This window comes from Mesorhizobium sp. CA12 (assembly GCF_020165255.1).
Classification (GTDB): Bacteria; Pseudomonadota; Alphaproteobacteria; order Rhizobiales; family Rhizobiaceae; genus Mesorhizobium.
The window spans coordinates 568,957-623,465 of record NZ_JAIUHT010000001.1 but is presented as its reverse complement, the minus strand read 5'-3'; the positions used below and the strand labels follow the sequence as shown (position 1 = coordinate 623,465).

The following is a 54,509-nucleotide window of genomic DNA, read 5'->3' as shown; positions in this document are numbered from 1 at the left end:
CGTGGCCGCCCTGGCGCAGCCTGACCTCGTCGTCGAGCTTGTGGTCATCGCCGCGCTGCCGGACTGAGTGGAAGCGCTGGCGGGCCTGGTCAGGCCGAGGCGCGCGCCTCGGCAAGCGCCTTGAGGTCGACCGGCTTCAGCTCGACGGATTCGCCGCAGCCGCAGGCCGAGCTCTGGTTCGGATTCTTGAAGGTGAAGCCGGTGCGCAGCGTCGTCTGCTCGAAATCCATCTCGGTTCCGAACAGGAAGAGCGCGGCTTCCGGCGCGACATAGACATGCGCGCCGTCGCGCTCAATATGGTCGTCCTTGGGATTCGGCTCGGTCACAAGGTCAACCGTGTACTCCATGCCGGCGCAACCGCCCTTCTTGATGCCGAGCCGGATGCCATGCGCGCTATCGCGCGCAGCCACGATCTCGCGCACGCGATCGGCGGCCTTTTCGGTCATCGTGATGACGGCGAAGCGTCCCATATTTTTTCCTTCTCCATTCCATGCAGGTTCAAGGCCTGCCGAATGATTCTCACCTAAAATGGTGAAGTTTTACGACTGGCGCAAGGTTATGGGCCTCAATACCATCCGACCGCGACCTGCGCCTCTTCCGACATGCGGTCGGGCGTCCATGGCGGATCGAACACCATGGCGACCTCGACACCGGACACGCCTTCGACGGCGCCGACGGCGTTCTCGACCCAGCCAGGCATCTCGCCGGCCACCGGGCAGCCCGGCGCGGTCAGCGTCATATCGATCTTGACCGAACGGTCGTCCTCGATGTCGATCTTGTAGACGAGGCCGAGCTCATAGATGTCGGCCGGAATTTCCGGGTCGTAGACGGTCTTCAGCGCCGAAACGATGTCGTCGGTCAGCCGCGCCAGCTCGTCGGCGGGGATCGCCGAGGCCGAAACGATGCCGTTCGCGACCGTTTCCGGCGCTTTTTCCGCGGTGGTGCTCACGTCGTCCATCATCGTCACCCGAAGAACTTTCGCGCCTTTTCCAGCGCCTCGGCCAAAGCGTCCACTTCGGCCCTGGTATTATACATGCCGAACGATGCCCTGCATGTGGAGGTGACGCCGAAGCGTTTCAACAGCGGCTGGGCGCAATGCGTTCCGGCCCGGACCGCGACACCTTGCCGATCGATCACCATCGACACGTCATGCGCATGGATACCCTGCAATTCGAACGAGATGATGGCGCCCTTGCCGGGCGCGTCGCCGAAGATGCGCAGCGAGTTGATGGCGCGCAGCCGCTCATGCGCGTAGGCCTTGAGGTCCGCCTCATGCGCGGCGATGCGCTCGCGGCCGACCTTCTCCATATAGTCGAGCGCGGCGCCCAGGCCGATCGCCTGGACGATCGGCGGCGTGCCGGCCTCGAAGCGGTGCGGCGGCTCGTTATAGGTGACGATGTCCTCCGTCACCTCCTCGATCATTTCGCCGCCGCCCATGAAGGGGCGCATCTCTTCCAGCCTGTCCTTCTTGCCGTAGAGCACGCCGATACCCGACGGGCCGTAGACCTTGTGTCCAGTGAAGACGAAGAAATCGCAGTCGAGATCCTGCACGTCGATCGGCATGTGCACCGCGCTCTGGCTGCCGTCGACGAGCACGGGAATTCCGCGCGCATGCGCGATGCGCACGATCTCCTTGATCGGCGTCACCGTGCCCAGCGCATTGGACATATGGGTGATGGCGACCAGCTTGGTGCGGTCGCTCAGGCGCTTTTCGAATTCCTCGATGTGGAAGGCGCCGAGATCGTCGACCGGCACCCAGACGAGCCTCGCGCCCTGCCGCTCGCGGATGAAATGCCACGGCACGATGTTGGAGTGGTGCTCCATGATCGACAGCACGATCTCGTCGCCCTCGCCGATCCGCGGCATGCCCCAGCCATAGGCGACCGTGTTGATCGCCGATGTGGTGTTGGAGGTGAAGACGATGTTGTCGGTGCTCGGCGCATTGAGAAACCCCCGCACCGACTTGCGCGCATTCTCATAGGCATCCGTCGCGGCGTTCGACAGGAAATGCAGGCCGCGATGCACGTTGGCGTATTCCTGGGAATAGGCGTGCTGGATGGTGTCGAGCACCACCTGCGGCTTCTGCGCCGAGGCGCCGTTGTCGAGATAGACCAGCGGCTTGCCATAGATCTGGCGCGACAGGATCGGGAAGTCGCGGCGGATCGCCTCGACGTCGTATGGTGTGGTTTCGATCTTCTGGTCCATCTCGAAGTCCTTGTCGGCCGAAGCCGCGATCCTTCCAGCACCCCTCATCCGTCTTGGCGCTTCGCGCCAATCCACCTTCTCCCACAAGGGGAGAAGGTTAGGCGCTAGCCGTGCGTCGAAAACCAGCCGTCGAGCCGCGCTTCCAGCGCTTCGACCAGCGCCTCGTCGTCCAGTTCCTCGATCACTTCGGCCACGAATGCCTTCACCAGGAGACCCCGCGCCGACTTCTCGTCGATGCCGCGCGCCATCAGGTAGAACAGATGGTCGTGGTCGATCTCGGTGACGGTGGCGCCATGGCCGCAGACGACGTCGTCGGCGAAGATCTCCAGCTCCGGCTTGGTCGAGAACTCGCCGTCATCCGACAGAAGCAGCGTGTTGCAGGCCATCTTGGCGTTGGTCTTCTGCGCGTATTGATGCACATTGATGCGGCCCTGGAAGACGCCGCGCGCCTTGCCGGTCACCACGTTGCGGATCACTTCGGTCGACGTGGTGTGCGGCACGGCGTGATCGAGCACCATGGTCACATCGGTGTGGGTGTCGCCGGCGAGAAGATTGATGCCGCGCAATTTGAAGTCGGCGCCCTCGCCTGTCGTCCTGACCACGACCTCCTGGCGCACGAGCCTGCCGCCGGCGTTCATCACGAACAGCGTCAGCTTCGCGTCCTTGCCAATATGCGCCTTGAACTGGGCGAGATGCGTGGCCGTGTCCGGCTGCTCCTGCACGATGAGCCAGGTCACCTCGGCGCCGTCGCCGATCACGAGCTGGCTGACCGAAGAGACGAGCGCCTCGTCGCCCTCGCCTGCCTGACGCTCGACGACGACTGCCTTGGCGCCGGCCCCGACACGCGCCAACAGCCGGACATGCGACTGGCCGCCGGCCTGCAGGTTCTGCAATTCGATCGGCATTTCCAACTCGGCGCCGTCGGCGATGTCGACGAAATAGCCGTCGGCGACAAAAGCCGTGTTCAGCGCGCCGATCGCGTCGTCGCTGCCATAGGGATCCAGTCCTGGAGCCACGCTGCCGTCGGTGAGCTTTTCCGGCAGGCGCTGCACCGTGACGCCGTCGATCTCCGGCAGCTTCATCTGCGAGACGCCGTTCAGCACCGGCAGCACGGCCGAGCCTTCAAGAACCGGCGCAAGCGCCTTGACGACGGCGCCGGCCTCGAAAGCCGGCACCGACGTCAGTAGCCGGCGCAGGTCCGTATAATGCCAGGATTCGACGCGGCGCGTCGGCAAGCCGTGCTTGATCGCCTCGATCGCATCGTCGCGCTTGACCATCACCGCGCCGTCGCCGGGCAGCAGCGACAGCCGCTCGCCGAAGGCGTCGATCAGCGCCGTCTCAGCTAAGGTCCGCTGGGGCTGTGCATGCATGTTCATGACTTTTGCCTCGACCGCTCCCATGTCACGCGGCTTGCCCGATCACGCCGGCATAGCCGTTGGCCTCGAGATCGAGCGCCAGCGACTTGTCGCCCGACTTGATCACCTGGCCCCTGTAGAGCACGTGCACCGTATCAGGCACGATGTGCTCGAGCAGGCGCTGGTAGTGGGTGATGACGACGATGGCCCGGTCCGGCGAGCGCAGTGCGTTGACGCCGTCCGAGACGATCTTCAGCGCGTCGATGTCGAGGCCGGAATCGGTCTCGTCGAGCACGCAGAGTTTTGGCTCGAGCAGCTTCATCTGCAGGATCTCGGCGCGCTTCTTCTCGCCACCGGAGAAGCCGACATTGAGCGGTCTTTTCAGCATGTTCATATCCATGCTGAGCGAGGCCGCCGCTTCCTTCACCCGCTTCAGGAATTCCGGCACCTTCAGCGGCTCCTCGCCGCGCGCCTTGCGCTGCTCGTTCATCGCGACCTTCAGGAATTCCATGGTCGCCACGCCCGGTATCTCCATGGGATACTGGAAGGCGAGGAAGATGCCGGCAGTAGCGCGCTCGGCCGGATCCATTTCGAGGATCGACTGGCCGTTATAGAGGATGTCGCCCTCAGTGACTTCATAGTCCTCGCGGCCGGCGAGAATATAGGACAGCGTCGACTTGCCCGAGCCGTTCGGCCCCATGATGGCGGCGACCTCGCCGGCTTTCACCGAGAGATTCAGGCCGCGGATGATCTCGGTGCCGTCGTCGACGATGCGGGCGTGCAGGTTTCTGATCTCAAGCATTGTTCTTTTCTCTAGTTAACTCGCCAGGGGGTGAGGGCAAACTTCCCCTGATCGTCCAAGTGGATCCATTCACCGAACTCCATAGCCAAATCGATCACGTTGTGCACATAACTGTGCCGGACCTTAAGATCGGCGGATTTGCTCGCCTCAACGGGATCGACTTGGGTACGAAGCCTACGGCCATTTAGAAAAATTGATTCATCGACAAAGTAGAAGAACGTCATCCTGAAGTTGCCGGTGTAGTCACCACCAAACCGCTCTGCGGCTTGTCCGTGATCATAGTCGAAACCTAGCGATTTCAACCTATCGTACCAAGTAAGACAGGTTCCCTTTGCAGGCAGATAGTTGCTGACAAGGTGCAACGTATCCACGTCAAATCTATCTTCCCGCTTGGTAGCGGATTTGGTAGCCACGCTGGATAAACCACCCAGTGTACCGCTCACGTAGTCGGGCCATTCCCGCCATTCCCCCCACCACGAGGTGCTGTGAAAATAGCTTAGCTCAGATGCGTCTACGCCTGACCGGAAAGCGCAGAATTGACGCCAAATTTCTATGAAAATCCGTTCCCGGCCTCCGAAATCCGAGGCAGGTCTTCCAGCCAGGGACGAAAACCACGCAGCCATAGGAGATTCAACGTCTTGCTGAACCCCTTCCGAGCTTTGCAGTGCCGCCGTTTTACGGCCGAAGAGTTTCACCCCACGCTCCCCTCTAGGCTGATTCCGATCAGCTTCTGCGCCTCGACAGCGAACTCCATCGGCAGCTGCTGGATGACGTCCTTGACGAAGCCGTTGACGATCAGCGCGATCGCCTCTTCCTCGGGGATGCCGCGCTGCATGACGTAGAACTTCTGGTCCTCGGAGATCTTCGAGGTCGTCGCCTCGTGCTCAAACTGCGCCGTCGAATTCTTGGCTTCCATGTAAGGCACGGTGTGCGCGCCGCACTGGTCGCCGATCAGCAGCGAATCGCAATTGGTGAAGTTGCGCGCGTTGGTCGCCTTGCGATGCGCCGAGACTTGGCCGCGATAGGTATTCTGCGAAAAGCCGGCGGCGATGCCCTTGGAGATGATGCGGCTCGACGTGTTCTTGCCGAGATGGATCATCTTGGTGCCGCTATCGACCTGCTGATAACCGTTCGACACCGCGATCGAATAGAACTCGCCGCTGGAATCGTCGCCGCGCAGGATGCAGCTCGGATATTTCCAGGTGATGGCCGAACCGGTCTCGACCTGCGTCCACGAGATCTTCGAGCGATCGCCGCGGCAATCGCCGCGCTTGGTGACGAAATTGTAGATGCCGCCCTTGCCCTCGGCGTCGCCGGGGTACCAGTTCTGCACCGTCGAATATTTGATCTCGGCATCGTCGAGCGCGATCAGCTCGACCACCGCGGCGTGCAGCTGGTTCTCGTCGCGCTGCGGCGCCGTGCAGCCCTCGAGATACGAGACGTAAGCCCCCTCCTCGGCGATGATCAGCGTGCGCTCGAACTGGCCGGTGTTCTTCTCGTTGATGCGGAAATAGGTCGATAGCTCCATCGGGCAGCGAACGCCCTTGGGCACGAAGACGAACGAGCCGTCGGTGAACACTGCCGAATTCAGCGTCGCGTAGAAATTATCGGAGGTCGGCACGACCGAGCCGAGATATTTTTTCACCAGCTCCGGATGCTCGCGGATCGCTTCCGAGATCGAGCAGAAGATGACGCCCGCCTGCGCCAGTTCCTTCTTGAAGGTGGTGACCACCGAAACGGAATCGAACACGGCATCGACCGCGACGCGGCCCGATTTATAGACGTTGTCGCTGGCTTCCTCGAGCTCCGAGGCATCGGTCTTCTGCACGCCGGCCAGGATTTCCTGCTCCTTGAGCGGAATGCCGAGCTTCTCATAGACCTTGAGCAGTTCAGGGTCGACCTCGCTCAGCGACTTCGGCCCCGGCGTGCTCTTCGGCGCGGCGTAGTAGTGGATGTCCTGGAAGTTGATCTTCGGATAGTGGACGCGCGCCCAGGTCGGCTCTTCCAGCGTCAGCCAACGGCGATACGCCCCCAGACGCCATTCCAGCATCCAGTCCGGCTCATCCTTCTTTGCCGAGATGAAACGAATGATGTCTTCGCTAAGGCCCTTGGGGGCCTTGTCCATCTCGATCTCTGTCTGGAATCCATATTTATACTGGTCGACGTCGATCTTTCGAACCCGATCGATCGTCTCCTGCACAGCAGGCATAAGCGTTCTCCATCCACGCCGGGGTCAAGGCCCGGCAGTTTTCAAACTATGGCACCGCCGAAATCGCGTCCCAGGGAGGGACTCGCGGCGGAGTAAGTTTCATATAGTGCGTGTCCGCCGGAAATTCACCCGGCCAGGACAAAACGCACGGCTCTACCAGGCCCTAAAGCCTGAATTCGTTTTCGAGCAGCGGAAATCCGGGAAACGCGAGGCGTTTCCCGCTCCGATGCTTTGCCGCGTCAGGCGGCTTCTTCCTTGCCCGCCCGGCGCGCGACGATGCCGGCCAGCGCCGCCCGGAACGTCGCGATATGCTCGGCGCCTGTCGCACGGCCGATCGAGACGCGCAAGGCGCCCAGGCTGTCGCCATGCCCCATCGCCTTGAGCACATGGCTTGGCCCGACCTTTCCCGACGAGCAGGCTGAACCCGCAGACAGCGCGACGCCGGCGAGATCGAAAGCGATCTGCGCCGTTTCGGCCTTGACGCCGGGAATAGCGAAGAATGTCGTGTTGGCAAGCCTGGGAGCGCCATTTCCGAAGATTTCCGCGTCCGGCGCGAGGTCGCGCACGATCGCCTCGACCTCGTCGCGCCGGCTCGCGATGGCGTCCATGTCGGCGAGACTGGCCAGCGCGACACGCGCCGCGGCGCCGAAACCGGCGATCCCGGCGACGTTTTCCGTGCCGGCGCGGTGGCTCTTCTCCTGGCCGCCGCCATTGATCAGCGGGCGCGGCATCATCAGGTCGGATGCGGCCACGATCGCGCCGACACCCTTCGGGCCGCCGATCTTGTGCGAGGACAGGATCAGATAATCGGCATAAGGAATTGACATATCGAGCGGAATCCGCCCGGCAGCCTGCACGGCGTCGACGACCAGCGCCCCGCCGGCGGCCTTGACGATCTCGCCGATGCGCCCGATCGGCTGGATAACGCCGGTCTCGTTGTTGGCGGCGTGGATCGCCACCAGCGGCAGACCAGCGGCCTTGTCATGCGCGGCAAGCGCGGCGGCCAGCGCCTCGATATCGGCAATGCCGTGCCGATCGACGCCGATCTTCGTAACCTGCGCCGCCGCGAAGCGTCCACCATTCAGTATGCAGGGATGGTCGGCTTCCGAGACGTAGAGATGGCTCATGCGGATAGCCCCGCGCCCCATCTGCCAGTCGGGCGTAAGCAGCGTCGAGGCGGCTTCGGTCGCGCCGGACGTGAAGACAATATGTTCAGGCTTGGCATTGACCAGCCGCGCCACGTCGCGGCGCGCGTCCTCGACCAGCCGGCGCGAGCCGCGCCCTTCCGTATGGACCGATGACGGGTTGGCGGCATCGAGCGCGGCGACCATCGCTGCCCGCGCTTCCGCAATGAGCGGCGCGCTGGCGTTGTAGTCGAGATAGGCGCGGATTGCGGCCATTTTCGCTCAGTTCATCCTTCCGCCGACTATCCCGCGAGGATAGCGCGTTATTTCCTTGAAATTGCAAGGCAAGCCGTCCTATTTACCCGGCTTGCGGCGCGGGCGGCCGGACCATCGGGTTTCGGCCTCCCAGTTTTGAACAATTCTAAACTAGCTTCTAGGAACACGCTCGCCCGGCGTCAAGGCCACAGAAGATGTGGGGCCGCGGGTGAGTCGGGATCAGGAAAGTTCCGGGCGAGCGCATTCATATGCCATGTGGAGTATTTTATGCCTGAGGTCATTTTCGCCGGTCCGGCTGGTCGCCTGGAGGGACGTTATCAGCCTTCGAAGGAAAAGAGCGCCCCGATCGCCATCGTGCTGCATCCGCACCCGCAATTCGGCGGCACGATGAACAACAAAATCGTCTACGACCTCTTCTACATGTTCCAGAAGCGCGATTTCACCACGCTGCGTTTCAATTTCCGCGGCATCGGCCGCAGCCAGGGCGAGTTCGACCATGGCACCGGCGAATTGTCGGACGCGGCCGCCGCGCTCGACTGGGTGCAGTCGCTGCATCCGGATTCGAAGAGCTGCTGGGTCGCCGGCTATTCCTTCGGCGCATGGATCGGCATGCAGCTCCTGATGCGCCGGCCCGAGATCGAGGGTTTTATTTCGGTCGCGCCGCAGCCCAACACCTACGACTTCTCGTTCCTGGCGCCCTGTCCGTCGTCCGGCCTCATCATCCATGGCGATGCCGATAAGGTGGCGCCGCCGAAGGATGTGCAGGGCCTGGTCGACAAGCTGCACACGCAAAAGGGCATCACCATCACGCAGAAGACGATCCCAGGTGCCAACCATTTCTTCGCCAACGATTCCGAGCTGCTGATCCAGGAGTGCGCCGACTATCTCGACCGTCGCCTGGCGGGCGAGCTGGCCGATCCGAGACCGAAGCGGCTGCGCTAAGCGCGGAGGGCCGTCACTCCAGGCGCCTTAAGGGGTCTGGATTCGGTCGACGGCGGCCTCGACCGGATCGGCCGTCGAAATTCTGCCTCTCGGCGCGCGGAACGGTCCTAGTCGGAATGTCCGCTTGCGCACCGGCAGCTTCGAACCGGTCTGGCCGAAGATGAAGCCGAGCCGGGCAAACACCAGCCCCGATAGCACCGCGAACGCCAGTCCGAGCCCGAAACCCGCGACCGTGTCGCTGGGATAGTGCGCGCCGACGAAGATGCGTGTCGAAGCGATGCAGGCGGTGATCGCCAGCGCTATGTACCAGCGCCGCGGGAACAACAGCAGCAGGATGCCGAAGACGGCGCCCATCGTCGTGGCATGGCCGGACGGGAAACCGGCAAAGCGCGCGTCCATGGCGAAAGGATGCAGCGACAGGACGCCAAAGCTGTCGAAATAAAGCGGCCGGGCGCGGCCGATTCCGTATTTCAGCACGTTGACCGCAAGACCGGACAGGCCGACGGCGCATAGCACCAGGAAGGCGAAACACGTCCAGTTGTAGACGATCATCCGGCCATGCCGGGACAGGCCGCGCCAATCCGTCAGATTGGCGGCGACGAGGCAGAGTGCCGCTGGAATGAGATACCAGCCGCCGAGGCCGAACTGCGTGAAGAAATCGGTGAAGCGCGCAAAGCCGGAGGACCATTCGCCGCGCATCTCGCCCGCGCTGATATCGAGGCGCAGGAAAGTCGCAACGGTGAGCAATATCCAGGCTATGAGCCAGACGCTCCACAGAATTCGCGGATAGCGTGCCGGCCGCACGGCAAAGCGTCGCCTCACGATCGACATCGTATCGCGGAAATTGCCGAGCGAGCGGCGGTAGAGGGCAAGGGGCGGCGCGGCGGACATGGCTGGGCGCTTATAGGGACATTCGATGCCCGACGCTATTCATCACGGCGCCACCCGGTAAAGCCCGAGCGACAGCTTGTCTCCCGACGAATAGTTGATGCCGTCGATCTCGGTCAGTCGCGTTGCCGACTTGCCCTGAGCGGTCAGCACGTCGGTAAGCTTCTGCTCGTCCTTGATCGGCGCCAGCCCAAGCGCGCAGGATGGATCGGCGAGCAGATGTTGCCCCACGCCCTCGATGTCGGTCAGCACGGTCTTGGTGCCGACCAGGAAGACCAGGCTTGGCTCCTGGAACTTCGCCGAGGCAAGCACCGTGGTGTCGCAAGGGCGGTTGGCGTCGACAGCGGCCTTGACGGCGGGGCTCAGCCAGATCGGTTTCAGCGACGGCGCGATCACGCCGAACAGCAAGCTGAAGGTGATGCCGGCGCCGACGGCGATGGCCGCGATCCGCGGCAGCGGCACCTGCAACTGCCTGGGGAAGGCAAGATAGCCGGTGACCAGAGCGGCGATCGCCGCCGGTATGCTCCACCAGGAGAAGGTCTTGGCGAGGTAAAGCGGCGCGCCGACGCAGACCACGGCAAGGCCGATCGCCACCACGGCAAGGCCGAAAGCCGTCGCCCACCACAGCCATGTCTGCCAGCGCTTCAGTGGCGCGTTGGCCTCGTCCGCCGGCAAGGTGAGCAGCCAGCCGACCAGAAGCGCCATGCCCGGATAGGCCGGCATCACATAATGCGGCAGCTTGGTCGGGATCGCCTCGAACACCAGCCAGAACGGGATGTACCAGGCCAGGCAGAAGCGCAGGCGCGGATCGTCCCAAAGACGGTTGATAGCCTGGAGCCCGGCGCCGACTGCGATCAGCCCGAAGGGCCACATGAACAGCGAATAAGTCAGCATATAGAAGCCGGGCGGCAGGCCGTGCGATTCCTCGCCCTGCGCCACCTTGTTCAGCATGTCCTTGCCGACCGCTTCCTGGAAGAAGGCCCCGCCGCTCTTCCAGGTGATGAGGATCAGCCACGGCAGCACGATCGCCAGCACGATCAGGACGCCGCGCACCAGCTTCATCTTGAGGAGCCAGCGCCAGTCGCGGTCGAAGGCAAAGAGTGCAGCGGCGGTCAGCAGCGACAAAAGCGGTGAAACCGGGCCCTTGATGAGGATGCCGAAGCCTTGCGCGATCCAGAAAATCCACGGCAGATGCCCGGGAACCGGTTCGTTGCGCTTCGAAGCCCAATAGACCTGCGCCAGCGCGCCTTGCGCTATCACGCAGCAGGCGAGAAGCATGGCATCGGTCTTGGCGTCGCGCCCCTCGAAGGCGGTGGCGAAGATCGCCGCCATCATCAGGCCGGCGGCCAGCCCGGCACTGGCGCCGAAGAGTTTCGTCCCGGTCCAGCCGATGCCGACGACAGCGAGCGCGATGCCCAGCATCGAGACCAGGCGATAGACCCAGATCGGCGCCGCAGCCCCCTCGCCGCTCAACGCCACGGCGGCCGACTGCAGCCAGTAGATGCCGATCGGCTTCTTGTAGCGCGTGACATCCTGCAGGCGGATATCGACATAGTCGCCGGTCTCGACCATCTGCTTGGTCGACTGGACGAAACGGGATTCATCGCGGTCGACCGGCGGCAGGCTTGCCAGCCCGCTGACGGTCATGACGATGCTGAACAGAAAGAGGATGAGGGTGTTCCTGTTCATCGCGGGAGCTTTTCCGATCTGAAACTGCGGGATGGCCCCGTCGCGGTGCATGGCGCCGTGTCTTTGCGCGGCGCCTCATTACGCCAGCAAAAAGGGCGAAGCAAGGACGCGCCGCGCCGTATGCGATTCCAAGCAAAACCGGAAACCACTTTTGCTGACCGCGTGTTTGTTGGTTGAAGCGCGATCGGAAGCAAAACCGGAAACCACTTTTGCTGATCGCGTGTTTGTTGGTTGAAGCGCGATCGGAAGCAAAACCGGAAACCACTTTTGCTGATCGCGCTTGGATGCTAAACGCGCGCCTTCATATCAAGCATGGCCAAGCGCCCGGCGACCTCCAGGAAGAAAAAATGTCCGCCTTCAAATCCGATTTCCTGCGCATCATGAGCGAGCGCGGCTTCATCCATCAGATTTCGGATGAATCCGCCCTCGACCAGCTCTTCGCCAAGGAAACGGTGAGCGCCTATATCGGCTTCGACGCCACCGCCAAAAGCCTGCACGCAGGATCGCTGATCCAGATCATGATGCTGCATTGGCTGCAGCAGACCGGCCATCGGCCGATCGCGCTGATGGGCGGCGGCACCTCGATGATCGGCGACCCGTCCTTCAAGGACGAGGCGCGCAAGCTGCTCACCCCGCAGGACATCGACGACAATCTCGTCGGCATCCGCCGCAATTTCGCGCCTTACCTGAAATTCGGCAGCGGCCCGGGCGACGCGGTCATGGTCAACAACGCCGACTGGCTGATGCAGATCAACTACGTCAATTTCCTGCGCGATGTCGGCCGGCATTTCTCCGTCAACCGCATGCTTGCCTTCGATAGCGTGAAGCTGAGACTCGATCGCGAGCAGTCGCTGTCCTTCCTCGAATTCAACTATATGATCCTGCAGGCCTACGACTTCGTCGAGCTCTACAAACGCGTCGGCTGCCGGCTGCAGATGGGCGGCTCGGACCAGTGGGGCAATATCGTCAACGGCATCGATCTCGGCCACCGCATGGAGGGCGTGCAGCTCTTCGCCATGACCACGCCGCTGCTCACCACCTCCTCCGGCGCCAAGATGGGCAAGTCCGCCTCGGGCGCGGTCTGGCTCGATGGCGACATGCTCTCGCCTTACGAATTCTGGCAGTACTGGCGCAACACCGAGGACGCCGATGTCGGGCGCTTCCTGAAGCTCTACACGACCCTGCCGCTCGACGAGGTGGCGCGCCTTGAAAAGCTCGGCGGCTCGGAGATCAACGAGGCGAAGAAGATCCTCGCCACCGAGATCACCGCCATGCTGCACGGCCGCGATGCGGCCGAGACCGCAAGCGAGACGGCGCGCAAGACTTTCGAGGAAGGCGCGCTCGCCGACACTCTGCCCAGCATCGAAGTAGCCAAATCGGACCTCGAAGCCGGCATCGGCATCCTGGCGCTGTTCGTAAGCGCCGGGCTGGCCGGCTCGAACGGCGAGGCGCGCCGGCACATCCAGGGCGGCGCGGTGCGCGTCAACGACCAGCCGCTGACCGACGACCGGCGCGTCGTCACGCTTCAGGATCTCGGCCCGGAAGGCCTCGTAAAGCTTTCGCTCGGCAAGAAGAAGCACGTGCTGGTGCGGCCGAACTGATCGGCCGAACCTTACTGCGCAGTTTGGGACGGTTGCTGCCTATACTCGAAGATCGAGCGGAATATGCCCGGCGCCACCACCGATAGCGGATTGATGTTGAGCGTCGGCTTGTTGGCGTTGCCGCGCAAACGGTAGGTGACGCCGATCAGGCCGCGGTCGCGCCCGTTGCCGAGCAACGGCCCGAACAGCGGCAGTTCGCCGAAGATGCGGTTAAGGCCATAGACCGGCATGAAGGTTCCGGTCATGTCCATGTTGTTGTTGGGATCGTAGAGCGTTCCCTGGAAGGTCGTGCCGATGCGCGGGCCGCGCAGCAGGCCGTTCGCCAGTTTCAGATAGCCGGAACCCTTGTCGATCTCGGCAAAGCCGCGCTCGAACTGCACCCTGGACGTGTCGATGTTGCTTTTGACGGCCTGGTTCAGGCTGCGTGTATCGCCAGCCGGCGTCGTCGACACGATCGAGGCCAGCTTGGGCTCGTTGACCACATAGAAATTGCGGGCATCCACCTGTCCCTTCATCGGCCCGTCGCCGGCGCCTGAGAGCGACAGCGTGATCGCGCCGCCTTCCATATGCTCGTAGACATTCAGGAAACGCAGGATCGCGCCAGCATCGGCAGACTTCACCCTGAGCACGCGGCCGCCTTCGCTGGTGGTGTTGTTGATCGTGATCGCGGCGCCCGAGCTTGCCGCGGCGGTGACGTTCAGCCCATTCACCCGCGATCCGGCGGCGCTGTATTCGAGCTTGAGGTTGGAAAGCACCTCGTCATGAAAACCGGTCAGCGATGCCACATCGGCGCTCACCGAGATCGCGTCGCTGCCGGCGCCCTTCGTGGCTGTATCGACATCCGAGGTGAACTGCTTGATCAGCGAGCGGGCGTCGAGCGACGCGCCGCTGACATCGACAGCGTAGCTCTTGCCGGAACGCTTGAGCGAAACGGCGATGTCGTCGCCTCTGTTCAACGCGACTTTGCTGAAGCGGGCCGCGGACAGCGAGCCGTTGACCAGCGTCACATTGCCGTCGATCGAGAAGCTTTTTCCGTCGAGAGCGAAATCGGTCAATGTGGTGGTGCTGCCGGACTTCGCCATGTCGAAAGCGACCTTGGCGGGAATGCCGGCGCCCTTGCTCCAGCCTGCCCACGGAATGTCGAGCCTGGCATTGGTCAGGTCCGCCGAAACCTGCTGGGCGCCCTCGCCGCTCTTGTCGATCGCCACCTTGATGGTTCCTGAAAGCAGGGCCGACAGTCCAGGCATGCTGGCGTTGCGCGTCTTGTCGTCGAGGACCAGCGTAACCTTGCGGCTTCGCGCCGGCCCGTCGTCGGCGAGCGGCTCAACGAGATCGAGCTCGGCCGGAATGCCGTTGAGCTTGGCCTCGGCGGAAATCACCGCCTGCTTTGGCCCGACGGTGATCGAGCCATCGGCCTCGGTCACCGTCTGGTCCTCGAAAGGCTTCGCCAGCGACAGGTCCTGATAATCGAGCGAAACCAGCCAATCTAGCTTCGAGGTGTCCATGCCCTTGGTCAGCGGAATGTCCGCCCTGACATGGCCGGTGACGGTGCCTGACAGGTCTTCCGGTGCCAGTCCGACATGGCGCATGGCATTGATCGGCTCATAGGAGGCCAGTTCGGCGATCGCGGGCGCCTCGCCCGCCACGTCGATGTCGAGCCCCCCGATCACAACCGGTCGGTTTGCATTCTTGACCGTCAGCGTGCCGCCGCTTGCCGCCACGGTGCGGCCGCTCGGCATATAGACGCTGCCCGAGGAGAGCGCGATATCGACATCGTTACCATGGAACGCAACTGCGCCGACGGCGTCGCGGACCGGCGGGATGCGCCCGGCGATATCGAAGCGCGATCCTTCGATCTGGAAACGGCCGAACACTTCGTCGCCGGTAAGCGGCACGCCGTTGCCGAGGCGCCCCGGCGCGACCTGGAACTGCAGATTGGCGTCGGTCACCGTGCCGCCGAACAAGTTGCCCAGCACCCAAAGCCGCGCGTTGCGGGCCGAGAACCACGGCCACAACTGCTTGACATGCGAGACCGGCATGTCGTGCACGTTGAGCGACAGCGATACCCCTGGCGGGCCGTTGTCGATGAAGGCGACGGTGGCGGCGCCCAGCACCTCGCCTGGTCCGCCGGAGCGCACGCCGATCTGCTCGGCAACGAGCTTGCGGCTCGTCGGCTGGTAAACCCCGGCGATACGGGCCAGGAACTGAAGCGCCGGTTCCGGCGATTCCGAAGGCGCCAGCGTCGAGCCGTCGCTGGTGAGATCATAGCGGTAGGCGGGCTCCTCCCCCGCAACTGCCGGCTTCGGCCCGATCGATCCGACAAAGTTGAAGCTGGAGCGGCTGCTCCTGATCAGCAGCCGGTCGACCGAGATCTTGTTTGAACCGGCCACCAGCGTGGCATCGGCTTCGACATCGGTCGGCAGCAGCCCGCGCTCGTCCAGGTCGAGCACCGAGCCGTTGAGGGAGAGCGAAGCCGCCAGGCGCGACGGGTTGTCGCCCGACGCTTCCGAGCCCGAAAGCTTCAATGCGATCGAACCCAGCTTGGCGCCATCGGCCGGGGCGGCCTCGGTCGAACTGCCCTCGCCGGGGGCGCCTTCTATCTCGAGATTGGCATCCAGCGACGAAATGCGCCTTGCCGTCGCATCGCGCGTCGCCGAGGCGCTCAAAGTCGCGTGCCGGCCATCGACATCGGCATCGTAGGAGACCTGCATGCGTCCCGCGCCTGTCTGCGCGACGGTCGCCGAGGCGATGGTCACGCGCTTGACCGGTCCGGTGTCCGGCAGCTTGAACTCGACATTGCGCAGATCGATCTGTCGCATCGAGTCCTCGCGCACGGCATCAAGCGCGTCGTTGACGCCTGAAAACACCGCCGCCGACACTTTCTCCGGGTCGACAAGGCCATCCGCGTTGCGCAGCGCCGCCGTCCAGTCGCTGCCGCCGGAGGGCATGGCGGCCATCACGATATGGGCATCGGAAAATCTGGCGCTCGTCAGCCGGACGTCGCCCGAAAGCAGCGGCAGAAGGCGCATGCCGAAACGTACGCGTCCGATATCGGCCATCGGCTTGCCGTCGGCCGTCTTCAGGCTGACATCGTTCACCTGCAGGGCGACGAAGCTCGACCCGTCGAGCGTCAGCCGAGCCGGGCCGACGGCGACGTTGACATCGATGCCGGCCAGCTTCTCGATGGCTGTCTCCGCCTCAGTCCGCAGGCGCTCCGTGCCGATGCCGGAGGCGCCGAGGACATAGACACCCGCCGCCGCCAGAAGCATGAGCGCGCAAAACCCGGCAAACACCCGGCCGAGGACGCGGAAACGCCGCCGCACGGCTGCCCGGCCGAGCGGCGGCACGCTGCACGCGGACGGAAGCCTCGCCAGGTCGGTGATCTCGTCACGCCTGAACCTGATCTTCTCGTGCTGCGGTTCTTCCTGATCCAAGCAATATTCCGTTGTGACGAACTCGTCGTGGACGAATCCCCGCCTCACGTTATATCGATGATTTCCCGCGCGTAACCGCAAACAAGGGCATCGATATGGCTGACCTCGAGGTGGGCGACGCAGCGCCGCAATTCGATCTTCCGCGTGACGGCGGCGGCTCTCTCAGCCTCGCGGCGTTCCTGGGCAAGCCAGTTGTACTTTACTTCTATCCGCAAGACGACACCACAAGTTGCACCGCCGAGGCCATCAGCTTCTCGCAGTTGAAGCCGGAGTTCGAGAAGGCCGGTGCCGTGGTGATCGGGCTGTCGCCTGATAGCGCGAAGAAACACGACAAATTCAAGGCGAAGCACGATCTCACGGTCGATCTCATCGCTGACGAGGAGCGCAAAGTGATCGAGGCCTACCGTTTGTGGGTCGAAAAGACGATGTATGGGCGCAAATATATGGGTGTCGAGCGCGCCACCTTCCTGATCGGGAAGGACGGGCGGATCGCCCGTATCTGGCGCAAGGTTCGCGTCAAGGGCCATGCCGAGGCCGTGCTGGAAGCCGTTCGCGCGCTCTGAGCGTCGCCAAAGCCCGCCAAAGCAATCGACAATTATGGTCGTTACTCGTCAGATGCCTCAGGCTTCGGCTGCCGCCGCGTCCTCCAGGATTTCGAACGATGGCTCACCTGATCGGCCAGCGCGGCAAGATGGCCACGCAAGCCGCGCGCGCCCATCATGGACGACAGCGTGACTGATTGCGTGGCAAAGCGCCGCTTGAAATCCTCGCCGCCGCAGAGAAAATCAATCGTGGCAAGGCCGCGGTCGAACGACCATTGGATATAGTCCATCATCAGTACCATACCCGGCGAGGCGCGCTCGTATTCGGGATCATAGGTGGTGACGAAAGCCATCATCGTGCCGTGCTGCTCGAAATTGATCGAGACGGCGACGATCGTGTCGTCAAGCTCCAGCACGAAGATGCGCAACAGCCCGAGGTCGGCCAGCACCGAAATAAGCGCGGCGAGAACCGGCGAGCCCTTGTCGAACAGATCCGAGGCACGACCATGGCGAGCGAGCCAGAGGCGCTTCAGCGTCGCGACGCGCTCGAGCACTGGTTCGCGCGGGTCCTCCGCATCCAGCAGCCGGAAACGCAATGCACCGCTTTCTTCCATGAACTTGCGGCCGCGACGATAATTCTGCCGGCCCTTCTTGGACAACGTCTCGAACCATTCCGCGCCACCCTGCCAGGAGCCAGCAACACGATAGCTAAGTTCAGTGCGGTGGTTGGGCCGAAGCGCCTTGCCATGAGCCGGTTCCAGCAGGGCATGAACACCGGCATCCGGTAGCAGTCGGTTGAGATAGATCAGGTCGAAGCCACCCTGGTCAAAAACATACTGCCAGAGGCGGAAGATCGCCCGCGGGTCGCTGTCAGGTGCAACCAGCGCGTCGCCATAGTCACTGTGATCCTTCGCCGCCCATTCGAGTACGCGGATGCCGGAACGCCTGAAGGTCGCGAGCGCTATCACGCCATCGAGCCGGTCGCCTTTCCAGGCAAGCCCAATCCTGAGCGCGCGCCGCTCCTGCTGCGGGGTGGTGCGCCACCAGGCCGCGATCCAATCCGGGTGCTGGAAGACAAGCCCGCCAGCCCGGTGCCAGAGCGCGCTCCAGGCCGGTGCGATCTCGGCAAGGCGCGCCGCCGTTGTCACGACTTCGAAGGTGCGTGTCCGCGGGATTGCGAGAACAACGGGAGCGTTCATGGCCGTGTCCCCTCCGAGGCTCGCGAGGTGCGTGACCGTGGCTTTCCGGGCCGGACGCGCCTGGCGATATGTCCCCACATCCGCCTCAGCGGCATGAGGTAAAGGCCTGCGAGCGACTGATAGTCGCGCACATCGCGATCGACCAGTCCGAACTTGAAGTCCTCGTCAGGCCTCGGCACACACAATGTTCCGAAGAGCCGGTCCCAGAACGAGAAGAGCAGCCCGAAGTTCTTGTCGTAGTGGCGCGGATCGACGCTGTGATGCAACTGATGCCAGTGAGGACACAGGATCAAATTGTTGAGCGGGCCGAACGAGATCTTGAAATGCGTGTGCCTGACGAAATCCATCATCAGGATGTTACGCATGACATAGACGTTGACGCCAAAAACGGTCAGTTCGACAAGGTTCAGCGAAATCAGCGACCAGATGCCGAAGCAGAGCCCCACGACGATGCCGTCCCAAGCTCGGTTCATCAACTCGTCGAGCGGATGGACCCGGTCCTTGGTGATCCCGACCATCACCTCGGCCGAGTGATGCACCTTGTGCAGTTCCCAAAGCAGCGGATAGCGATGCTGGGCGACATGATAGAGGTAATAGGAAATGTCGTAGGCCAGGAGCATGCTGACGGTGAAGATCAGAACCGTCACCGGCCCTGCCGGCCCCTGGGTCAGAGGCGGCTGGAAGTGGAACAGTGTCGAAAACAGCCAGTTGGTCCCGTACCCCACCACCGTGACGAAGACGATTCCGGCGGGCAGCATCAGGAAAGGCATCAGGGCCTTCTTCGTGATCCAGAACAGCAGGTCGGCCTTCGCGGAAGGATGGGTGATGACCTCACGCGGGATGGCGAACTCGAAAAACTCCTTCCAGCTCTTCTCCTCGACCGCGCGCCAATAGGCCACAAGCGCGCTGACAAAGGCAGTCAGCAGCAAAAGCCCGGTCGCCAGCAGACTGGAGCCCGAAATCTTGTCGAGGATCTTGCCAACCAGATCGCCCAGCATTCCCACCGCCACGTTGAATCCCAAATACCAACACGCCTTTACTCTAAAAACGTCAACTAAACGCAATCGAAGACAGTTAAGAAACCCGAGCCTTGCTCTGCGAGCTCCAGGCTGCTCCTGGCAGAACTTTGGTGCTCATCGCCAACGCGACATGGCGTCCGCGTCCTAAAGATTTTCGCGCAACCTCGTGCCCGCACTGCGTGCATCCGGCGCCGCGCGGTCGACACGGCAAGCCTTTGTTAACCCTAATAATGTGTAATCAGGCCTGTCGTTGGTCCGTAACGAAAGCTTGGTCCCCGTGAAACCAACCGGTCAGTCAGCTGTCTTCGGCAGGCGTAAGGAACCGCACACGGTCATCATCGCCCGGGGCGACGAGATCAGGCATTTCACCATCCGCCCCTGGCTCGCCGCCTTCATCGGCTCGGCTCTGGCGGCGATCGCCATCGGCTATCTGCTCGCGACTTCCTATCTGGTGCTGCGCGACGACCTGATCGGCGCCACGACGGCAAGGCAGGCGCGCATGCAGCAGGCCTATGAGGACCGCATCTCGGCCCTTCGTGCCCAGGTCGACCGCATCACCAGCCGCCAGCTTCTCGATCAGCAGCTGATGGAGACCAAGGTCAGCGAGCTGCTGGCCAGGCAGACCCAGCTCAGCGAGCGGCACGGACGGCTCGGGCCGATCCTCGAGCGCGCCGAGAACGAGGTCGGTGACGCACCTGCAACCGGCGCAACGGCACCCAAGCCCGACGAGCACGCCGAGGTCACCGGCAGCCTTTCGCAGGCGCCGACCTATTCCGTCGCATCCTTGGACGCCGGCGATACAAGGCCCTTCTCGCTCTGGTCGACACGGTCCGATCCGCTTGACGGCGAAACGGCGGCCGATCGCGCCGACAAGCTGTTCGTCTCGATCAATGCTTCGTTGAAGGCCATCGAGGGCCAGCAGCTTTCGCGCATCGCCACGCTTGCCGACAACGCCTACAAGAATGCCGATGCCATAGCGCAGGCACTGGAAGCGGCCGGCCTGCCGGTCGACGGCGAACTGAACAAGAGCGATGTCGGCGGCCCGCTGGTTCCGCTTGATCCCACCATGGGTTTCGACAGCAAGGTCAAGGAGTTGGACGAGGCGCTCGATGCGCTCGACCAGGTCAAGAAAGAGGCACGCAAGCTGCCGCTCGCCAATCCCGCCCCGGGTCGCACGGTGACCAGCCCCTTCGGCGTGCGCACCGATCCGATCCTGGGCAGCGCCGCCCTGCATACGGGAATGGATTTCAGGGCGCCGATCGGCATGCCGGCCAAGGTCACCGCCGCCGGCGTCGTCACAAGAGCCGGCTGGGCCGGCGGCTACGGCCGCATGGTCGAGGTCGACCACGGCAACGGCTTTGCCACACGCTACGGACATCTGAGCGAGATCGATGTGAGTGTCGGCCAGAAGCTCGCCGCCGGCGACGTCATCGGCAAGACCGGCAGCAGCGGCCGCTCGACGGGTCCGCACCTGCACTATGAAGTGCGCCACGATGGCGAAGCGGTCGACCCGCTGCGCTTCCTCACCGTTGGCAAGAAGGTCGCGCAGTACCTTTGACCGGCTGATCCCAACCGGCGCCGTGCCCGATCTCGATCATCCGATCGACAATCCCGGCATCGATATCGGCCGCGGCTCGCGCCGGCCAGTCAGGCTTTGACATGGATATCCCGCGGGAATCTCGTCAGCGTCTCGTTGCCGGTATCGGTCACCAAGATGGTCTCGCTGATCTCGATACCCCAGCCATCCATCCACATGCCCAGGATGGAATGAACGACATTGCCGGGTTGGAGCACCGTCTTGTCGCCCGGTCTCAGGCTGATCGTATGCTCGCCCCAATCCGGCGGATAGGCGACGCCGATGGAATAGCCGATGCGCGACTCCTTCTTCAGCCCGTGACGCTCTATGACCTTGCGCCAGGCGGCTTCGACCGCCTCCGCGGTCGTGCCCGGGCGGGCGGTGTCGAGCACCGCATCCATGCCCTCGATCACTGCCTTTGCCGTATCCGCGACGCGGGTCGGCGTCTTGCCGAGCTGCATGGTCCTGGCGAGCCCGGCGGCGTAGCGGCGGCAGACCCCGGCCAGTTCGAGCGCGATCGTTTCGTCCTTTCCGAACCGCCTGTCGCTCCACATGATGTGCGGCGCGGAAGCGTTCTCCCCGCCGAGGATCGTCGGCGGCAGCGCCGTGATGTCGCCAGCGAAATCCTGGCTGCCGGCGATCTGCGCCGCCTGGATGGCGGCGATCGCATCGCATTCGCGCACGCCCGGCGCGATAACTTCGAATGCCCGCGCGACGGCTGCTTCGGCCAGCATCGAGGCCTTGCGCAGATAGGCGATTTCCGGCGCCGATTTCACCGCGCGGATCCAGTTCACGAGCAGGTCGGCGTCGTGCCATTTCGCATTGGGCAATCCGGCGACGAGCCGCGCATGTGCCTTCGGCGAAAAATAATAAGCTTCGAGCTCGACGCCGATGTTGCGGCTTCCCCATCCCTTGGCGACAATCCAGGCCGCGATCCAGTCCATGGGATGACGATCGGCGCGCTGAACATGGTCTTCCGGAAATCCGACCACGTTTTCCGGCTTCATCCAGGCCGTCAGCAACCCGCCGGCCGCATCCATGGCGCGGCCGATCCAGACCGGCTCGGCGTCCTCGATCGGCACGAGCACCACCTGGGGCGTGTAGAACGACCAGCCGTCATAACCGGTGATGTAGTGCTGGTTGGCGACGTCGTTGACGATCAAGAGCTCGATGCCGCGCTTTGCCATCTCGGCGCGGGTTCTTGCGAGCCGCCGCTGGTACTCTTCGCGGGCAAAAGGCAGCTCAATCATCTTTTCTCCTCATCGGGATCGATCTGGTCGGGACGAAGCCCTGTCGTCCACCATTGCGGTGGTTTTGACCGGCGACAATCGGCCAGGACGATGTATGGGCAGGGCCTAGCCGAACGGGGAGCGATTGACTCGAAGCAAGTTGTAGGATGATATGTATCACCCGATATCCAGACATGAACCTTCATGACCGTTCATCGCCTCTCGCCGGAAATCCTCAGCGCCATGGAAGGTGCCGTCGGCCGAAACGGCATTGCCGTCGAGCCGGCTGGAATGGCGAAATATCTAGGCGACTGGGCGGGCGACTATCAGGGTGACGCTCTTGCCGTGCTGCGACCTGGTTCGGTAGCCGAGGTGCAGGCGCTGATGCGCCTGTGCAATGAGCTCGGACTCGGCGTCGTTCCACAGGGCGGCAACACCGGCCTGGTGTCAGGCGCGATCGACAGCAAAGGCGGCGGCCTGGTTGTCTTAAGCCTGGAGCGGCTGAACGCCATCCGGCAGATCGATGCGGATAATTTCACGCTGCGTGCTGATGCCGGCTGCGTGCTGCAGACGATCAAGGACGCCTGCGAAGCGCGGGATTGCCTCTTCCCGCTGGCGCTCGGCGCGCAAGGCAGCTGCCAGATCGGCGGCAATGCGGCCACCAACGCCGGCGGCGTCAACGTGCTGCGCTACGGCATGGCGCGCGACCTGATCCTGGGCCTCGAAGTGGTGCTGGCGGATGGCGAGCTGTGGAACGGCTTCTCCGGCCTGCGCAAGAACAACAGCGGCTATGATTTGAAGCAGCTTTTCATCGGCTCGGAAGGCACGCTGGGCATCATCACCGGTGTCGAGGTCAAGCTGTTTCCGAAGCCGGCCAAGACGGAGACCGCCTATCTCGGCCTGGCCTCGTTCGAAGCGGCCGTCACGCTCTTCAACCGGGCACGCCGCGACTGTTCGGACCTGATCTCCGCTTTCGAGATTATCGGCGCCGAATGCATCGAGCTTGCCCGGCTGGTCGACCCCACAACGAGAGCGCCGGTCCCGGCACGCGTCCAGGTGCTGATCGAATTGTCGTCCAGCGCCGCCATCGATCTCAACGGCCTGCTGGCCGGGTTCCTCGGCGATGCGGTGGAGAGCGGCCTGGTGACCGACGCGGTTCTCGCCGCGAGCACCGCGCAGGCCAGGAGATTTTGGGCGATCCGCGAAGGCCTGGTCGAAGGCCAGGCCAAGCGCGGCTATCATGTGCGCACCGACCTGTCGGTGAAGATTTCCGACATCCCGGCCCTGATCGAGCAGGCCCGCCGCTTCGTCGCAAACGATCATCCCGGCTGGATTCCCCTCGCCTACGGCCACGCCGGCGACGGCAACGTCCATTTCAACGTGCTGCCGCCGGCCGACCTTGCCGAGGCCGAGACTCGTGCACGTGGCGCCGAGGTCGTCGCCGGGCTCTATGAAATCGCCGCCGGCCTCGGCGGCTCGATCAGCGCGGAACACGGCATCGGCCGCAGCCGCCGCAAGGAGTTCTGGGCCGGACTATCGCCGACGCATCGCCGCATGGTCGCGGCGCTGAAGAATGCCCTCGACCCCAAGGGCGTGATGAATCCCGGCTGTCTGTTGCCCGCGACGGAGACTTTTCCATGAAGCAGAGACTGGCCGCCATCGGCACCGTCGAGACATTGCCGCACCGGGTCGCCGCCTTCCTCAGCCGCGAGATCGAATCCGGCGAGTTGAACCCCGGCGCGCGCCTGCCGACCGAGCAGGAACTGTCCGAAAAATTCGGCGTCAGCCGCAACGTGGTGCGTGAGGCGATCGCCCAGCTCAGGGCCGACGGCATGATCGAGGCCCGGCAAGGCATCGGCGCTTTCGTGCTGGCCCCCGAGCAGCGGGCGGCGATCCGCATCGACCGCGAGGCGCTCAAGGACACGCACAACATGGAGCGGCTGTTCGAGCTGCGCTGCATCCTCGAGGCCGAATCGGCAGCCCTTGCCGCGGCGCGACGCAATCAGGGCCATCTCGATTCGATCAAGGCTGCGCTCGACCGCATGGGCGGCGAGGAGCGTTGGGAAGAAGGCAGCATCGACGCCGATCTGCTCTTCCACCGCGAGATCGCGCGCGCCACCGGCAACAGCTACATCCACACCTTCATCTCGTTCGTCTGCGAGCAGATCCGCCACTCGATCCACTACGCGCGCATGACCAATCCGCTGCACGATCTCGTCGAGATCAATGTCGGCGAGCATGTGCGTATCTATGAGGCTCTGGTGGCGGGCGATCCGGCGGCGGCGGAAGCGGCGATGCGGGCGCACATCGTCGGCGCCGCCAACCGCGTCGGCGTCAAGCTGCCGCTCTCGAAAGCCAACGGAGCGAAATAGCCATGCCGACGAGCGTCACCCGCATCTCCGATGTCTGCCTGCTGGTCGAAAACATCGAAAGGACGGTCGACTTCTACGTTGGAAAGCTCGGCTTCCGCCTGCGCCGCCGCGCCGAAGGCTTTGCCGATTTCCATGGCGAGGGCGTGACGCTCGCCGCTTGGGAGCTCGACCACATCAACCGGCATACGGGCGTGTCCAACCTGAGATCGCCGCGCCACGCGCACAAGGTCTGCGTCGCCGTGCAGCTCGACACGCCGGCCGATATCGACCGGCTGTATGGCGAACTTAGCGCCAAGGGCGTGCCCTTCTACGGCCCGCCCGAAAACTACGTCTGGAACGCGCGCTGCGCCTATTTCACGGACCCGGACGACACGCTTTGGGAGCTTTACGCCTGGCTCGACGGCGGCCCTGGCGACTACCACGACGAACAGCCGTAGACGACGCCGAGCCGAAGGGAACGGCGCCTGGAGAAGAGACGAGAAAAGTCTGCAACAGGAGCGAAAAATGAGTGGGAACAGGAACTTCGAATTGAATCGCCGCGCTTTCGTGAAAGGCGGCATGGCTGCCGTGGCGGCCGTATCTGCCGGCATGCAGCTGGTGCTGACGCCCGGCGCCAAGGCCGCCGGCAAGGTCGTCATCCAGTATGACTGGCTGATGTCCAACGGCCAGATCGGCGATATCGCGGCCGTCGCCAATGGCTACTTCAAGGACGCCGGGCTCGAGGTCGAGTTCAGCCCCGGCGGTCCGAATGCGTCGACCGTGCCGCCGGTGATCTCGGGCGCCGCGCAGCTTGGCCAGTTCTCGGAAACGCCGCAGCTCTATTCGGCCCGCGCCAGCGGCGTGCCGATCAAGATCATCGCCTGCGGCTTCCGCACCGGTCCTTATGCATTGACGTCCAAGCCCGCAAAACCGATCCGCGGCGTGGCCGATCTCAAGGGCAAGAAGATCGGCATCCAGCCGACGGCGCGCTTCGTCATCGACGAGATCCTGGCCAAGAACGGCATCGATCCGTCGGAGGTGACCATCGTCAATGTCGGCTTCGACAAGGCGCCGCTGGTTCGCGGCGATGTCGACGCGATCGGCGGCTGGATTACCAACACGCAGGCGCTCAGCGTCGTCGGCGACGACCGCATCGACCTCCTGACGCGTGACCTCGGGCTGAGCTCCTACGCCGATGTCTATTTCGCGACTGACGCGGCAATCGAAAAGGATCCTGAGACGCTGGCGAAGTTCATCGGCGCCGTCGGCAAAGGCTGGGGCTGGGTCCACGCCAACCCGCAGGAGGCGGTCAAGAAGATGGTCGCCGCTTATCCCGAAATGGATCTCGGCTGGGAGGAAAAGACCGTCAATCTGGTGCTGAAACTCTCCTTCGACGGCGCAACCGCCAAGGATGGCTGGGGTACGTTCGACCCGGCCTCGATCGAGGAGCAATTGGCGCTGCTCGACAAGGTTGGCCAGTATCCGAACGGCCGCCCGGCGACCGCCGATGTCTACACCACCAAGATACTCGAACTCTCGGCCGCCGACCGGCCCAAGCTCGACGCGCCCGCCGCGTGATGCCGGACGCGATCGAAGCGCGACAGCTGGATGTCGGCTATGGCGGCGGCCGGAAGACAGCCGTCAAAGTGCTCGCCGGCCTCGACCTCACCGTCGCGGCCGGTTCCTTCCTGTCGATCCTGGGGCCGTCCGGCTGCGGCAAGTCGACCTTGCTCAGAGTGGTGGCCGACCTGCTCGACCCGCTTGGCGGCTCGATCAGCGTGCTGGGCGAAACGCCGCATACGGTGCGCTCGCGCCGCGATGTCGGCTTCGTGTTCCAGGATTCGACCCTCCTTGCCTGGCGCACGGTGCGCGACAATGTGCGCCTGCCGCTCGGCGTCGGTCAGGGCAGCCTGACGCGCAAGATCGAGGATCGCAGCACGGAACTGCTGGAATTGATGGGGCTCGGCGGCCTCAGTGAGCGCTTGCCGCATCAGCTCTCCGGCGGCCAGCGCCAGCGCGTGGCAATCGCGCGTGCCTTGATCGGCGAGCCCAAATTGCTTTTGATGGACGAACCTTTCGGCGCGCTCGACGAGATCACGCGCGACCGGTTGAACGACGAACTGCTGTCCCTTTGGCGGCGCAGCGGCACAACTATCCTTTTTGTCACCCATTCGATTGCCGAAGCCGCCTATCTTGGTGAGCGCGTCATCGTGCTGGCCGCCAATCCTGGGCGCGTGGTCAAGGACCTCGACATGCGGCCCTTCAAGCAGGAGGGCAACCGCTGCAAGCGCGAGGATCCGGCGATCGTCGCCGCCATGGCCGACCTGCGCGTCGCGCTGGAGCGCGCATCGTGAGACAGGCGCCGCTCTCCCCGCAAATGACGGTCGCGCTTCCCATCCTGGGCGCGGCCTCGATCCTGCTTGCCTGGCAATATCTTTTGCCGTTGCTCGGCGTGCCGGCCTATATCGTGCCGACGCCGACAGCGATCTTCGGCGTGTTCCAAAAGAATTTTGCGCTCCTCATCGACAATCTGAGGCCGACGCTGATCGAGGCGCTGGCCGGCTTCGTCATCGGCAATTTCGCCGCCGTGCTGCTCGCCGTGCTCTTCGTCCACAGCCGCGTCCTGCAAGCCGCCTATTTCCCGATCGTGCTCTTCTTCAACACCATTCCGATCCTGGCGCTGTCGCCGATCATCATCCTGATCTTCGGACTCGGCATGACGCCGAAGATCGTGATTGCCGCGGTAATCTGCTTCTTCCCGACGCTGGTGAACATGATCCGCGGCCTCGATTCGGCGAGCGACAACGAGCACGAGCTGTTCCGCGTGCTGTCAGCGACACACTCGGAGATTTTCTGGAGCCTGCGTCTGCCCCGTGCCCTGCCGATGCTGTTCTCTTCGCTGAGGATCGCGTCGGCCACCGCCGTGATCGGCGCCATCGTCGGCGAGTGGATCGGCTCGGACAAAGGGCTCGGCGCGCTGATCATCCAGGCGACCTTCAACTATCAGTCCGATCGGCTTTATGCGGCGATCGTGCTGTCCTCGTCGCTGTCGATCGCGTTGTTTTGCCTCGTCGTCCTGATCGAGCGGCGAATCATCAAATATTGAGCAAGACGGCGGCCCCCGCGCCGTGTGCTCACGCATCGAGATAGGAACATCCTCCCGAGCAGGCATTCATCGCGCATTTATTCGGCCTGCGGTAGGATGCCGGCGTGCAACCAAACCGGGAGACAATTCGTGTCAAAAGCTTTTCACGTCTCGATCCGAACGATGCTGGCCTTCATATGTCTGGCCGGGCTGGTCGCCGTGGCGTCCGCCCTTTTCCCCGCCTCCGCCTCGGCGCAGCAACTGCGGCGATGCGCGAATGAGGGCGGCATATGCCGCTTGCCCTACCCCACCCAAGTGATCTACGGCGCCCGAGGCCGAACTACCGCACGGTTTTTCGACCGTCGGGCTGTGCCCTGCTCGAACCGCCTGTTTGGCGACCCCGCCCCCGGCCGCGAAAAGGCCTGTTATTTCGTGGCGCGCGGTGGCGGCGGCTATGGCGATGACGACGACTACGGGGACGACGATTACGGCTCACGCCCCTACCGTGGCGAATGGGTCGCCTGCGCCAGGGAGGGTGAGTTCTGCGATTTCAGCGGCCGCGCGATGGTCAGATACGGCGCACGCGGCCAGTACACGCAGGATGTTTTCAGGAACGGCGTCAGATGCGGCAACGACGCCTTTGGCGATGACCCCGCTCCTGGCGCTCACAAGCGCTGCTACGTCAGGCAGTAGCCGTGCCTGAACCCGGCGCGCAATAAGGTGGCGGCCCCAGCAAGGGCCGTCGCCGCATTCTGCTTCAGCTTGTCCGGCAGGCTGGTGGGCGATGACGGGCTCGAACCGCCGACATCTTCGGTGTAAACGAAGCGCTCTACCACTGAGCTAATCGCCCGCTTGAGCGCGGACCTTTAAGCAGTTAGGGCCGTATTCGCAAGGCTAAATGAACAGACAGCGCACCCGTCGGTGCGCGGATTTCCCCAGCCTCGGCGCCGCTGTCAAAAAACCTTCTCCTGATTGCTGTAATGCTTGAATGCCGCGCTTGACACCCGCAGGCGAACCCCTTATCCACCGCCCCAACGACGAACACGCCTGACACGTGCTCGTCAAGTGCGCGGGTGTAGCTCAGTCGGTTAGAGTGCCGGCCTGTCACGCCGGAGGTCGCGGGTTCGAGCCCCGTCACTCGCGCCATTTAACTTCCTGACACAGGTATATTTTCTGAAGTGGCTCTCCTGACACTTGGGGGAAGCGTCGGACCGTGTCGGCGCATCTTGCAGGCAGCCGAATGAGAGTGCTTCGCCGTCTCTCCTTGGTCTTTATATCAGCATCTGCTAAAATTTATTTTCGCAGGTGCCGTAATGCGAGCCAACGTTCCGCGCTTTCCCGGCAGTGATGTCGACCCGAGGCGTGATTGCACGCGGGCCAACGCTGGAACTACCGATTGATTCTGCTCGCAGATGGAGGGCCTACAACACAGGGAGGACACGATGGTCAGGCCAAGCAAGCGGGTGATAGCGGCTTTGTGGGTTCTTTGGCTTTTAAACCTGCCCGCCCAGGCAAGCAGCCTGGGCGATCTTGTCAAACATGGCGATCTCTCGGGGGTGGCTTCTGCCTTGGACAAAGGCGCTGCTGTCAACGAAGTTGACGGTGTTACGGCGCTCTATATCGCCTGCGAGGGCGGGAATGTGGAAATAGCAAAACTTCTGATCGATCGTGGGGCGGACGTTAACATGCCCGTCAGCTGGCAAAGAACGCCACTCTACGCGGCCAACAAGGGTGGCTATTCTGACGTCGTGAAGCTGCTGCTCGATAACGGCGCCGATCCAAATCAGGTGGCGAAATCGCAAACCCCGCTGCACGTGGCTGCCGAGAAAGGCTGTCTTCATTGCGTGGTCCATCTTGTGGATGCGGGAGCAGACGTCAACGCGCTGACGTCGAATGGAAACCCACCCATACATTTGGCCAAGCTTAGCGGTCACGAAGACGTCGTGGCTTACTTGCGCGCTCACGGCGCGGGACAACCGCCCATCGCGCCTATTTCGGCGCGACTTGCATCGGCAAACGCCGAATCGGGCAAAAGAATTTTCGACGAAACGTGCGGGGCCTGTCATCTTTCAGCGCCGGATCGCAAGATTCCCAAACGCGTCAATCTCTGGGGCGTGGTAGGGAGACCGAAAGCAGCACAAAGCGACGTCCCGTATTCGTCGGCTCTAAGGGAAGCTGGCGGCACATGGACTTTTGAAGATCTCAATTCCTTTATCTCAAACCCGGCATTCGCATTGCCTGGAACAGACATGATTTTCCCGGGCCTGCGAGACGAGAACCAGCGAGCAAACCTGATCGCTTACCTACGGACCTTGAGCGACAGGCCGTTGCCGCTTCCCGAGAATTGATTGCTCCTGCGAATATGCGGCGCGACTGCGCTTCGGGGAGGCCCGCGCCCTCCTGGCTGAAGAAGACCGGCCGATTGTCGTCGTCGCAGAGCTGGTCGGTATCCAACGTTGGCAAATTTCAGGCGTCAATTCAAAGCGTTGAAGGGGCCGCCAGGCGAATGCCGCAGCAGGTTTGCCGTCTGAGATTTTTGATCCCGGAACCATTCCAATCTTGTCCCGTTCAGCCAACGGGCGAAAAGACGGGAGAGATAAGATGGCTGTGAGATGCCGGATTTCCATCGACGATGCGAGGGATGTCGACGAGCTCGCCTTCCAGGAATTGCCGCGGGTTGGCGAAAGCGTGTCGATACCGGTCGGAGAGTCGAGCAGGGACCTTCGTGTGCTTCGTGTCGTGCATATGCCCGGCAGCGAGCAAGGCGCAACGACGATGCTGGAGCTGACCAGCAGGATTCTTTAGCGCTGCCCCCTCGGAATCATTCGCCCAGCACAACCCCGGAAGCGACGATCTGGGCCGTCCGTTCGGTGAGCTTCTGGCGCTTTACCAGCGTGGGCTTTTCGTAAGGCTTTTTCATCCTACCGTTCCAAATCGGCGCGCAGACAGGACGATGAACGCGCTCGCCTCAGTTGCGTTCCGCAATAAGGGGCCGCTAAAAAGCCGCAAAAAATGGAAGGCGGGAGGTCTCAGGCCCTGGCGAGCAGCGCCTCGACCTCCTGCGATGTCGGCATGGAAGGCGCAGTGCCGGGGCGGGTCACCGAGATGCCGGCGACCGCGCAGGCAAAGCGCACGGCCTCCAGCGGCTCGACGCCTTTTGCCAGGGCGGCCGCGAGACCGCCGTTGAACGCGTCACCCGCTCCCGTCGTCTCGATCACCGGACCGGCATTGACCGCGTCGACATGCTCCGAACGGTTCTTGGTGTGGAGCAAAGCGCCCTTCTCGCCGAGCGTCACGATGACTGCGCCGACACCCTTGGCCAGCAGCGCGTCGGCGGCGCGGCGGGCGTCGTCGATCGAGGAAACCTTGATGCCGGTCAGCCCTTCGGCCTCCGTCTCGTTGGGTGTGACATAGTCGCAGAGCGCGTAGACGCGGTCAGGCAGGCTGGCGGCGGGGGCGGGGTTGAGGATGGTCGTCACCCCTGCCCCGCGCGCGATCTCGAGCGCCTTCAATGCTGCGCCGATCGGCTGTTCAAGTTGGGTAACGAAGACGCCGGCGGACCGGATCAGGTCGGCATGCGCCTCGATGTCGGCGGGCGAGATCAGCATCGCCGCGCCCGGGCTGACGATGATGGCGTTGTTGCCGCTGCCTTCCTCGACAAAGATGTAGGCCGCGCCCGTATAGCTGTCCGGCGTGTCGATGACGGCGCTTTTCACACCTGCGTCCTTCCAGGTCTGCTTCGCCATGTCGGCAAAGGCATCGACTCCGAGCCTGGTCAGGAAGGTGATGTCGGCGCCGAGCTTGCCTGCCGCCACTGCCTGGTTCGAGCCCTTGCCGCCCGGGCCGAGCTTGAAGGAATTGCCGAGGATCGTTTCGCCCAGGCGCGGCTGGCGGTCGGCGCGATAGGCGGTGTCGGCGACGAACACGCCCAGGACCACAACAGGCTTCATGACGACGGGCTCGCCTGTGGCCATGTCCTTACTCCGCATCCGGCGGCACGACGCCCTTACGGAAGGCAAAGCAGCCATAGAAGCGGCGCTCGCCGGTCTGGATCACGCAATAGGCTTTCTTGGAACGCTCGTAGAAGGCGTAGCGCTCGATCGAGATCATCGGCCAGGGCTTGCCCTCGGCCGCGTCGATCTCCTTCTGCACCTCCCTCTGCACCGGCGGGATTTCGTTTGGTTTGCCGACGATCTCCATGCGCGCTGCCGCATCGTCGACGAAAGTATCCAGCGGATAGAGCGACAGCACCGCCTTCACCACCTCCGCCGCCGTCGCGTCGATGCGCAGGAGCTTGCCGAGCACCGTCTGCCTGGCCACGGAATCGGACGGGAAATTGGTGTCGGCGATGATCAGGTCGTCGCCATGGCCCATCGCCCGCAGCGCCTGGAGCACATCGGCATTGAGCAGCGGATTGATCCCTTTAAGCATGGTTTCCTCTTGAAGGGTTGTGCGGTTAGAGACGCTTGCCGGTTGCGGCGTCGAAGAGATGGACCTGGTCGAGACGCGGCTTGAGCTTGAGCGTGTCGCCCGGCTTGAAGTCGTGACGCTCGCGAAATAGCGCTACCATCTCGCCCTCGCCGAACCGTAGGAACACCAACGTCTCCGAGCCTGTCGGCTCGACCACCGAAATCGTCGATGCGACGCCATCGGGATGGATTTCCAGGTGCTCAGGGCGCACGCCATAGACGATGGCCTGGCCGTCCGCCGCGGCGATACTGGTCGGCATCGGAAACGCCGAGCCTGCAATGTCGACCACGGGCTTTTCGCCCTTTTTCACGGTGCCCTTGAGCAGGTTCATCGCCGGCGAGCCGATGAAGCCGGCCACGAACAGATTGGCCGGCCGGTCGAACAGCTCCAGCGGCGCGCCGACCTGCTCGATGCGGCCGTCACGCATCACGACGATCTTGTCGGCCATGGTCATGGCCTCGATCTGGTCGTGGGTGACGTAGATGGTGGTCGTCTTCAGCCGCTGGTGCAGCTCCTTGATTTCGGTGCGCATCTGCACGCGCAGCTTGGCGTCAAGGTTGGAAAGCGGCTCGTCGAACAGGAACACCTGCGGATTGCGCACGATGGCGCGGCCCATGGCGACGCGCTGGCGCTGGCCGCCCGAAAGCTGGCGCGGATAACGCTTGAGATAAGGCGCAAGGTCGAGGATATCGGCGGCGCGCTTGACCCGTTCGGCGACGATAGCCGGATCGGTGCCGCGCAGCTTCAGCGCGAAAGCCATGTTCTGTTCCACCGTCTTGTGCGGATAGAGCGCATAGTTCTGGAACACCATGGCGATGTCGCGCTTCGCCGGCGGCAGGTTGTTGACGACGCGGTCGCCGATCGAGATCGTGCCGCCGGAAACGGTCTCCAGCCCGGCCACCATCCTCAAGAGCGTGGACTTGCCGCACCCCGACGGACCGACCAGCACAACGAACTGCCCATCGGCAATATCGACGCTGACTTCATGCAGGACCTTGACGGTTCCGAACGCCTTGGCCACACTGCTGATCGCGACTTGAGCCATCGTCTCCCCTTTATCGTTTGCGGTGAAGCTAGCCATTGCGAACGGCAACGGCAAGTCGGTATCTTATAGATAAAAAGCCAATCTTGTTGACAAGGTAATCGATTACGCGAATAGTGGCGAGTGCCAATCCGAGAGCAGGGCTGTTATCCTGAAATCGGAGATCCGGCGACGCAGGGTGGGGTCCCACGTCCGGTATGATCGAGGAGAACCGAGAGGCGTTTCGACGTCTGAGAGATTGGCACTTCAATTCAAGCGTTGTTGTTCTGGGAGGAACCTGTAGATGAGAGTCGATCTGTATGAAAAACTGATGCGCGCCGGCGCCAGCCGCCGCGATGTGCTGAAGGGTGCGGCCAGCATGGCCGCAATCGCCGCCGCCTCCGGCGCCGGGCTCGGAGCACTGACGAAGCCCGCGGCCGCCGACGACAGTCTGCGCGCGAAAATCCTGCAGATCCCGGGCGTCGGCAAAGGCCAGCCGACGGATGCCGACTTCCAGAAGGTCGGCGAGCTCTGCCTCGAAGCGACCAAGGCCAATGTCAAGGAAGGCGAGTTTGCCGGTGTCGAGCTCACCTTTATGGGCCTCAACAACCAGAACCTCCACAACGTGCTGTTCCGCGGCTTCCTGAAGCCGTGGGAGGCCTATACGGGCGCCAAGATCAGCTGGATCGACCTTGCTCAGGCCGACTACAACGCCCGTCTGCAGCAGTCCATCGCAACCAAGACCGTCGACTTCGACATCATCGAGATGGGCGCGCCTTTCGAAGGCGATGTCTGCGGCAAAGGCCTTACCTCCGAGATGCCCGATTGGGTCAAGAAGCAGATCGATTTCGACGACCTCGTCAACTACCTGAAGCCGCCGGTCGGCACCTGGGACGGCAAGCAGTATCGCGTGACGATCGACGGCGACGCGCACAATTTCAACTACCGCACTGACGTGTTCGCGGATGCCGATCTCGCCAAAGCCTGGAAGGAAAGCGGCGCCACGACCGAATGGGGCGTGCCGAAGACCTGGCAGGAAGTGCAGGCCGTCACCAAGTTCCTCAAGGGCAAGCAGTTCAAGGGCCAGGACATCTATGGCTATCTGGACGCGCCCAAGCCCTGGGGCGGCTTCGGCTTCTATTTCCTCGGCAGCCGCGCCACAGCTTACGCCAAGCACCCCGACGACAAGGCCTGGCTGTTCGACGCCGACACGATGAAGCCACGCATCAACAACCCGGCCTGGGTGCGCGCCATCCAGGACGTCATCGACGCCCTGCCGTCCGAACCCGCCGACCAGATCAATGCCGATCCGAACACCACTGCCTTCCAGCAGTTCCTGGCCGGCACCGGCTCGATGATCCCCTGGTGGGGCGACGTCGGCTCGAATGTGAAGACCAATGACTCGTCGGTCATCGGCGATGTCACCGGCTTCTCGATCCTGCCCGGCTCCGACGACGTCTACAATTCCAAGACCGGCAAATGGGAAAAGCTCGCCAGCGGGCCGAACTATGCGCCGAACTGCGCCTATCTCGGCTGGGGCGTCTATGTCATGGCTCGCGTCGATTCCGACGAGAAGAAGAAGAAGGCCGCATGGTCGGCCGCCGCCCATCTCGGCGGCAAGGACCTGTCGATCTGGACGGCGATGTATCCGTCGGGCTTCCAGCCCTACCGCAACTCCCATTTCAACGTTCCCGAATGGGTGGCCGCCGGCTATGACGAGGCCTTCATCACCTCCTACCTGAAATCGGAAGGCGATTCCTACAACCATCCGAACGCTGCGATCGAGCCGCGCATCCCCGGCATCTTCCAGTACTACTCCGCCGCCGAGGACATCCTGGCCAACACCTTTGCCGGCAAGATGAAGGCGCAGGAAGGCGCCGACGCCATCGCCGCGGCCTGGGAAAAGCTGACCGACCAGATCGGCCGCGAGAACCAGATCAAGCTCTACAAAGCCTCGCTCGGCATGTAGGCTGGCTTATGAGACGTCGCGGCCCGGTGGCACATCGTCACCGGGCCGCATTTTTACCGGCTCGGCCGGTTTGATACGTTTACATTTCCTGGAAAAGTGTGAGCGGTTTTCCGTTCGGAATTGCGTAAAAACAAAGAGATGGAGCGGTTCGCCGTTTCCGTGAAACGGTGAACCGCTCTAGAAGGCGAGAGGCGTGGCTGAGCAGACTTCGACCGTGAATGCGTGGCCGGCACATCCGGCCGACCTGATCCCGGCAGGCCGCAAGCGCCTCGGCTGGGGCCTGCTGGCCATTGCAACCCTTGGCCTGCTGGGGATCATCGTCGTGCAGATCCTCTACAAGACCGAGATGTCCACGGTCGGTTTCGACACATGGCGCCCTGTGGTCTACGCCTACATCTTGTGGGGCGCAGCGCTTGGCGCCTGGCAGGTGCTGACGCGCGGCGAGGACGGGCAGCGCGCGCTGTTCCTTTTGCCGGCCCTGCTCTTCACCATCGCCATGGTGATCTTCCCGACGCTGTTCGGCTTCTACATCGCGCTGACCGACTGGAATCTCAGCTCTTTCAGCGGACGCAGGTTTAACGGCCTCGACAATTTCTGGGAGATGCTGGCCGACCCCTATTACCGCAACGCACTGTTGAACATGGTGCTCTATGTGCTTGCGGTGCTGGTCGAATATGTCATCGCCTTCGGCCTGGCGCTCCTGCTCAATGCGCAGATCCGCGCCCGCAAATTCTTCCGCGTCGTCTTCCTGCTGCCGCTGATGCTGTCGCCGGTCGCGGTGTCCTGGATGGTCGGCAAGTCGCTGATGGAATACCGGTTCGGACCGGCGGCGACGCTGGCGCGTCATCTTGGCTGGAACAATCCCGCCTTCTTCTCCGATCCGATCACTGCCCGCATCTCGATCATGATGCTCGACGCCTGGACCTTCATCCCGTTCATGATGATCATGCTGCTGGCCGGCCTGCAGGCGATGTCGCGCGAGGTGCTGGAAGCCGCCCGCGTCGATGGCGCGACCGCATGGCAGACATTCTGGCAGGTGACCTTTCCGCTGATGCTGCCGGTATCGGTGACAGCCGTGATCCTGCGCATCATCTTCAAGCTGAAGCTTGCCGACATCATCATCACCCTGACCTCAGGCGGCCCTGGCGGCGCCACCGATTCCGTGTCGAGCTTCATCTATCGCGAATACCGCGACCGCTCGAATGTCGGCTACGGCACCATGCTGGCCATGGCCTATCTGGTCATCATCATCGTGTTCGTGACCTGGCTGCTGAAATTCGCCAGTCGCTTCGTGCGCAACGTCAACTGAGCGGCATCATGAGCGTCCAGATCACCGACTACACCGTTTCCGAGATCCGCTCGCCGGCGGCCTTCATCGCCAGCCGCGTCTTCATCTATGGCGCGCTTATCTTCTGGGCTTTCGTCTGCCTGTTCCCGATCTATTGGACGATCACCACCTCGTTCAAATCGGCGGTCGACGTCACCCAAGGCCATCTCATTCCCTTCGTCGACTTCACGCCTGATTGGAAGGGTTGGCGCTCGCTCGGCCTGTCGCCGGATTCGATCTCCCAGACCTCGACCGTGCGCGACGAATTCCTCAAACGCTTCATGAATTCGGTCATCACCTCGGTCGGCGCATCGAGCCTCGCCATCATCATCGGCAGCCTCGCCGCCTATGGCCTTGTCCGCTACCGCTACAAGTTCGCGTGGTTCAAGAACGAGGACATCTCCTTCTTCTTCCTGTCGCAGTTGATCCTGCCGCCGGTCGTTCTGGCGCTCCCCTTCCTGGTGCTCTACCGCGAAGTGGCCCTCCTTGATACGCGCATCGGGCTCGTGCTCCTCTACACGCTGATGGTGCTGCCGATCGTCATCTGGATCATGCGCGACCAGTTCAACTCGATACCCGTTGAATTGGAGGAGGCAGCCCTTGTCGACGGGCTGTCGATCTGGGGCGCCTTTTTCCGCATCGTCATGCCGATCGCGCTGCCCGGCATGGTCGCCGCTTTCATCCTGGCGATGGTGTTGTGCTGGAACGAGTATTTCTTCGCCGCGCTGCTGACATCGACCGATGCCAAGACCATCCCAGTTATGGTGGCGAGCCAGACCGGCTCGCAAGGCATCAACTGGTGGTCGATGGCGGCCTTGGCCACCGCCGCAATCACGCCGCTGGCCATCATCGGCATCGCGCTCGAGCGCTATCTGATCATGGGCATGACGGCCGGCTCAGTGAAGTAGGATTACTTCCCCTTCCCCCTTGTGGGGGAAGGTGGCCGCGAAGCGGCCGGATGAGGGGTGTTCAAGGGAAAGCCGACGTCTCACTCCGCTGGAACACCCCTCATCCGTCTCGGCGCTGCGCGCCGATCCAGCTTCTCCCACAAGGGGAGAAGGAAGAACCGCGCCTATCGCACCAGAATCGACCGCAAATGGTCGAGGATCATCGCGACCCCGATCTTGCCGAGACCCGCCGAGGCTTCCGCCGCGCTTTTCGTGTACCAGCCGGTGTTGTCGGCCAAATGCTTCTCGTCCACCGCTTCCGGGCATAGCGCCAGCATCAGCGACGTTTCGCCGATGCCGGCATGGTCGAACGGATATTTGCCGTTCATCGCGGCTGGCATCAGCGGATGCACCTGGACCCAGTTGAAGACATTCTCGCCCTGCGCATGGCCAGCATAGTAATCGGCCATCGCGTTCGAGCCCCACCAGCCCTCGCCGCGCTCCTTTTCGAGGAAGCGGAAGATTGCCTGCCGGCCGGCGGTCTTGAAGGCGAGATCGGTCGGCATGCCGGCCGCGAAATTCTCGGTCTGATGATGAATGATGGCGTGGATGTTGCGGAAGCCGATGCGCAGCAGCCCGTAGAACAATTCCTCCGCGAAAGGCGAAAGCGCCGGGCCGCCGACCTGCACCGAGCCGCTGCCTTCCGGCGCCGCCACCGCATAGCTTGCCGCGCCGTAATAGAAGGGCGGCAGGATGACGATGTCCCTCTCCTTCTCGATCAGTTCCACCGTCTTGATCACCGCCAGCGTGTCCATGCCGACCGCCATGTGCTCGCCGTGATATTCGAGCACGCCGAGCGGCAGCACCACCGGCCAGTTCTCCTCGATCGCCTTGCGGATCTGGTACGGCAGCATCAGCTCGTAGCGCATCCCCTTACTCCATGTTGGTGTGCCTGGCGCGCATCGCTTCCGGCGTCGCATTGGTCAGGCGTTTAAGCTTCAGCACCATGATCTCGAACAGAAGAAACAGCGCGCCTTCGAACAGCGAGCCCATCGGCAGCACCGAGCTTCTTGCCGCGCCCTGGTCGCTGGCCATCGTCTGCGCCGGGATGACGAGCGTGAAGTCGGCGAGCTTGGCGGCGCTGCTTGCCGGTTCTGCCGTCAAAAGCAGCACCTTCGCGCCGGCCTCACGGGCAACCCGCATCAAGGTCAGCACCGTGGTGGTCTCGCCGGGACCTGAGCTCGCCAGGAAGACGTCGCCCTGCCCGAGCGGCGGCGTGGTCATGTCGCCGACGACCGAGATCGGCAGACCGAGATGGTAGAGCCGCATGGCGAAGCCCTTGACCTGCAGCGCCTCGCGGCCGCAGCCATAGACGGCGATCCTGCCGGCGCCGGCAAGCATTTCGCAAGCGGCGTCGATGCGAGCTTCATCCGTGCGCGCCAGCACCGCGCCAAGCTCGTCCAGCGCGGTCGCGAACATCCCTGATGCGGCTTTGGTCATGACGGCTCACCTTCCTGCCGGGGCGTCGCTTGCCTCTATGGATTTGCGGCTCGCGACCACGAAAGGCTTGTTTTTGTTCATGCTACCATTGCGAAAATCGCTGTCCAACGAGCCTCGGCACTTTTGCTGGGCCACGAGCGTGATAGTGTCATGTCAGACAAATCACTCCGGGACATCGTCAGACATGAAGACACGGCACTTCGACCGCATCGGCAATGGCGGCATCACCTTCACCGAGCTCGGCTTCGGCACCGCGCCGCTCGGCAATCTCTATCGCGCCATCTCCGACGAGGACGCCAATGCCACCTTGGAAGCGGCATGGGCCACCGGCTGCCGCTACTATGATACGGCGCCTCTTTACGGCCTCGGCCTGTCGGAAACCCGCCTCAACCCGTTTCTGCGCGGCAGGAAGCGCGACGACTATGTGCTGTCGAGCAAGGTCGGGCGCATCATGCGGGTCTCTGCACCGGACCAGCGCACCGGCATCGGCAAGTTCTTCGAGACGCCGTCGCGCCGGGAAGTCTACGACTACTCCTATGACGGCGTCATGCGCTCCTTCGAGGCCTCGCTGGAACGCCTCGGGGTCGACCGTGTCGACATCCTCTTCGTCCACGACGTCGACATCTTTACCCACGGCAGCAAGGAAGCCTCCGATGCCCGCATCGAGGAGTTCATGTCGTCTGGCTATTACGGGCTGCTTTCGCTGCGCGACCAGGGCGTCATCAAGGCCTTTGGCGGCGGCATCAACGAGTGGCAGGTGGCACAGACCCTCGCCGAACGCGGCGATTTCGACCTGTTTCTGCTCGCCGGCCGCTACACGCTGCTCGAGCAGGAGGCGCTTGCCACCTTCCTGCCGCTTTGCCAGAAGCGCGGCATCGGCATCGTGCTGGGCGGCCCCTACAATTCCGGCGTGCTGGCGACCGGCCCGAAGCCCGGAGCCTTCTACAATTACAGCGAGGCGCCGAAGGAGATCCTGGATCGCGTGGCGCGCATCGAAACCGTCTGCAAGCGCCACAACGTGCGCCTGATCGAGGCGGCTCTGCAGTTCCCGCTGCAGCATCCTTCGGTGGTGTCGGTGATCCCTGGCGGCCAGCGGCCGTCCGAAGTCGAAAGCAACCGCGCGCTGCTCGACACCAAGATACCCGCGGCGCTGTGGGCGGATTTGAAACAGGAAGGCCTGATGCGCGCCGACGCGCCAACGGCCTGAATGGCCTGCGAACAGCCATAAAAAAGAAAAGCCGGGCTTGCCCGGCTTTTCTGTTCTTAAAAGAAAAAGGTCTTAGTTGACCGCGTCCTTGAGGCCCTTGCCGGCCGAGAACTTCGGCACGGTGCGCGCCGGAATCTTCACTTCCGCGCCGGTCTGCGGGTTGCGGCCGGTCGAAGCAGCGCGTTTTGACACGGTGAAATTTCCGAAGCCGACAAGCCGGACATCGCCGCCCTTCTTCAGTTCGCCAGTGATCACGGAGAACACCGCATCGACAGCGGACTGCGCATCAGCCTTCGAAATGCTTGCGGAGTCGGCGACGGCGGACACCAGTTCGTTCTTGTTCATAAAAATTCCCTTCCATGAGAAAACCGGAACTACGACTCATCCGGCAGGAGACGGACTTTAGAAAGAAGCGCTCCGGAACCCAAGCCGAAAACCGCGGAATTCCGGGCTTTTTTCCACTTTTTCGTGGCTTTTCACACGAAAAAAGCCGGGCTTGAAAGCCCGGCTCTCTCTTTGTGCGCTGCAATATTAGCAAATGCTAATGAGCAAGCGACTTTCCAGCATCGTCGCCGCTGTCGACGGGAGCCGGCGCATTGACCGGTTCGACCCACTCGATCGGCTCCGGCATCCTGACCAGCGCGTGCGCGAGCACCTCGCCGACCCGCGAGACCGGGACGATCTCCATGCCGTTCTTCACATTGTCCGGAATCTCCGCCAGATCCTTGACGTTCTCTTCCGGGATCAGCACCTTCTTGATGCCGCCGCGCAGCGCCGCGAGCAGCTTCTCCTTCAGGCCGCCAATCGGCAGAATACGGCCGCGCAGCGTGATTTCGCCGGTCATCGCCACATCGGCGCGGACCGGAATACCCGTCAGCACCGACACGATGGCCGTGGCCATGGCCGCACCGGCAGACGGGCCGTCCTTCGGCGTGGCACCCTCCGGCAAATGCACGTGGATGTCGCGCTTGTCGAACAGCGGCGGCTCGATGCCGAAATCGATGGCGCGCGAGCGGACGTAGGACGCCGCCGCCGAGATCGATTCCTTCATCACGTCGCGCAGATTGCCGGTCACCGTCATGCGGCCCTTGCCGGGCATCATGACGCCTTCGACCGTCAGCAGCTCGCCGCCGACTTCCGTCCAGGCAAGACCCGTGACCACGCCGACCTGATCGTCGGCCTCGATCTGGCCGAAGCGGAAGCGCGGCACGCCGAGATAATCGGCGAGGTTGTCCGCCGTGATCTTCACCGTCTTCTTCTTGGTCCGCAGGATCTCGGTCACCGCCTTACGGCCGAGCTTCATCAGCTCGCGCTCCAGGCTGCGCACGCCGGCTTCCCGCGTGTAGGTCTGGATGATGCCGCGGATCGCGTCCTCGCCGACCGAGAATTCGTTCGGCTGCAGGGCATGGTCGCGGATCACCTTGGGCATCAGGTGACGCTTGGCGATCTCGATCTTCTCGTCCTCGGTGTAACCGGCGATACGGATGATCTCCATGCGGTCCATCAGGGGCGCAGGGATGTTCAGCGTGTTCGCGGTCGTCACGAACATCACGCTCGACAGGTCGTATTCGACCTCGAGGTAATGATCCATGAACGTCGAGTTCTGCTCCGGATCGAGCACTTCCAACAGGGCCGACGACGGATCGCCGCGGAAGTCCTGGCCCATCTTGTCGATCTCGTCGAGCAGGAAGAGCGGGTTGGACTTCTTGGCCTTCTTCATCGACTGGATGACCTTGCCGGGCATCGAGCCGATATAGGTCCGCCTGTGGCCACGGATCTCGGCCTCGTCGCGCACGCCGCCGAGCGCCATGCGGATGAACTCGCGGCCGGTGGCCTTGGCGATCGACTTGCCGAGCGAGGTCTTGCCGACGCCGGGCGGGCCGACGAGGCACAGGATCGGCCCCTTCAGCTTCTTCTGGCGGCTCTGCACGGCGAGGTACTCGACGATGCGTTCCTTGACCTTGTCGAGGCCGAAGTGATCGGCATCGAGCACGTCCTGCGCAAAGGCGAGGTCCTGCTTGACCTTGGAGTTCTTGCCCCACGGGATCGACAAGAGCCAATCGAGATAGTTGCGCACGACCGTCGATTCAGCCGACATCGGCGACATCGAGCGCAGCTTCTTCAACTCAGCCTCCGCCTTTTCGCGGGCCTCCTTGGAGAGCTTGGTCTTCTTGATGCGCGCCTCGATCTCGGCGGCCTCGTCGCGGCCGTCCTCGCCCTCGCCGAGCTCCTTCTGGATCGCCTTCATCTGCTCGTTGAGGTAGTACTCGCGCTGCGTCTTCTCCATCTGGCGCTTGACGCGCGAACGGATGCGCTTTTCCACTTGGAGCACGGAGATTTCGGCTTCCATGAAGCCCATCGCCTTCTCCAGACGCTCCTTGACGGAAAGCGTTGCAAGCATCTCCTGCTTCTCGGGGATCTTGATGGCGAGATGCGATGCAACCGTATCGGCGAGCTTGGAATAGTCGTCGATCTGGCTGGCGGCACCCACCACTTCGGGCGAGATCTTCTTGTTCAGCTTGACGTAATTCTCGAAGTCGGTGACGACCGAGCGGGCAAGCGCCTCGATTTCGACCTCTTCCTCTTCCGGCTCGGCGAGCGCCGTGGCGCGGGCCTCATGGAAATCGGCACGGTCGGTGAACGAGACGATCTTGGCGCGCGAGGCGCCCTCGACCAGCACCTTCACGGTGCCGTCGGGAAGCTTCAAAAGCTGCAGCACATTGGCGAGCGTGCCGATGTCGAAAATCGCACCGGGCTCAGGATCGTCGTCGGCTGCATTCATCTGGGTGGCAAGCAGGATCTGTTTTTCCTGACCCATCACCTCTTCCAGCGCCTTGATCGACTTTTCACGCCCCACGAAGAGCGGAACGATCATATGCGGGAACACGACGATATCGCGCAGTGGGAGGACTGCGAAAACGCCGTCGCCGGAAGCCTTGGATATCTTGGCCATTGTCCAACCTTTCATGTCGCGGCCGCTTATTTTAGCCAACCGCGAATCTCATATTAACGACCGAGCGTCGTTCCGCCTACCACCGTTTGTGACGGGAATTTTACAGCACAGAATTCGGCGCCTCGGCCTTCTGCTGTTAGGTGGATGTAGCCGAGGCAAAGATCAAGGGTTAACACGGTCGTTCGAGCCCTTCCACTGCTCGCCTCCCCGCCCTTGACAGCAAAACGGCGCCACGCGGGCGCCGTTCCATGAAAATTGTCGGGCGCAGTGCCATTTCAGGCGCTGACATTGCCCTTCTTTTCCTTCTGCTCGGAGTAGATGTAGAGCGGCCGGGCGTTGCCGGACACCACCTCTTCCGAAATCACCACCTCGCGCACACCTTCAAGCGCCGGCAGCTCGAACATGGTGTCGAGCAGGATCGCTTCCATGATGGAGCGCAGGCCGCGCGCGCCTGTCTTGCGCTCGATCGCGCGCTTGGCGATCGCCGACAGCGCGTTCTCGTGGAACGTCAGGTCGACATTCTCCATCTCGAACAGCCGCTGATATTGCTTGACCAGCGCATTCTTCGGTTCGGTCAGGATCTGGATCAGCGCCGGCTCGTCGAGGTCTTCCAGCGTCGCCAGGACCGGCAGACGGCCCACGAATTCCGGGATCAGGCCGAATTTCAGGAGATCCTCCGGCTCGACCTGGCGGAACAGGTCGCCGGTGCGCCGATCCTCGGGCGAAGCCACGGTGGCGCCGAAGCCGATCGAGGTCTTGCGGCCGCGATCCGAGATGATCTTGTCCAGCCCCGCGAAGGCGCCGCCGCAGATGAACAGGATGTTGGCGGTGTCGACCTGCAGGAATTCTTGCTGCGGATGCTTGCGGCCGCCCTGCGGCGGCACGGAGGCGACCGTGCCCTCCATGATCTTTAGGAGCGCCTGCTGCACGCCCTCGCCCGACACGTCGCGGGTGATCGAGGGATTATCCGACTTGCGCGAGATCTTGTCGATTTCGTCGATATAGACGATGCCGCGCTGCGCCCGCTCGACATTGTAGTCGGCCGACTGCAACAGCTTCAGGATGATGTTCTCGACGTCCTCGCCGACATAGCCGGCCTCGGTCAGCGTCGTGGCGTCGGCCATGGTGAACGGCACGTCGATGATGCGAGCGAGCGTCTGCGCGAGAAGCGTCTTGCCGCAGCCGGTCGGGCCGATCAGAAGGATATTGGACTTGGCCAGCTCGACGTCGTTGTTCTTGCCGGCATGCGCCAGGCGCTTGTAGTGGTTGTGAACCGCCACCGACAGCACGCGCTTGGCATAGGGTTGGCCGATGACGTAGTCGTCGAGGACCTTGAGGATTTCCTGCGGTGTCGGCACACCTTCGCGCGACTTCACCATCGAGGTCTTGTTCTCCTCGCGGATGATGTCCATGCACAGCTCGACGCATTCGTCGCAGATGAAAACCGTCGGCCCGGCGATCAGCTTGCGGACCTCGTGCTGGCTCTTGCCGCAAAACGAGCAGTAGAGGGTGTTCTTTGAATCACCGCCGCCGTTGCTGACCTTGCTCATTTTTCTGTCCTTTCACCGACGCCCGCCGACCGTCTGGCTTTGAGTGACGTCTTCACCAATCTATCGCGGGAATCCGCCACCGCCAGTGTCCCGGCTCACACAGCGCATTCCGTACGAAACACAAATCAGAAAACGCGGCAATGATTCGCAGCAACCCCACGCAAAGCTAAGCCGTCGAAAATCAACATAGCCTTAACGTAGGCAATCCCAACGCCTGAGGGAACAGCCAAATGTGGCCGAAATGCCGCAAGACGCGCCAAAACCGCGTTATGCTGCCATTTGCCGTCGAGGTCAGGCTGAAGCGGTGGCTGTCTCGACCGCCTCGCGGCTGGAAATGACCTTGTCGATCAGGCCGAAGTCCCTGGCCTCGTCCGCGGTCATGAAATGGTCGCGGTCGAGCGTCTTCTCGATCTCGTCATAGCTCTTGCCGGTATGCTTGACATAGACCTCGTTCAAGCGGCGCTTCAGCTTGATGATGTCTTGCGCATGACGTTCGATGTCCGAAGCTTGGCCCTGGAAGCCGCCGGACGGCTGATGGACCATGATCCGGGCGTTCGGCGTGGCAAAACGCATGTCCTTGTGGCCGGCGGTCAGAAGCAGCGAACCCATCGAAGCAGCCTGGCCGATGCAGAGCGTCGACACCGCCGGCTTGATGAACTGCATAGTGTCGTAGATCGCCATGCCCGAGGTGACGACGCCGCCCGGCGAATTGATATAGAGGTTGATTTCCTTCTTGGGGTTCTCCGCCTCGAGAAACAAAAGCTGTGCACAAACCAGCGTCGCCATCCCGTCCTCGACCGGCCCGGTGATGAAGATGATGCGTTCCTTCAAGAGGCGCGAGAAAATGTCATAGGCACGCTCGCCGCGGTTGGTCTGCTCGACCACCATCGGAACGAGGTTCATGTAGGTTTCAACGGGGTTCTTCATGGACTACCCTTGTAGGAGATGGATTCCGGCACCTTGATATATCAGCAATCGCGCGGAATCGTTCTGGATTGGTTACGACCTAAATAGGATGCCGGCTCACCCTAGCGCAAGGCCGCCTCTCCTAGCCATCTGGTTAAGCCGAATCAAGCGCGGTAGGCCCGCGGAGCACGGGCGCGCTCTGGCCTAATGAGACGGGCCCAGTCCCGGCCGGCCCCGTAAGGCGCTCGCAAGGTAGCAATTCCTTAACCACGACGCTTAACGAAAAGCCTTGAAATCGCTGTCCGCCCGCGGAGCTTCCGTTACAGTCCTGCATTGTGAAGACATCCTTTTTCAACGGGGGAATGTCATGATCCGCAAAAGCTCCGCATCGCTGGCGGCAGTCGCGATGCTTGCCAGCGTCTGTGAAACCGCCGCAGGCGGCCGCGCGCTCGAATGCTACGAGCCGATCCACAGGCCGGCACTTTACGATACCCTCTACGAGGACGTGATGCTGAACCCTGGCGGACAGGTGGTCGACTACGACGCGCCGATTTACGGCACCTATCAAGGCGTGGAGCAGATCGCGCCGCCGCGCGTCACCTACGAGACCGCGCCGGCGGTCACACGCACGGTCTACCACACTGTCAAGGTCGACGATGGCGGCTATGCCTGGGAATGGCGCGTCATCCATGGCCGCAAGGTGCTGTGCAAGGTATGGCGAAAGGCCCGCTATGCGCGCGTCGCCGAGACGGTCGTGGTCCAGCCGGAGCGCGTCCGGCGCGTCGTTCAGCCGGCGGAATATGAAGCGGTTGCCCACGAAGTGCTGGTGCGGCCGCAACAAGTCCGCATCCGGGAAATCCCGCCGTCTTACGGGACGGTAGCGCGTAGGGTGGTGGTGCGGGAAGGTTCGACCAGCTGGCGGCGCGTGCACATTCCGCGGCATTGCCAGGATTAGCCGGTACTTCGCCTACGGGTTGCAGCCGGCCGGGCGGTGGTGTCGCGCGCCGGCCGGAGCTGTCCCCGGGTCAGGCGAGGTCGATGTCGAGGATCGCCATTGAGAAATTGTAGTCGCCGTCGTCCTCGTCCTTGAAGACGATGCCGAGGAATTCGTCGCCGACATAGACTTCGGCCGAGTCTTCCTTGCGCGGACGCGCCTTCACCTGCAGCTTGGGATTCTGGAAGACGCGCTTGAAATAGGCGTCCAGCTTTCTGATTTCGTCAGGCTTCAAAAGACTTCTCCGAAATGTCGGCTTAATTCATGGGAACGCGCTTCTGACACGCCGACGATGGCGATGTAAAGGCAAGCCGACAGGATAACACGTGACAACCGGCACCTGAAAACCGTGGCCGGATTCCGGTCACCAGGCGGACTGACAGTCTCAGATGTCGAAGCTGACCACGTGGTCCATGCTCTGCGACGGCAGGAGCTGGTCCATCTGTCGCGAGGGCTGATCGCAGCCGGTTTCTCCCACAACCCGCGCCGGCACGCCGGCGACCGTCTTGTTGTGCGGCACGGGCGACAGCACCACCGAACCTGCGGCAATCTTCGAGCAATGACCGACCTCGATATTGCCGAGAATCTTGGCGCCGGCGCCGATCAGCACGCCGCGGCGGATCTTCGGATGACGGTCGCCATTGGCCTTGCCGGTGCCGCCCAGCGTCACGCCGTGCAGGATCGACACGTCATCCTCGATGACCGCCGTCTCGCCGACGACCAGCCCGGTGGCGTGATCGATAAAGATACCCTTGCCGATGCGAGCGGCCGGGTTGATATCGGTCTGGAACACCGATGACGACCTGCTCTGCAGGTAGAGCGCAAAGTCCCGGCGGCCATGGTTCCACAGCCAGTGCGCCAGACGATGCGTCTGGATGGCGTGAAAACCTTTGAAATAGAGCACCGGCATGATGAAACGGTCGCAGGCCGGGTCGCGGTCGTAATAGGCCTGGATGTCGACGCGCACCGTCGTGCTCCAGTCAGGATCGTCGTCCAGCATGGCTTTGAAGGTCTGGCGGATGAGATCGGAGCCGATATCCTGGTGATCGAGGCGCTCGGCAAGCCGGTGGATCACCGCTTCTTCCAGGCTCTCCTGGTTGAGGATCGTCGAATAGAGGAACGCCGCCAGCAGCGGATCGCGGTTCACCGCCTCCATCGCTTCGTCGCGGATCGACCGCCAGATCGGATCGACCGGCTGCACCCTGCTGGGGCGGGCAATCGTAATGCTGTTCATCGACGCTCTCCGGCCTTCCTCATTCTCCGGCGGCACATATAGGCCACATCATAGCACGGTTGAACTCAATTTTCCTTAGTGCTTTGTCAAATGGACCTGGTTCACGCAAATTCAAGCAGCGATGGAAAACGAACCCTTGATCGGGAGCGCATTCGAAATCGCCTCGATTGTCGTCTCCCCAAACGTAGGAAACGGTCACAGTCCGGCGTCAGACCTCACTGCGGCAATGCCGTTCCGGCCTGTTCCGCCACCATGTAAGCGGCGTACCAGTCGGGCCAGTTCTTGTCGTACTGTCCGCCGGCGCGTTTCTCATGTTCGCCGTGTGCCGCCGCGGCCCGCCGCAGCGCGGCCGCAAGTTCCGGGGATGAAGTGAGCGTCGTGTCACCCGCATCGACGCGCCCGGGCAAGCGCTGGGTGATCTCCTGCAGCAGCCAGCCATTGCCGTCCGGATCGCTGAATGTGACGAACGAGGAATAGCTGCGCCCCTCCGGATGCCGGCCTTTGATCGGCGGCTGGCCGGGGCCGTTGCGGTGGAAGATGTCGCTTGCCTCGACGCCACGCGCCACGAGTTCAGCCCGGGCCGCTTCAATATCGGACACGATCAGATAAAGCACTTTCGCCGAACCAGGCGCGGCCGATGTGAGGCCCGTGCCGAAATGGATCGAACATGGCGAACCCGGCGGCGTGAACTGCACGACCCGGAACGCGTCGCCGACCACGAAGTCGGCATCGAGCCTCCAGCCCAAGCCGGCATAGAAGCCCTTGGCTCGATCGACATCGGCAACTGGGATGACGACCGCCTCCAATTTCATGTCGATCGTGCCAGGTTTCGTCCCGCCGGTCATGTCACGCTCCTTGGGGTTCGATCTCGGCAGCTTCCCTCCGTCGCGCATTTTGGTCAATCGGATACATATGCTCTTGAAGCTGGCGGCGACTTGCGTTGTCCTGCCAGCCTTAGCCGCCCGGAAAAATTCGTCATGAAAAAAGAGACGCTGATCGATGATGCGCTGAAAGCCGAGCTTTGCGCCCTCTATCAGGCCGGGGACCGGCACTATCACAACCTCGCCCATATCGAGGCCATGCTGGCGCTGGCTGAAGAATACCAGGGCCTACTCGACGACCCGGGCGCCACCGAAGCGGCGATCTGGTTTCATGACGCAATCTATGACAGCCGCGCCAAGGACAATGAGGCAAAAAGCGCAGACCTGGCCGAGAAAAAGCTCGCCGGGCGCGTCGATCCTCATCGCCTAGCCCGCATAGCGGCGATGATCAACGCCACCGCCACCCATCAATTGCCGCCTTTGCGCGACGAGGGCGCGCTCAACGATGCGGCCCTTTTGCTCGACATGGATCTGGCGATCCTCGGCGCCGAACCGGCGGTGTTCAATGCTTATGAGAAGGCGGTCCGGCTGGAATATGGCTGGGTGGAGGAGCCGATGTGGCACGCCGGCCGCTCGGCCGTCCTGAAGAGTTTCCTCGCCCGTCCGCACATTTTCCATACGACCGAGTTCCGGGATCGGTTCGAGGCGCAGGCCAGGGAAAATCTCAGCCATTCATTGCACGCCCTGCAAGACCAGCCCTGATAGGCCCATACTCACGCAGGGCTTTGCCTCTATGCCCAAATTCAAGGCCCTGCGATCGCTATCGAACGTGAACCGCTCTGGGATGGCCGTCACCATGGAAAACAGCTTCCACGAACCCGTCGACGCCGCGCAGGTGCCGCGCTTTGCCGGGCTTTCCACTTTCATGCGGCTGCCGGCCGTGCCGAGCGCGAAGGGGCTCGACATCGCCCTTGTCGGAATTCCCTGGGACGGCGGCACGACCAACCGGGCCGGCGCCCGCCACGGTCCGCGCGAAATCAGGAACCAGTCGAGCCTGATGCGCCGGGTCCACCATGTCTCGGGAACCGAACCGTTCTCCATCGCCAATATTGCCGATGTCGGCGACGTCTCGGTCAACCCGATCAACCTGCTCGACGGGTTGAAGCGCATCGAGGACGGCATTGCCGCGATCGTGGCGGACGGTGCCCTGCCGCTTGCTGCGGGCGGCGATCATTTGACGACGCTGCCGGTGCTGCGCGCGGTGGCCCGCAAGCGGCCGGTCGGCATGATCCACTTCGATGCGCATTCCGACACCAATGACCGCTATTTCGGCGACAATCCCTACACGCACGGAACGCCTTTTCGTCGTGCGATCGAGGAAGGGCTGCTCGACCCGAAACGGATTGTCCAGATCGGGATCAGAGGCTCGATCTATGAACCGGGCGAACACGATTGGGCGGCCGCTCAGGGCGTGCGCATCATCTATATGGAAGAATTCGTCCGGCGCGGCGTCGCTTCGGTCATGCAGGAAGCGCGCGATCTAGTCGGCAACAGCCCGATCTATGTGACGTTCGACATCGATTGCATCGACCCGTCCATGGCTCCCGGCACCGGCACGCCGGAGATCGGCGGTTTCACGACACGCGAGGCGCAGGAGTTGGTTCGATTTTTGGACGGATTGAATTTCGTCGGCGCCGATGTCGTCGAGGTCGCGCCTCCGTTCGACGTCGGCGGCATGACGGCGCTGGCCGGCGCGACAATGATGTTCGAGCTGTTGTGCGTCATGGCGAGGTCCCTCGCCGACAGGAGGGCGCAGGGCTAGCGCGACGAGCAGATCGACCATTTGTCAGCCCAGCAGCGCCGCGCGCTCAGAGCGGGTTCTCGGCGTAGAACTCGAGCACGCGTTGCTTGAAGCTCTTGTCGCCGACGGCAAGCATGTGGTCGCGTCCCTCGATGTGAAAGGCCCTGGCGTTAGGCATGAGGGCGGCAAGCTCGTCCGGCGAGCCGCCGATGTCATCTTTGGTGCCGACGGCGATCAGTGTCGGCTGGGCGATGCGGGCCATGTCATCCTCGCTCAGCAACTCGCGCGACTTTGCGATGCAAGCCGCAAGCGCGCGACGATCGCTGCGCGTCTGATCTGCGAAGGCGCGAAAGGAGCGCCCGCGCGGATGCGTGGTCTGGGAAGGGTCTTCCGCCAGCAGGGCCGCCGCGATCGGATCCCAGTCGCCAACGCCGTCGATCATGCCGATGCCGAGGCCGCCGAACACCAGCGTCGCAACCTTCTCCGGATCGGAGAGCGCCAGGAAAGCCGAGACGCGCGCGCCCATCGAATAACCCATAACATGCGCGCGCTCGATGCCGAGATTATCAAGCAGCGCGGCCGCATCGGACGCCATCTTGGCCGGCGTGTAATCGGCCTCGTCATAGCTCTTCGACGACGAGCCATGGCCGCGATGGTCGAAGGCGATCGCCCGGTAGCCGGCGTCGTTCAGCGTCTTGAACCAGCCCGGCGAGACCCAGTTGACGTAGTGGCTCGAGGCAAAGCCATGGATCATCAGCACCGGGTCGCCCTGCCCCGAGGCCGGCCGGCGATCGAGATAGGCAAGTTCGAAACCGTCATGGGAAAAGAACTGCATCGGCAGATTTGCTTTTCAGTTGGCGCCAGTACCGATAGCCGGGTGGCGCAACAGATCGCCTTCCTTGATGCCGTCCCTGGCGGCTGTGCCAGCCTTGAGCTCAAGCACGAAGCGCACGGGTTGTCCCGGCGAGATGATCGCTTCGGATTCGGGCTCGCCGCGCTTGATGGCTTTGATCCTGCCATCCTCACCGATGAAGATCAGGTCGAGGGCCATCGGCGTGTTCTTCATCCAGAAGTCCACCTCGTCCGTTCTTTCAAAGACGAACAACATGCCGTGATCGTCGGCCATGGTCTGGCGAAACATCAGTCCCGCCTCGCGTTCGGCAGAGGTATCGGCGATCTCGATGGAGAAGGAACGCTCTCCCGAACCGGTCGACACCACAAGCGGCGTCCGGTCGATCGGCAGCAGCATCGCATCCGCCGAACTTGGCTTCGCAGCGATGAAACAGGCGGCGAAAACGATCGCGGCGCAGAATATGCCCGCAGTCAGCCAATTGCGATGAACCATGCGTACCTCGTCCAGACGCTCGTCCTAACCCATGATCCGGACAAGTGGAACCGGTTTTCGGACAAGATGGTCGCGCCGCGGCAAAGGGACTTTTCGAGTTGCGTCGAGAAGCCCTCAGTGCGAGACCGACAAGGTACCCATATCAGGGTGGATTTCGGCGGCCATAAGGCCTTTGTCGCCGCGCCCGAACCGAACGAGCACGACTTGGCCGGGCCGGAGCTCGGTTATGCCGTAGCGCCGCAGCGTCTCCATGTGGACGAAGATGTCTTCCGTCCCCTCGCCCCGCGTCAGGAAGCCGAATCCCTTGGTGCGGTTGAACCACTTGACCAAGGCTCGCTCGAGGCCGCTCTCCGGGTTGACGGTGACGTGGGTGCGCTGTTCCTGCTCTGCCGGGTGGACGGCCGTCGAAGCATCCATGGAAAGGACGCGGAAAGCTTGCAAGCCGCGCTCGCCCTGTTTCACCAGGCAGACGACCCGCGCGCCCTCGAGCGCCGTCTGGAAACCGTCCCTTCGAAGACATGTCACATGGAGGAGAATATCACCCGAGACGCCGTCGTCCGGAAGAATGAAGCCGTAGCCCTTGGCCACGTCGAACCATTTGATAGCGCCGGCGATTTCGACAAGCTCGGCGGAGTCGCCGCCATTGTCCCGCTGCAAGGCGTCGTCAAGGCTTCCGTCCCGCCTCGTGAAAGAGGCTTTTTCCCCCATAAGAATGCCCCCTTTTTTCCAACTGAACTGCAACTGATTCTTGCCAAGAGATTAACACTGCGGCTTCCGGGGTGTGCAAGGGCTGACGTGCCTTTTTTCACCGTTCAGCACCGGAAAGGCTGAAATGTCCTTTGCCGGCGCTTCCGGAAGCCGAAATCGCAAGGCCTGAAGTCGACCGTGCCGCCGCTATTGTCGGACGATTGCCCTTTCCCCGGACGGCTCCTATGGTGCCTTCCAACCCCAACACTTTGAGGAAGCCGCCATGCGCTATCTGCACACAATGGTCCGCGTCGCCGATATCGACCAGTCGCTCGATTTCTACTGCAACAAGCTCGGCCTCAAGGAGGTGCGCCGCTACGAGAACGAGCAGGGCCGCTACACGTTGATCTTCCTCGCCGCGCCGGAAGACGAGCAAAGCGGCATCCATGAGAAGGCGCCGCTGATCGAATTGACCTACAATTGGGACCCGGAGGACTATAAGGGCGGCCGCAATTTCGGCCACCTCGCCTATGAGGTCGACGACATCTACGCAACCTGCCAGAAGCTGATGGACAATGGCGTGACCATCAATCGTCCGCCGCGCGACGGCAACATGGCTTTTGTCCGCTCGCCGGACGGCATCTCGATCGAGCTGCTGCAGAAAGGCCCGGCCAAGGCGAAGGCCGAACCATGGGCCTCGATGCCGAACACGGGCGTCTGGTAAATCCACCCCGATTTGACCGGGGGCAGCTAGCGTTTCGCCCGGCGCTGCCTATCTATCCGCGATTGGCGCCAGCCTCATCCAGGCTGGCGTCTCTTCATCCGCCAGGAGAATTTCATGCTGACCAGCCGCGCCGATGTCGCCACCGAACATGCCAGCCGCTACCTGCAGCAGCTCTGCAAGCACTGGTCGCATAAATTCCCGGTCGAGTTCGACCCGCAGCACGGCGCTATCCAGCTCTCGATCGGCCGCACCGTGATGGATGCCGACGATCGTGCCCTGCACATCGCTGTGGCCGCCGACGACGAAGCGTCGCTGGAGCGGCTGGAGAGCGTGGTCGCGGACCATATCAAGCGCTTCGCCTTCCGCGAGGAATTGAGCTTCGACTGGCAAAAGGCTGCCTGAGCCGGAGCAATTCCCGGAAAAGTGCCTCGGACAGTCAGCCGCCGGCCTTGTCGGCCATGTCGAGCAGGGCCAGCACGCTGCGCCAGTTGCGCGCCGTGCCCGGCACCTTCAAGGTACGCGGGATGAGGTTGGCGAACACCGATTTGCCGAGCCCGTCCGGCGCATGGAGGTAAAGCACGTCGCCCTTGATCTCGAAGCGCTCGGGGCCGGAGCATTTGTCGGCGAGCCGCTTCGTCTCCTCGGCGGTCGGCTCCCGTTCCAGCGCATAAGCGTGCAGCTTGGTCGGCTCGCCGGCGACCTCGGGATAGGGATTGTCCTTCACCAGCCGCTCGAACCAGCCGGCATCGCGCACCATGATGCGCGAATGAAAACCCCACTTCTTCTCGAAGGCAGCCTCGATCTCCTTGGTCAGCGCCGCCGCGTCCCCCTTCTTCGCCCGGAACACGACATTGCCGCTCTGCACATAAGTCGCGACATCGCTGAAGCCGAGACTTTCGAAGAAGGCTTTGAGCTCCGCCATTTTGACGACGCGGTTGCCGCCGACATTGATGCCGGAAAATAGCGCAACGAAAACCGGGCCCTTCATATGATGAACCCCGCCAGCGTCTCGTTGTCGGTGATATCCTGATATTGCACGCCTTCGGCGTCGAAATTGGTCTTCAGCAGGTCGAAATTGCGCCGGTCCTTGGTCTCGATGCCGATCAGCACCGAGCCGAAATTGCGCGCCGATTTTTTCAGATACTCGAAGCGGGCGATGTCATCGTCGGGACCGAGCATTTCGAGGAAATCACGCAGCGCGCCCGGCCGTTGCGGGAAGCGGATGATGAAATACTTCTTCAGCCCCTCGAAGCGCAGCGCCCTCTCCTTCACGTCCGGCAGCCGCTCGAAGTCGAAATTGCCGCCGGAGACGACCGCGACGATGGTCTTGCCCCTGATCTCCTTGCGCGAAAAATCCTTGAGCGCGTCGATCGCCAGCGCGCCGGCCGGCTCCAGTACGACCCCCTCGACATTGAGCATCTCGATCATAGTGGCGCAGAGCCGGTTCTCCGGAACCAGCCGCACGGCATCGGCGGTGAAGTCCTTGAGATGGCGCAACGGCTCGCGTCCGATCTCGGCCACCGCGGCACCGTCGACAAAATTGTCGACCTTGGCGAGCTTGACCCGCTTGCCGCCGGCAAGGCTCTC

At 62.8% G+C, this 54,509-nt stretch carries 55 protein-coding genes and 2 tRNA genes (2 of these 57 only partly in view); 24 read left to right on the top strand and 33 right to left on the bottom strand.

The features are described 5' to 3' along the window. A protein-coding gene (locus LB520_RS02955; RefSeq protein WP_095765180.1) for a RidA family protein crosses the window boundary here: on the top strand, positions 1-67 show its 3' end. The gene continues 392 nt to the left of window position 1, outside the view; the window shows 67 of its 459 coding nt (coding positions 393-459); the start codon falls outside the window, past its left edge; it ends in the stop codon at positions 65-67. Between the two features lie 22 nt (positions 68-89). Here LB520_RS02955 and sufA read toward each other — a convergent pair whose 3' ends face one another. From sufA to LB520_RS02915, 8 genes are all read right to left on the bottom strand, one after another. Continuing rightward, positions 90-470, bottom strand: a complete 381-nt coding sequence (gene sufA / locus LB520_RS02950; RefSeq protein ID WP_224636362.1) for a Fe-S cluster assembly scaffold SufA — start codon at positions 468-470, stop codon at positions 90-92. A gap of 95 nt (positions 471-565) precedes the next feature. Next, complete coding sequence (locus LB520_RS02945) at positions 566-958, bottom strand: SUF system Fe-S cluster assembly protein (RefSeq protein ID WP_140840200.1); 393 nt, start codon at positions 956-958, stop codon at positions 566-568. Between the two features lie 5 nt (positions 959-963). Continuing rightward, positions 964-2,205 (bottom strand): cysteine desulfurase, encoded by a 1,242-nt coding sequence (locus LB520_RS02940; protein ID WP_224636361.1) that lies wholly within the window; start codon positions 2,203-2,205, stop codon positions 964-966. A gap of 104 nt (positions 2,206-2,309) precedes the next feature. Further along, positions 2,310-3,581 carry a Fe-S cluster assembly protein SufD gene (gene sufD / locus LB520_RS02935; protein WP_224636360.1) on the bottom strand — a complete coding sequence of 424 codons (1,272 nt, stop codon included), beginning with the start codon at positions 3,579-3,581 and terminating at the stop codon, positions 2,310-2,312. 25 nt (positions 3,582-3,606) lie between these two features. Continuing rightward, on the bottom strand, positions 3,607-4,362 hold the full coding sequence (gene sufC / locus LB520_RS02930) for a Fe-S cluster assembly ATPase SufC (RefSeq protein WP_224636359.1): 756 nt from the start codon (positions 4,360-4,362) through the stop codon (positions 3,607-3,609). A gap of 11 nt (positions 4,363-4,373) precedes the next feature. After that, the gene (locus tag LB520_RS02925; RefSeq protein ID WP_140840209.1) at positions 4,374-5,057 is read right to left on the bottom strand and encodes a hypothetical protein; all 684 of its coding nucleotides are present in this window, start codon (positions 5,055-5,057) and stop codon (positions 4,374-4,376) included. Then, on the bottom strand, positions 5,054-6,571 hold the full coding sequence (gene sufB / locus LB520_RS02920; RefSeq protein WP_140840211.1) for a Fe-S cluster assembly protein SufB: 1,518 nt from the start codon (positions 6,569-6,571) through the stop codon (positions 5,054-5,056). Before sufB ends, LB520_RS02925 begins: the two co-directional genes overlap by 4 nt. 239 nt (positions 6,572-6,810) lie before the next feature. Further along, positions 6,811-7,971 carry a cysteine desulfurase family protein gene (locus LB520_RS02915; RefSeq protein ID WP_224636358.1) on the bottom strand — a complete coding sequence of 387 codons (1,161 nt, stop codon included), beginning with the start codon at positions 7,969-7,971 and terminating at the stop codon, positions 6,811-6,813. A gap of 267 nt (positions 7,972-8,238) precedes the next feature. Here LB520_RS02915 and LB520_RS02910 point away from each other — a divergent pair, with 267 nt between their 5' ends. Continuing rightward, a complete protein-coding gene (locus LB520_RS02910) occupies positions 8,239-8,913 on the top strand; it encodes an alpha/beta hydrolase (protein WP_095765174.1) in 675 nt (224 codons plus the stop codon). 27 nt (positions 8,914-8,940) lie between these two features. Here LB520_RS02910 and LB520_RS02905 read toward each other — a convergent pair whose 3' ends face one another. After that, positions 8,941-9,804 carry a phosphatase PAP2 family protein gene (locus LB520_RS02905; protein WP_224636357.1) on the bottom strand — a complete coding sequence of 288 codons (864 nt, stop codon included), beginning with the start codon at positions 9,802-9,804 and terminating at the stop codon, positions 8,941-8,943. A 42-nt stretch (positions 9,805-9,846) separates the two neighbouring features. Then, positions 9,847-11,490, bottom strand: coding sequence for an ArnT family glycosyltransferase (locus tag LB520_RS02900; RefSeq protein ID WP_224636356.1), 1,644 nt, complete (start codon positions 11,488-11,490; stop codon positions 9,847-9,849). Positions 11,491-11,837: 347 nt separating this feature from the next. On the opposite strand from LB520_RS02900, the gene tyrS reads away from it, so the two are divergent. Then, positions 11,838-13,091, top strand: coding sequence for a tyrosine--tRNA ligase (gene tyrS, locus LB520_RS02895; protein WP_224636355.1), 1,254 nt, complete (start codon positions 11,838-11,840; stop codon positions 13,089-13,091). An 11-nt stretch (positions 13,092-13,102) separates the two neighbouring features. On the opposite strand, the gene LB520_RS02890 is transcribed toward tyrS, so the two are convergent. Next, the gene (locus tag LB520_RS02890) at positions 13,103-16,525 is read right to left on the bottom strand and encodes a DUF3971 domain-containing protein (protein ID WP_224636354.1); all 3,423 of its coding nucleotides are present in this window, start codon (positions 16,523-16,525) and stop codon (positions 13,103-13,105) included. Positions 16,526-16,620: 95 nt separating this feature from the next. Here LB520_RS02890 and LB520_RS02885 point away from each other — a divergent pair, with 95 nt between their 5' ends. Further along, entirely contained in the window at positions 16,621-17,088 is a 468-nt protein-coding gene (locus LB520_RS02885) for a peroxiredoxin (protein WP_140840217.1), read from the top strand. 41 nt (positions 17,089-17,129) lie between these two features. Here LB520_RS02885 and LB520_RS02880 read toward each other — a convergent pair whose 3' ends face one another. Both LB520_RS02880 and LB520_RS02875 read right to left on the bottom strand, forming a co-directional pair. Continuing rightward, on the bottom strand, positions 17,130-18,266 hold the full coding sequence (locus tag LB520_RS02880; RefSeq protein WP_224636353.1) for a GNAT family N-acetyltransferase: 1,137 nt from the start codon (positions 18,264-18,266) through the stop codon (positions 17,130-17,132). Further along, a complete protein-coding gene (locus LB520_RS02875) occupies positions 18,263-19,264 on the bottom strand; it encodes a sterol desaturase family protein (RefSeq protein WP_224636351.1) in 1,002 nt (333 codons plus the stop codon). The genes LB520_RS02880 and LB520_RS02875 overlap by 4 nt, the downstream gene beginning before the upstream one ends. A 298-nt stretch (positions 19,265-19,562) precedes the next feature. Between LB520_RS02875 and LB520_RS02870 the strand changes: the two genes are divergently transcribed. Next, positions 19,563-20,843: a M23 family metallopeptidase gene (locus tag LB520_RS02870; RefSeq protein WP_224636349.1), complete on the top strand. Its 1,281-nt coding sequence runs from the start codon at positions 19,563-19,565 to the stop codon at positions 20,841-20,843. An 89-nt stretch (positions 20,844-20,932) separates the two neighbouring features. On the opposite strand, the gene LB520_RS02865 is transcribed toward LB520_RS02870, so the two are convergent. After that, the gene (locus tag LB520_RS02865) at positions 20,933-22,111 is read right to left on the bottom strand and encodes a M24 family metallopeptidase (RefSeq protein ID WP_224636347.1); all 1,179 of its coding nucleotides are present in this window, start codon (positions 22,109-22,111) and stop codon (positions 20,933-20,935) included. A gap of 183 nt (positions 22,112-22,294) precedes the next feature. Here LB520_RS02865 and LB520_RS02860 point away from each other — a divergent pair, with 183 nt between their 5' ends. The 7 genes from LB520_RS02860 (at position 22,295) to LB520_RS02830 (ending at position 28,219) form a co-directional block, all read left to right on the top strand. After that, positions 22,295-23,731: an FAD-binding oxidoreductase gene (locus LB520_RS02860; protein ID WP_224636346.1), complete on the top strand. Its 1,437-nt coding sequence runs from the start codon at positions 22,295-22,297 to the stop codon at positions 23,729-23,731. Beyond that, positions 23,728-24,462, top strand: coding sequence for a FadR/GntR family transcriptional regulator (locus LB520_RS02855; protein WP_140840225.1), 735 nt, complete (start codon positions 23,728-23,730; stop codon positions 24,460-24,462). The genes LB520_RS02860 and LB520_RS02855 overlap by 4 nt, the downstream gene beginning before the upstream one ends. Positions 24,463-24,464: 2 nt before the next feature. After that, a complete protein-coding gene (locus tag LB520_RS02850; RefSeq protein ID WP_224636345.1) occupies positions 24,465-24,899 on the top strand; it encodes a VOC family protein in 435 nt (144 codons plus the stop codon). A 67-nt stretch (positions 24,900-24,966) separates the two neighbouring features. Beyond that, complete coding sequence (locus tag LB520_RS02845) at positions 24,967-26,019, top strand: ABC transporter substrate-binding protein (RefSeq protein WP_176476906.1); 1,053 nt, start codon at positions 24,967-24,969, stop codon at positions 26,017-26,019. Further along, the gene (locus LB520_RS02840) at positions 26,019-26,795 is read left to right on the top strand and encodes an ABC transporter ATP-binding protein (RefSeq protein WP_224636344.1); all 777 of its coding nucleotides are present in this window, start codon (positions 26,019-26,021) and stop codon (positions 26,793-26,795) included. Before LB520_RS02845 ends, LB520_RS02840 begins: the two co-directional genes overlap by 1 nt. Beyond that, positions 26,792-27,547 carry an ABC transporter permease gene (locus LB520_RS02835; RefSeq protein WP_140840231.1) on the top strand — a complete coding sequence of 252 codons (756 nt, stop codon included), beginning with the start codon at positions 26,792-26,794 and terminating at the stop codon, positions 27,545-27,547. The genes LB520_RS02840 and LB520_RS02835 overlap by 4 nt, the downstream gene beginning before the upstream one ends. A gap of 129 nt (positions 27,548-27,676) precedes the next feature. Continuing rightward, positions 27,677-28,219, top strand: a complete 543-nt coding sequence (locus LB520_RS02830; protein WP_095765589.1) for a hypothetical protein — start codon at positions 27,677-27,679, stop codon at positions 28,217-28,219. 82 nt (positions 28,220-28,301) lie between these two features. On the opposite strand, the gene LB520_RS02825 is transcribed toward LB520_RS02830, so the two are convergent. Next, positions 28,302-28,376: transfer RNA gene (locus LB520_RS02825), tRNA-Val, on the bottom strand. A gap of 219 nt (positions 28,377-28,595) precedes the next feature. On the opposite strand from LB520_RS02825, the gene LB520_RS02820 reads away from it, so the two are divergent. The 3 genes from LB520_RS02820 (at position 28,596) to LB520_RS02810 (ending at position 30,331) form a co-directional block, all read left to right on the top strand. Further along, positions 28,596-28,672: transfer RNA gene (locus LB520_RS02820), tRNA-Asp, on the top strand. 296 nt (positions 28,673-28,968) lie between these two features. Continuing rightward, the gene (locus tag LB520_RS02815) at positions 28,969-29,874 is read left to right on the top strand and encodes an ankyrin repeat domain-containing protein (RefSeq protein ID WP_224636343.1); all 906 of its coding nucleotides are present in this window, start codon (positions 28,969-28,971) and stop codon (positions 29,872-29,874) included. Between the two features lie 253 nt (positions 29,875-30,127). Next, positions 30,128-30,331: a hypothetical protein gene (locus tag LB520_RS02810; RefSeq protein WP_224636341.1), complete on the top strand. Its 204-nt coding sequence runs from the start codon at positions 30,128-30,130 to the stop codon at positions 30,329-30,331. A 16-nt stretch (positions 30,332-30,347) separates the two neighbouring features. On the opposite strand, the gene LB520_RS02805 is transcribed toward LB520_RS02810, so the two are convergent. The 4 genes from LB520_RS02805 to LB520_RS02790 all read right to left on the bottom strand — a co-directional run bounded on the left by LB520_RS02805 (position 30,348) and on the right by LB520_RS02790 (position 33,041). Next, positions 30,348-30,446 carry a putative RiPP precursor gene (locus LB520_RS02805; RefSeq protein ID WP_208648418.1) on the bottom strand — a complete coding sequence of 33 codons (99 nt, stop codon included), beginning with the start codon at positions 30,444-30,446 and terminating at the stop codon, positions 30,348-30,350. Between the two features lie 109 nt (positions 30,447-30,555). Continuing rightward, a complete protein-coding gene (gene rbsK / locus LB520_RS02800) occupies positions 30,556-31,500 on the bottom strand; it encodes a ribokinase (protein ID WP_224636340.1) in 945 nt (314 codons plus the stop codon). Between the two features lie 4 nt (positions 31,501-31,504). Then, positions 31,505-31,957 (bottom strand): RbsD/FucU family protein, encoded by a 453-nt coding sequence (locus tag LB520_RS02795; protein ID WP_140627511.1) that lies wholly within the window; start codon positions 31,955-31,957, stop codon positions 31,505-31,507. Between the two features lie 25 nt (positions 31,958-31,982). Further along, positions 31,983-33,041, bottom strand: a complete 1,059-nt coding sequence (locus tag LB520_RS02790; protein WP_224636338.1) for an ABC transporter ATP-binding protein — start codon at positions 33,039-33,041, stop codon at positions 31,983-31,985. A 280-nt stretch (positions 33,042-33,321) separates the two neighbouring features. Between LB520_RS02790 and LB520_RS02785 the strand changes: the two genes are divergently transcribed. The 3 genes from LB520_RS02785 (at position 33,322) to LB520_RS02775 (ending at position 37,221) form a co-directional block, all read left to right on the top strand. Further along, positions 33,322-34,986 (top strand): ABC transporter substrate-binding protein, encoded by a 1,665-nt coding sequence (locus tag LB520_RS02785; RefSeq protein ID WP_095765158.1) that lies wholly within the window; start codon positions 33,322-33,324, stop codon positions 34,984-34,986. 193 nt (positions 34,987-35,179) lie between these two features. Further along, positions 35,180-36,295, top strand: coding sequence for a carbohydrate ABC transporter permease (locus LB520_RS02780; RefSeq protein WP_224636337.1), 1,116 nt, complete (start codon positions 35,180-35,182; stop codon positions 36,293-36,295). Positions 36,296-36,303: 8 nt separating this feature from the next. Then, on the top strand, positions 36,304-37,221 hold the full coding sequence (locus LB520_RS02775) for a carbohydrate ABC transporter permease (RefSeq protein WP_224636335.1): 918 nt from the start codon (positions 36,304-36,306) through the stop codon (positions 37,219-37,221). Between the two features lie 164 nt (positions 37,222-37,385). On the opposite strand, the gene LB520_RS02770 is transcribed toward LB520_RS02775, so the two are convergent. Next, a complete protein-coding gene (locus tag LB520_RS02770; RefSeq protein ID WP_224602599.1) occupies positions 37,386-38,129 on the bottom strand; it encodes a creatininase family protein in 744 nt (247 codons plus the stop codon). Positions 38,130-38,133: 4 nt separating this feature from the next. Further along, positions 38,134-38,700, bottom strand: coding sequence for a 6-phospho-3-hexuloisomerase (gene hxlB, locus LB520_RS02765; protein WP_224636333.1), 567 nt, complete (start codon positions 38,698-38,700; stop codon positions 38,134-38,136). Positions 38,701-38,884: 184 nt separating this feature from the next. Here hxlB and LB520_RS02760 point away from each other — a divergent pair, with 184 nt between their 5' ends. Beyond that, positions 38,885-39,907 (top strand): aldo/keto reductase, encoded by a 1,023-nt coding sequence (locus LB520_RS02760; RefSeq protein ID WP_224636331.1) that lies wholly within the window; start codon positions 38,885-38,887, stop codon positions 39,905-39,907. Between the two features lie 72 nt (positions 39,908-39,979). Here LB520_RS02760 and hupB read toward each other — a convergent pair whose 3' ends face one another. The 4 genes from hupB to LB520_RS02740 all read right to left on the bottom strand — a co-directional run bounded on the left by hupB (position 39,980) and on the right by LB520_RS02740 (position 45,337). Further along, entirely contained in the window at positions 39,980-40,252 is a 273-nt protein-coding gene (gene hupB / locus LB520_RS02755) for a DNA-binding protein HupB (RefSeq protein WP_027166452.1), read from the bottom strand. A 196-nt stretch (positions 40,253-40,448) separates the two neighbouring features. Continuing rightward, positions 40,449-42,860 carry an endopeptidase La gene (lon, locus tag LB520_RS02750; protein WP_224636330.1) on the bottom strand — a complete coding sequence of 804 codons (2,412 nt, stop codon included), beginning with the start codon at positions 42,858-42,860 and terminating at the stop codon, positions 40,449-40,451. A gap of 275 nt (positions 42,861-43,135) precedes the next feature. Continuing rightward, positions 43,136-44,410, bottom strand: coding sequence for an ATP-dependent Clp protease ATP-binding subunit ClpX (gene clpX, locus LB520_RS02745; RefSeq protein ID WP_040981372.1), 1,275 nt, complete (start codon positions 44,408-44,410; stop codon positions 43,136-43,138). A gap of 291 nt (positions 44,411-44,701) precedes the next feature. Further along, positions 44,702-45,337, bottom strand: a complete 636-nt coding sequence (locus LB520_RS02740; RefSeq protein ID WP_095765152.1) for an ATP-dependent Clp protease proteolytic subunit — start codon at positions 45,335-45,337, stop codon at positions 44,702-44,704. Positions 45,338-45,683: 346 nt separating this feature from the next. Between LB520_RS02740 and LB520_RS02735 the strand changes: the two genes are divergently transcribed. Continuing rightward, on the top strand, positions 45,684-46,271 hold the full coding sequence (locus tag LB520_RS02735; RefSeq protein WP_140840249.1) for a hypothetical protein: 588 nt from the start codon (positions 45,684-45,686) through the stop codon (positions 46,269-46,271). A 70-nt stretch (positions 46,272-46,341) separates the two neighbouring features. On the opposite strand, the gene LB520_RS02730 is transcribed toward LB520_RS02735, so the two are convergent. The 3 genes from LB520_RS02730 to LB520_RS02720 all read right to left on the bottom strand — a co-directional run bounded on the left by LB520_RS02730 (position 46,342) and on the right by LB520_RS02720 (position 48,356). Beyond that, entirely contained in the window at positions 46,342-46,545 is a 204-nt protein-coding gene (locus LB520_RS02730; protein WP_027166457.1) for a DUF3126 family protein, read from the bottom strand. Between the two features lie 150 nt (positions 46,546-46,695). After that, entirely contained in the window at positions 46,696-47,544 is an 849-nt protein-coding gene (gene cysE / locus LB520_RS02725; protein WP_095765150.1) for a serine O-acetyltransferase, read from the bottom strand. A 215-nt stretch (positions 47,545-47,759) separates the two neighbouring features. After that, positions 47,760-48,356 carry a VOC family protein gene (locus LB520_RS02720; RefSeq protein ID WP_411969856.1) on the bottom strand — a complete coding sequence of 199 codons (597 nt, stop codon included), beginning with the start codon at positions 48,354-48,356 and terminating at the stop codon, positions 47,760-47,762. Positions 48,357-48,521: 165 nt separating this feature from the next. Between LB520_RS02720 and LB520_RS02715 the strand changes: the two genes are divergently transcribed. Then, positions 48,522-49,127: a hypothetical protein gene (locus tag LB520_RS02715; protein WP_224636328.1), complete on the top strand. Its 606-nt coding sequence runs from the start codon at positions 48,522-48,524 to the stop codon at positions 49,125-49,127. 94 nt (positions 49,128-49,221) lie between these two features. Further along, positions 49,222-50,187: an agmatinase gene (gene speB / locus LB520_RS02710; RefSeq protein WP_224636327.1), complete on the top strand. Its 966-nt coding sequence runs from the start codon at positions 49,222-49,224 to the stop codon at positions 50,185-50,187. 46 nt (positions 50,188-50,233) lie between these two features. Here speB and LB520_RS02705 read toward each other — a convergent pair whose 3' ends face one another. From LB520_RS02705 to LB520_RS02695, 3 genes are all read right to left on the bottom strand, one after another. Continuing rightward, on the bottom strand, positions 50,234-51,001 hold the full coding sequence (locus LB520_RS02705; RefSeq protein ID WP_224636326.1) for an alpha/beta fold hydrolase: 768 nt from the start codon (positions 50,999-51,001) through the stop codon (positions 50,234-50,236). Between the two features lie 15 nt (positions 51,002-51,016). Further along, positions 51,017-51,511, bottom strand: coding sequence for a DUF192 domain-containing protein (locus tag LB520_RS02700; RefSeq protein WP_224525491.1), 495 nt, complete (start codon positions 51,509-51,511; stop codon positions 51,017-51,019). Positions 51,512-51,625: 114 nt separating this feature from the next. Further along, positions 51,626-52,219, bottom strand: coding sequence for a cold-shock protein (locus LB520_RS02695; protein WP_095765583.1), 594 nt, complete (start codon positions 52,217-52,219; stop codon positions 51,626-51,628). Positions 52,220-52,481: 262 nt separating this feature from the next. Between LB520_RS02695 and gloA the strand changes: the two genes are divergently transcribed. Together gloA and LB520_RS02685 are read left to right on the top strand one after the other, a co-directional pair. Then, positions 52,482-52,922 (top strand): lactoylglutathione lyase, encoded by a 441-nt coding sequence (gene gloA / locus LB520_RS02690; RefSeq protein WP_095765146.1) that lies wholly within the window; start codon positions 52,482-52,484, stop codon positions 52,920-52,922. Between the two features lie 114 nt (positions 52,923-53,036). Continuing rightward, positions 53,037-53,324: a DUF2218 domain-containing protein gene (locus LB520_RS02685; protein WP_224525489.1), complete on the top strand. Its 288-nt coding sequence runs from the start codon at positions 53,037-53,039 to the stop codon at positions 53,322-53,324. 34 nt (positions 53,325-53,358) lie between these two features. On the opposite strand, the gene LB520_RS02680 is transcribed toward LB520_RS02685, so the two are convergent. Then, positions 53,359-53,910, bottom strand: a complete 552-nt coding sequence (locus LB520_RS02680) for a DUF1697 domain-containing protein (RefSeq protein ID WP_224636325.1) — start codon at positions 53,908-53,910, stop codon at positions 53,359-53,361. Then, positions 53,907-54,509 carry the end of a threonine ammonia-lyase IlvA gene (ilvA, locus tag LB520_RS02675; RefSeq protein WP_224543785.1) on the bottom strand. Its footprint extends 654 nt past the window's final position, so only the last 603 of its 1,257 coding nucleotides appear in the window; the start codon falls outside the window, past its right edge; the stop codon is at positions 53,907-53,909. The genes LB520_RS02680 and ilvA overlap by 4 nt, the downstream gene beginning before the upstream one ends.

What these genes read in the sequence shown, in the direction of transcription:
- LB520_RS02740 (WP_095765152.1), bottom strand. Translation starts at nt 45,337, where the DNA reads ATGAAGAACCCCGTTGAAACCTACATGAACCTCGTTCCGATGGTGGTC.
- LB520_RS02815 (WP_224636343.1), top strand. Translation starts at nt 28,969, where the DNA reads ATGGTCAGGCCAAGCAAGCGGGTGATAGCGGCTTTGTGGGTTCTTTGG.
- LB520_RS02715 (WP_224636328.1), top strand. Translation starts at nt 48,522, where the DNA reads ATGAAAAAAGAGACGCTGATCGATGATGCGCTGAAAGCCGAGCTTTGC.
- LB520_RS02900 (WP_224636356.1), bottom strand. Translation starts at nt 11,490, where the DNA reads ATGAACAGGAACACCCTCATCCTCTTTCTGTTCAGCATCGTCATGACC.
- LB520_RS02775 (WP_224636335.1), top strand. Translation starts at nt 36,304, where the DNA reads ATGAGCGTCCAGATCACCGACTACACCGTTTCCGAGATCCGCTCGCCG.
- LB520_RS02865 (WP_224636347.1), bottom strand. Translation starts at nt 22,111, where the DNA reads ATGATTGAGCTGCCTTTTGCCCGCGAAGAGTACCAGCGGCGGCTCGCA.
- sufB (WP_140840211.1), bottom strand. Translation starts at nt 6,571, where the DNA reads ATGCCTGCTGTGCAGGAGACGATCGATCGGGTTCGAAAGATCGACGTC.
- LB520_RS02840 (WP_224636344.1), top strand. Translation starts at nt 26,019, where the DNA reads ATGCCGGACGCGATCGAAGCGCGACAGCTGGATGTCGGCTATGGCGGC.
- LB520_RS02915 (WP_224636358.1), bottom strand. Translation starts at nt 7,971, where the DNA reads ATGGCCGCAATCCGCGCCTATCTCGACTACAACGCCAGCGCGCCGCTC.
- rbsK (WP_224636340.1), bottom strand. Translation starts at nt 31,500, where the DNA reads ATGGCCACAGGCGAGCCCGTCGTCATGAAGCCTGTTGTGGTCCTGGGC.
- cysE (WP_095765150.1), bottom strand. Translation starts at nt 47,544, where the DNA reads ATGAACAGCATTACGATTGCCCGCCCCAGCAGGGTGCAGCCGGTCGAT.
- LB520_RS02850 (WP_224636345.1), top strand. Translation starts at nt 24,465, where the DNA reads ATGCCGACGAGCGTCACCCGCATCTCCGATGTCTGCCTGCTGGTCGAA.
- LB520_RS02680 (WP_224636325.1), bottom strand. Translation starts at nt 53,910, where the DNA reads ATGAAGGGCCCGGTTTTCGTTGCGCTATTTTCCGGCATCAATGTCGGC.
- LB520_RS02875 (WP_224636351.1), bottom strand. Translation starts at nt 19,264, where the DNA reads ATGCTGGGCGATCTGGTTGGCAAGATCCTCGACAAGATTTCGGGCTCC.
- LB520_RS02785 (WP_095765158.1), top strand. Translation starts at nt 33,322, where the DNA reads ATGAGAGTCGATCTGTATGAAAAACTGATGCGCGCCGGCGCCAGCCGC.
- LB520_RS02860 (WP_224636346.1), top strand. Translation starts at nt 22,295, where the DNA reads ATGACCGTTCATCGCCTCTCGCCGGAAATCCTCAGCGCCATGGAAGGT.
- LB520_RS02795 (WP_140627511.1), bottom strand. Translation starts at nt 31,957, where the DNA reads ATGCTTAAAGGGATCAATCCGCTGCTCAATGCCGATGTGCTCCAGGCG.
- LB520_RS02720 (WP_411969856.1), bottom strand. Translation starts at nt 48,356, where the DNA reads ATGAAATTGGAGGCGGTCGTCATCCCAGTTGCCGATGTCGATCGAGCC.
- gloA (WP_095765146.1), top strand. Translation starts at nt 52,482, where the DNA reads ATGCGCTATCTGCACACAATGGTCCGCGTCGCCGATATCGACCAGTCG.
- LB520_RS02700 (WP_224525491.1), bottom strand. Translation starts at nt 51,511, where the DNA reads ATGGTTCATCGCAATTGGCTGACTGCGGGCATATTCTGCGCCGCGATC.
- LB520_RS02855 (WP_140840225.1), top strand. Translation starts at nt 23,728, where the DNA reads ATGAAGCAGAGACTGGCCGCCATCGGCACCGTCGAGACATTGCCGCAC.
- LB520_RS02760 (WP_224636331.1), top strand. Translation starts at nt 38,885, where the DNA reads ATGAAGACACGGCACTTCGACCGCATCGGCAATGGCGGCATCACCTTC.
- LB520_RS02945 (WP_140840200.1), bottom strand. Translation starts at nt 958, where the DNA reads ATGGACGACGTGAGCACCACCGCGGAAAAAGCGCCGGAAACGGTCGCG.
- LB520_RS02695 (WP_095765583.1), bottom strand. Translation starts at nt 52,219, where the DNA reads ATGGGGGAAAAAGCCTCTTTCACGAGGCGGGACGGAAGCCTTGACGAC.
- hxlB (WP_224636333.1), bottom strand. Translation starts at nt 38,700, where the DNA reads ATGACCAAAGCCGCATCAGGGATGTTCGCGACCGCGCTGGACGAGCTT.
- LB520_RS02905 (WP_224636357.1), bottom strand. Translation starts at nt 9,804, where the DNA reads ATGTCCGCCGCGCCGCCCCTTGCCCTCTACCGCCGCTCGCTCGGCAAT.
- LB520_RS02705 (WP_224636326.1), bottom strand. Translation starts at nt 51,001, where the DNA reads ATGCAGTTCTTTTCCCATGACGGTTTCGAACTTGCCTATCTCGATCGC.
- LB520_RS02685 (WP_224525489.1), top strand. Translation starts at nt 53,037, where the DNA reads ATGCTGACCAGCCGCGCCGATGTCGCCACCGAACATGCCAGCCGCTAC.
- hupB (WP_027166452.1), bottom strand. Translation starts at nt 40,252, where the DNA reads ATGAACAAGAACGAACTGGTGTCCGCCGTCGCCGACTCCGCAAGCATT.
- LB520_RS02940 (WP_224636361.1), bottom strand. Translation starts at nt 2,205, where the DNA reads ATGGACCAGAAGATCGAAACCACACCATACGACGTCGAGGCGATCCGC.
- LB520_RS02790 (WP_224636338.1), bottom strand. Translation starts at nt 33,041, where the DNA reads ATGGCTCAAGTCGCGATCAGCAGTGTGGCCAAGGCGTTCGGAACCGTC.
- LB520_RS02910 (WP_095765174.1), top strand. Translation starts at nt 8,239, where the DNA reads ATGCCTGAGGTCATTTTCGCCGGTCCGGCTGGTCGCCTGGAGGGACGT.
- LB520_RS02735 (WP_140840249.1), top strand. Translation starts at nt 45,684, where the DNA reads ATGATCCGCAAAAGCTCCGCATCGCTGGCGGCAGTCGCGATGCTTGCC.
- LB520_RS02770 (WP_224602599.1), bottom strand. Translation starts at nt 38,129, where the DNA reads ATGCGCTACGAGCTGATGCTGCCGTACCAGATCCGCAAGGCGATCGAG.
- LB520_RS02810 (WP_224636341.1), top strand. Translation starts at nt 30,128, where the DNA reads ATGGCTGTGAGATGCCGGATTTCCATCGACGATGCGAGGGATGTCGAC.
- clpX (WP_040981372.1), bottom strand. Translation starts at nt 44,410, where the DNA reads ATGAGCAAGGTCAGCAACGGCGGCGGTGATTCAAAGAACACCCTCTAC.
- LB520_RS02885 (WP_140840217.1), top strand. Translation starts at nt 16,621, where the DNA reads ATGGCTGACCTCGAGGTGGGCGACGCAGCGCCGCAATTCGATCTTCCG.
- sufD (WP_224636360.1), bottom strand. Translation starts at nt 3,581, where the DNA reads ATGAACATGCATGCACAGCCCCAGCGGACCTTAGCTGAGACGGCGCTG.
- lon (WP_224636330.1), bottom strand. Translation starts at nt 42,860, where the DNA reads ATGGCCAAGATATCCAAGGCTTCCGGCGACGGCGTTTTCGCAGTCCTC.
- speB (WP_224636327.1), top strand. Translation starts at nt 49,222, where the DNA reads ATGGAAAACAGCTTCCACGAACCCGTCGACGCCGCGCAGGTGCCGCGC.
- LB520_RS02845 (WP_176476906.1), top strand. Translation starts at nt 24,967, where the DNA reads ATGAGTGGGAACAGGAACTTCGAATTGAATCGCCGCGCTTTCGTGAAA.
- LB520_RS02805 (WP_208648418.1), bottom strand. Translation starts at nt 30,446, where the DNA reads ATGAAAAAGCCTTACGAAAAGCCCACGCTGGTAAAGCGCCAGAAGCTC.
- sufC (WP_224636359.1), bottom strand. Translation starts at nt 4,362, where the DNA reads ATGCTTGAGATCAGAAACCTGCACGCCCGCATCGTCGACGACGGCACC.
- tyrS (WP_224636355.1), top strand. Translation starts at nt 11,838, where the DNA reads ATGTCCGCCTTCAAATCCGATTTCCTGCGCATCATGAGCGAGCGCGGC.
- LB520_RS02880 (WP_224636353.1), bottom strand. Translation starts at nt 18,266, where the DNA reads ATGAACGCTCCCGTTGTTCTCGCAATCCCGCGGACACGCACCTTCGAA.
- sufA (WP_224636362.1), bottom strand. Translation starts at nt 470, where the DNA reads ATGGGACGCTTCGCCGTCATCACGATGACCGAAAAGGCCGCCGATCGC.